Raw genomic sequence first — 57671 nt, forward strand, 5'->3', positions numbered from 1 at the left:
CACAAATACTACGTACATAACCCAGAACTATATAGAACTATAAGTCCTGTGAGTGTGTTCGTCTATTGCCATGACTACCCCAAATAATCCATTTCCTGGGCTACAGCTATTTTTATCGAAATTTGGCACCAATATTGCGATGTCTAGTGGCATCGCCGCAGCACTGATCTGGAGTAAGAAAGTATCCAATTTAGACATCAGCGAGGTTTTCTTTTTTTCCTTCACATCAGCAGTTTTTCTAGAAATTCTCAAAAATCTCTTTCAACGTTTCACAAAAAGACTAGAAACAAAGCTAGGAGAAAAAGTAGACTCTCTGGCAGATTACCTTTTTGACGGAGTCAGCTTATTGATTCAACTGTTACGCTATCAGGCTCCGCTAAGGTTTATAGATCGCTATCAAAAGTTTGTACAAACCCTTTATGGTGATTTTGAGCTCCCCGGATCTAAGGCCAATCTTGCCTTTAACTGTGAGCTAGAAGAAGTCTATATCTCTTTTAACTTCTCCTATGACGATTACCACAAAACCCCCATACGCCCAACCGATGAACATGGTCTATCTGCCATTTGGCAATCGTTGACTAGCAGAGGGCACGGTACTCGAAAATATCAACCCATTATGATTACGGGTAATCCTGGTGCTGGTAAAACCACCCTGCTTAAGTACCTGCTATTGGCCAGTTCAGGCGCAAAACGCACTAAGGCCACCCGTAAGTTTAGGCGATTAATTCCCGTTTTTTTACCCCTTAGAGAAATCACTTCAACTATTTTGAGTGATCCATCTCAAAATTTGGCAACATTGGTCGAAACCCAGGAATCCATTCAAACATTGAACCCTGCGTTGGGATGGTTTCATCGCCAGTTAAAGCGAGGGCGTTGCCTGGTAATGCTCGATGGCATGGATGAAATTGGTAATGAACAAGACCAAGCAAAAATAGGACACTGGATTTCTCAACAGATTCGATTATATCCAGATTCGGCGTTTATCGTAACATCTCGTCCTTTTACAGATCGCAAAGAGATCATCAAAGGAATTACAACATTTCTCGAAATTCGCTCGATCAACTTCAAACAGGCAGAGAGGTTTATTCTTTCATGGTATGAGCATCACGAAGAGATGAAAAGCCAGGGTGCTAAAAACAAAAGAGATAGAGCAGCCACTGTCGTCAAAGCTCATCGTAAAGCCAATGAGTTGATTGTTAGGATCAAGCGAAATCCCTACCTTTTTCAGCTGACGAGTACGCCATTATTACTCATTATGATCATCACCATCTATGAGAATGGGTACGAACTGCCTAAATCACGAGGAGCACTGTATAAAGAGATTTGTAAAGTGATGATCGAGCGTCGCACTGTTTCTGAAGGACAGCAAAAGGCCATTCAACTAACGGCTGATCAAACGCTTTTAGTGCTTCAGGGTTTAGCCTTTGAACTAGTAATGAAAGAACGACTACTGTTCTCGCTTGAGGATCAGACTATTCAAAACCTTGTACGCAAAAGCTTAAATGAGTGTCCAGGGGGTGAAAAAATTAGTGTTGAAACCTTCATTTCCTACGTCGTCAACGATGTTGGTCTACTGACCTTAAGTGATAAAGTCGGCTTCTATGAATTTAATCATCGCTGTATTCAAGAATATTTAGCCGCTTCGATGATTAAAAATAAACGGTGTGAGCATCTTTTGATTGCGCGTATTTTACATGCATGGTGGTCAGAAACCATTCGTTTATATGCAGCCCAAAGCAACGCAACTCGCATTATTGAAGAGGCTCACAAATTAGCCACATCAGGCACCAAGAGTGTAGTGGCTTTCAAACTTGTCTATGATTGTTTAGCCGAAGCTATGCAGGTTGACTTGCCGTTGCGGACACGGTTAGAGAATGCCCTAGATACCCATTTAAATTCTGATGATCCAATATTGCGCACTAAAGCCGCAGAGGTAAAAATAGTTCAGCGGTTTGATCGGTTGGTGCCCGTTGCCCGTAACCTGGAGATTGATCAAACACATGTCATGGCTTGTGAATATCAATTGTTTATTGATGAACAGCGCAGATCAACAGGTGCTGCTCATCAACCAGACTATTGGTTAAAGCCTGTTTTTACGGCTGATATGGCATTGCAGCCAATTATGGGTATTCGGCCTCAGGATGCGACTACATTTTGCACCTGGCTGACGCAAAAATATGGCCACGGCAATTTTGCGTTTAGACTACCAAAAATCACTGAAGAAGTAAGTTTTTTTCAGGAGAGACTAATCCAGCAACAGTCATCTGGCGGCTGGTGTACTCAAGATGACATCTGTCAACTAGCAAATATTAATCTAAACCAAAGTAAAGCCTGGAGACATGCCATTAACCAACAGCTATCCCATCAGATTTACTGGGCACAACAACTTAAAACACAAGTCTCCAGAACCATAGATGTCTGTCTAAAATATCAGCAGATGGATGGCAAGGCTTTTTTCAATCTCACAGAGTTGCTGCCCCATAACAGGTTTAGCTCTCACCACACTACCAGACTCGGGCTTGATGTAACCACTGTTGATAACCTGATAATGGCCTTAAAGCTTGTCACCAGCATCTATCAGAAAATCCAAAGAGCACGCACCGAAGCCAAAGGTTATGGGATCTCTCAACAGAGGAAAGCTATTCTGGAGTTAGCCAGTTGGACCGATCAGAGTCCTATTTTGAGGCACTATCAATTAGGGAATACCTTTCGTCAGTTTGAGAAAAGACTTGGTTTGCACGATTATCCTATTCGGGACTTAGCATTTAAAGTTGTCAAAACTGTTTTAGCAATACTTATTGAGTTTTTGACGTTGACTGAGCATCATATAGTGGCACGTATCCGTGACCTAAAAACAGCTTGGACATTATGTGAGGAGGGCATATCTATAGAGCTACAGGACATGTCTAAATGCACAGCCATTGGTCAAATACTGCTTGCTGATCTCAAAAAAGGGTGTACGGGTACAAAGCAGATGCCTAAGCTACTGAAGCAATTAAGTGGCAATGAGATAGGACTTATACATCTCATGTATCCTAAGTGGATTACTCACGTTGAAAACGACTTTGAACAAAGCTTTTCACGACAGTTTGCCTCCCAACGAAATGTCATGAATACGTGTGCCCATTTGCTGATGGCATCATCTATGTGGTATTCCTTGGCAAAAGCTCATCCCCTGGGTAAAAACACTCAAATTATTAAACAACTAACCCAGAACAAAAAACTATCCGACATGAGCTACCTAAATAAACGTAACCAGGCACTTAAAGCATATGTGTTAGCCATGCTTTTGGAACAACAAATTCAGGGAAGACTATCTCCTTGGGGCAGCATTCGCATCGTAAGAGAGCGAATTTTAGACTAAAAGGTTATCACTGGGAGAGCTCTAAAATTTTTACTAGACACCCCACTGTCTTACTCAGGGCGTACATTCGTGCGCCCTTTAAGCTCTGGATTCGTCATCACTATCCTACATAAATGCATGACGATAACGCCAGAATTAGCGATGCCGTACCATCCACTAAACCTTAATCTATAATGACACTTAGTCTCTATGTGTGTTAGACCTGGAAAATTGCACAGCTTATCTATGTTTAAACTTCAAATACAGAAGCCATGAACATTAAAAGTCCTTTCTCTAGAACTTGCCTGACAGCAATGCTGCCATTGGCTGCTTTTTTCAGCTTAGTACAACCAAGCCAGGCTGAAGATAAGACCTTCCTATGGGAAATTGAATCCCCTAACAACACGGTGTATCTGCTTGGTGCCATCCATCTTTTAAGAGAGACGGATTATCCCTTGGCTCAGCCTATTGAAGCTGCATTTGAAGATGCCGAAACCGTTGTTTTTGAAGTTAACATTGGTGCATCCGAAAGCCCAGAAACTCTACAAACCTTTTTGGCAGCAGCAGCACCCGATAGCCCAGATGAAGTCATCTATAACGCCCTCGATGACGAGACCTATCGACTAGCACAAGAAACAGCTACCGCCATAGGCCTGCCCTTCGCTGGATTTAACAACTTTGAACCTTGGGCTTTCTTCATCAACCTATCGGTTTTCAAACTCTTACAGCTAGGCTTTGAGCCAGCCTATGGCGTAGATACCTATTTCTTCAATGAAGCGAGCCTAGCCAATAAAAATGTCTTAGCCTTGGAAACCATTGAAGAACAATTTGGGTTCTTAGACGATATGCCTCCGTCTATCCAGGCAGACCTCGTTAAGCAAACCATTTTAGAATTAGATGCCTTAGAAACCGTAATGGGTTCAATGATTTCAGCCTGGAAATCAGGTGATGCCCCTACATTTGAAAGTTTGATACTAGAGGGCTTTGCCGGTTTTCCTGAGGCCTATGATGCTCTGCTGGTACAGCGTAATCAGAACTGGATGCCGGACATTGAATCTTATATTAATCAACCCGAAGACTACTTGGTGGTGGTTGGTGCTGCCCATTTAGTCGGTGACGATAGTGTAGTTCAACTGCTACAAGATAAGAGGTACACCGTCCAACAAACTGGCAACAACTAATAAATATGCCTTAAGTCTGCTGCCAAATCTTAACCGTTGTATCAGCACTGCTGCTTACAATCACTTTGCCATCTAAGCTACAGGCAACGGAGCAGACAGCGGCTTGATGCCCTGTTAGAGTATCAATATTTTGTCCAGTGCTTGCATTCCAAAGCTTAATTGTTTGATCGTAGCTACCACTTACAACAATCTGATTACCTGTACTAAAGACTAAGGAACTTACAGCAGCAGTATGACCTTTGAGTTCAAACAGTTTTTTCTGGCACTGACGATTCCACATCACAATTTTGTCGCCGCTACCGACTGCCAAAAGAGAACTCTGGCGGCTTAAAGCTACAGCTCGATTAGGTTGGCTATCAATGGAGAAAGAACGAATTAATTTGCCAGTTTTAGTGTGTCGTATATGCAGCTGATTACTGTTTCCTCCATAAACCATGGCTTTGCCATCCCACCCCATGGCTAAAGCTAAGATTTCTTCTGGATAGTCCTTAAGGGCATAAATTTCTTTGCCAGACTTTAAGGACCACAGACGCACCGTTGCATCTTGACTCGTACTGACTAAAAACTGGTTATTGGGGCTAAATGCTAGGGCCGTAACCGTAGCTGAATGTCCCGAGATTAAATTACCAAACGAGCGCAGTAATTCCCCTGTGCGCATATCCCAAAGTTTGATGGTGGTATCGGCACTACCACTAGCGATCAATTTACCATCCCAACTAACCGCAACACAGTGAACTGCTTGACTATGGCCACTGAGGGTTCTCAGTAAACTGCCGGTCTTGACGCTCCACAACCGTAGGGTTTTATCGTGGCTGCCCGTGACTAGTTTTTTTCCGTCTCTTGCGATCTCAACAGCAGAAACATCCCCCGTATGGCGCGACAACGTATGAATACACTGCCATCTAGACAAAGATCTAGACGTTGAATGAGAGGACTTTCTCGGTGAGGACTTTCTCGGTGAGGACTTTCTCGGTGAGGACGATGGCCTCGATGAGGACGATGGCCTTGATGCTGGTTCCTTAGCTTGTTGCTCCAAGTCGCGCAGGCGTCTAAAATCTGCATTAGCCTTATCGTCATAGCCTCGACGAAAGTAGGCCTGGCTGCGATACCGATAGGCTTCTATATGGTTAGGATTAAGATGAATGACCGTAGTGAAATGTTCAATCGCAGCTCCATATCTTCGCGATTTGAACTGAAGCACCCCCCGTTGAAATGTACGTTCAACATCAGGTCGGCCATTCACATCAGGGTTTGAGGATGGGGCTGACGACATTTGCTGTTTGAGCGTAGCCACCTTTTCAAAATCGGCTTTAGCTTGCAGGCCTAAACCGAGCTGTTCTAAGGTAAACGCCCGAGCCTGATACGCTTGTAAATAGTTTGGCCTTTTGCGAATAGCTTGGTTAAAACTCTCAACCGCTTGTTTACGTTTACCCGCTCGAAGCAACCCAATCCCCTCTTGATAATGCTCCTCAGCGCTGGGAGGACGTACTGAGATTTTAGTACTTACATTTTTTAATGTATCCCCATAGGGAGCATGAATAAGCTTGTGGTAGGCTTCTTTGATTAACTCAAATTTCTCCCGTGCCTCTGGCAGTTGATCTGGCTTTTTAGAAAATTTATCTGGATGCCACTGCTGGGCTAAACGGCGATAAGCTCGTTTAATATCTTCTTTTGTGCTGCCTGGCTCTAAATTGAGCACGTCATAATAATAATTAAAGCTTGTCATGAGCTTAAAAGTGCCTAATTATTTTATTCGCTAGATGATTCCGCTCAATAATAGAGAGAAGACTAGGTCATTTAACAACAGTTATTCCCGAGATGATCATTCGGGCATTGCTGATCTTCAGCATGAATCTACCTAGTAACTGTAGGCTATCAACCCGTTTAACAGATAGATTTATTCTCTAAATCAACAACGACTTAATCCGAGCTACCCAGGGACATGGAATCTAAAGACAACGATAATATAGTAAGTTTGGAGTCATGCTAGCAAATCTTAGACTTATCTGGGACAACCATCACCTAATTTTGGCAAGCCTCACACCCTTTTGACAGAGCTTTATAGGATATCCTCACATGAAAAAAGCCCTGACGGTTGCCAGGGCAAATGCTCAATGCACATCTGCTGAGTACTTACCAGGCTTTGTAGCGAGCGCCGCGATAAGTCAAATAACCATAATGACAGCCTCTAATCATTAACAATAACTGAACCAGCAATCTCTTCTACCGCAGGTAGTCCATTGCTAAACGCATCGCCCCTGTTGCCAGCGATCGAATATATTGACCATCAGCTGGTACATAGACACACTGCATCACAGTCATCCCGTCCATCTCAGCCTCCAGCAAGTAACCATAACCACCTGCAAAATCCACAGACTCTTGCTTGACAATATTGACTAATGAGAAGCCTCTAGTACCGCGTAAGAGATGCTCCGATATATCTGTGGTATTTTGCCCATACAGAACATTTTGACCTCTTTCAATCATTACTAGTGGCCTCATCCCAGATGGGCCAGTGGCCTCAAACTATGGTGACGATGCACCAGCCAAATAGCTGCATTTAAGTCTCCTCGTAACTGTGCCACATCCTGACGGTTCTCTTACATTTCCTCTAGGCCCCTTTTATACAGAAAGTTTTGCCTAAAGTCTAGCGCTTAAAAACGGTATTTGATGAAGAGAGACTACTCAGGGGCACCATGTTATCAGCCAGTGTCTGATTGGGTTTACAGCCATATTTCTTTAACATAGCCAGAACACGTTTCTCTCTGATGGGTTTATGCAAAAATCCATACGCACCAACAAATTTGGAGCGCAACCGATCAATAATGCCATTATTATTGGTTACGATGACAATTGGCGTCTTCTTGAAACCCGTAATACGCCGAATCTGAGAACATAGCTCATAGCCATTGGCCATGGGCATAACTAAGTCCAGAAAAATAATCTGGGGCTTTAACTCCAATAATTGCGGCAAAGCTTGTAGAGGATCAGAAATATTAACGTAGCTGTAGCCCGCATTCTGTAGAATCTCAGACATCACCTGACTATCAGTCGGATTGTCATCCACATAAACAACTGGTGTAGAAGATAAGGATTTCTCCAGACTCATCTTCTTTTGTACAGAATCAACTGTTTGAGGTTGCAACGGAATAGGCTGCACCGTACTTGCCTTTCCCTGAGGAGAATCTGAAGAAGATAACAGAATTTCAATTCTTTGTAAAAGGTGCTTGAGGGAAAGAGGCTTCCGATCATAGGCATCAAAGCCGGCTTGAATGAGCAGTTGCCCATCTACTGATCGCTCTGCTATGACAATAACCGGAATCAGCCACGTAGCTCTAGATTGCTTCAGATTTTTAATTAACTGCCACCCATCTACCACGGGTGCATCTAGGTCTACCATCACCAAATCTGGAGCTTCGGTCAGCGCCAACAGGAGACCGTCATCGCCTCGATTGGTTGAAACTACGTCATATCCGTATATATTAAGCCCTTGTTCAAGTGTCTGATAGTCTGACTCACCATCACTTATAAGTATTATTTTGACCATGAAAACAAATTATTTTTTTTCAGGTAAAAGCCCAACGAAAGGCTTTACATTCTATATAAAGATGGCAATAACTCTATTTGCTCTCAACAAGACATATTTTTGATCTATCAAAAGAATGATCAACCAAATAGAGTCAGGGTCTGCCTTACGAGAATCAGCCTAGCAACATCTCCAAGCAGTGTAAATCAATTTACAACAGACCGTTTAGCTGAAGAAATATATCCCAAATACTCTTGCGGTAGAGCCCAGATGAGTACTGCCAATGTCCCCAAGGGGACCACAACTATCAATTAACTCATAAGAACAATCAAATTTAAACCATATGATCAAAATATTAATAATAGGAGAATAGGAGACTTTTATTCAGTAGATGAACCTTAGCTAAGGGTTCAAGTTTGACTAAGTCCTTTCCGGAAAAATTGGCTTAAGTCTATCTTTTCTATAAGCATAAGAATATAAGTTTTGAAAATAACATTACGGCCATTGATACTAAAGATTCATGTTGTACACGTTTGAACTCGCATAAAAACTTTGATAAGCTCTGGTTTAGCCAAATAAAACCCACAAATCGAGCCAAACACTTATTCTATGCATAGATAAAAAATATAGTTTTTTAGAGTGAAAATAGTCGTCATTGAAGACTAAATAACCTATGGTTTGGCTAGTTATTAGCAACTATGTGACACTAACCAATCCACAATGCAAACTGTAAAAAGAACCAAAATAAGGAAATCAGGTATAGACGAGTTTATGGACAAGCCTTTGAGCCCTGCCGAGTACTGCGCTAAGTGGGTTCCTGAGATGCATAATATTAAGCCCACTGAATATGGATACAAGGGACTTTGTATTAAAGAGCTGCATCGCATTACTGGCTATTCTGAAAAGACGATCAAGAATTGGGGTTCTAACTTTGAACGAGCACCTCAAGTTGCGAGCCGGCTTTGCACAATGGCAAATATTTTGAATCAAACATGCTTAGATTGGTCATACTTTGCAGATAATTAATATTTTATTTAAATGCCATTTAAATAAAATATCTGGTCACCAGTAGCGACCAGATTCTTTGTATTTCTCATGAGAAATCAGTTGATTGTTTGATGTTTTTCATGAGAATTTTCTCACAAAGAATAAGGCATAGGAAATTATTTTAATACATAAGAAACGTTGGTAACTTTTGATTTTCTATTAGAATAAATTATTATAACTTTTCAGGCTATACAACTAAGGTATAGTCTGAAGATCAGCTAGCATCCTTGAGCAACTTAGCCACGGTCAGACATGATGGGCACATCTATCGTGATTTATGATGTCTAGCATTGTTGCTCCTCAAAAGACTGAAATCTGAACCATCATAATTTAGGGGATCCTATAGTTCGATTTGTCTCCTTAACCAGCACTGGCGGATACCTTAATCTCAATCCAGCAAATCAGCTCGCTCCATATTGCAAGACAATAGATAGCACGTCTTGAATTTATAAAGGCTGATCTGAGTCTCCTAATAAATAAACAAATATGGAGAAATACTGCAAAATATGGAGCAAAGCTTAAGCAGATATGAAGCAACGAATAATTTTTGATTTTTGCTCGTTATCTTTGAGCGTATCAGGTTATACAGCCTGAAACTGTGTTGGCTGGGTGTTGTACCGCTATGTCCCATTATCAGACCTTGAAGGAGAGCGACGTCAAAGGTTTGAGCAACACGCAACCTATAGACTAGGGCGGTGGTGAGTTTTTGTCGCTTCCTCACCTTTATTGTTTCCGAAGAGGGCTTCAACTCCCTAACAGAGCGGTCGTAGGAAACAAACGTTCTAAGTCACTCCTCTCCACTTTGATAGGAGTGACTCGTCTTTGCATTGAAAATCATCGGGCATTGTGGTGCCTTGGCTGGCTGCCTCACCGGGACTTCCACTTTGCTTTGCGTGTGGACCAATAAAGTTCACTACAGACGCCACGGGGTTCCAAACGTTGACGTTCAAAGTGACCGCCCAGATGGTTAGCTAGCTTAGTTGCTTGCTGAGTGCCTCGACCAATCCGTCGATAATTTTGATTAGGATCTTGACTCACCCCGTTATCTACAACGCGAATTATATTTTTAGAGTCTTCTTGACGACAAATTACCACTAAGCGAGAACAACTTCTGGCATATTTACCCACGTTGCAGAGGGCTTCTTCTAAAAAGCGGCCAATCTCTCGCTTGCGATCATCACTTAAGCCTTGTTCTAACATCGGCTCGAAAGTTCTAATGTGGACTTTAATGCCTTCAAAGTGAGGGAATTCATTGCGCTGTAACGTATGTTCATAGACCTCATAGAGCATTTCATGCAGCGGCTGATTTAATCGAATAATGCGGTTACCATCTAGCTGTAAACAACAGCTCTCCTCAACCAGAAACTCTTGCTGCATGGCTTCATAGATACCCCGCAATTCTTGATTGAGGGATCGTAAGTCACGATGTAGGTCAGAAGAGAAATTTGGGTCTTCGGATACACGCGACAAGATAGTCGACAATTTTTGCAGTGGCCCGTTGTGAATTTGGTCAAATGTGCGCTCTATAAGCTGCTGACGATCTTCTAGACGTAGCGTCAGCTCATATTGTCTTCTATAGGAGGGATATAGGGCGACACCATTTAAGAAGAAGGCAACGGCAGCGGGAATGAGCGGAATCCACCAGCCGATGTATAACAATCCATAGCTGATAAATGTTAGGCCTAAGACCAGGATGACAAGGCTGACAAAGTAATAGGTGGCTTTAATTTTGAAACGGGCTAAGACAATGCCCAACATACCCCAGCCGACAATCCAAGTATATTCGACCCAGTCGGGCCACCCCCTTAATAAAGGGCGATCATCTAAAACAGCATTGATAATTTGACTAATGGCATGGGCCTGTAATTCTACACCGGTTACCAAACCAGGGTTAAAGCCATCAATAGCAGCGGTATTGACGATATCTTTGACACTTTGGGCGGTGACTCCAATTAAAACAAGGCGATCTTTAAGCAGGGTTGGAGAGAACTCCCCAGTTTGAATATCTTGATAGGTAATGATGTCAAATGGGGTGGAGCCGCTGCGAAAATTGATGAGTATCTGCTCACCCCCTGCATCTGTTTGAACATATCCTCCTGTGTTGGGTTCAAAGGGTACTAGCTCCACAGACCCAAACCGCATAGCGCTAGGGTTACGAAGGCCATTTTCGAGCATTAGCCCTGCTTGAACCAGGTAAGCTTCAGCCAGGCGGATGGTGAAGGAAAAACGATAGTTATTGTGCTCATCTGTTGCCCCTAAGAGACTACGACGAACAAAACCATCATCGTCTAACAGAGTGTCAACAAAACCGATGCGAGATTCTGGAGCATCGGTAGGGGGAGGAATACTGGGCGGTAAAATTTTGTTGATAACAACTAAGTTGTCCAGGTCTTGGATCGTTTTAATAAAATCCTTGTGACCGGGTTCTATGGGGATGTCGCGCAATATGTCCAAACCCATGACGGTGGGTTGATACTGATTCACGTCTGTTAGTAAATCGGACAATACTCCACTGGGCAGTGGGTATTCGCCAATGGCTTGAATATCTTCTTCAGTGATGGCAACTACTGTAATGCGCTGATCGGTGATTTCTGCGGGTCGCGATCGCAACCCAGCATCCAACGCCTGCCACTCAAAGGGTTGAAAAATACCCAGGAGTCGAGCCGCCACCACAGCACCAACAATGGGAATCCCAGGTAAAATGCCCCGGACACCATCAAGCAGCCACCGTTTGAAGACGCGTGTGCCCATTTAATCCAACAGACCCTCCTGACGCGCCCGAATTTCTGTTTGAATGCGCATATTTTTTCCCTCATCTGGATATACCCCCAGGGCATCCTGCACTCTGGTCCAATAGTGTCGTACGGTGCGCTCAGATATGCACATCTTTTCTGCAATTGTTTTATCTTGCAACCCCTCTTGAAACGCCAACCGTAATACCTCTAACCATTCCGGTTTCACTTCTAGTTTGACCCGCATCTCGCGCGGCGTGTAGACCAAACCTTGCAGCGACCAGTCCACCTTGGTCAACATCTCTCGCATGGGGGCACTTTTATCAGAAATGGTGAACCCACCCTGGTGCATTTCAATGGCAGGCTTGAGTCTTACTAAAGAACGTACATGAGCACTTTGCACAACAAAATTAAGCTGTGGGTAGTCCGTCATCAGATCGCGCAGCAGCTGAATGCCAACCTCTGTTTGAGCAGGCGCATTTGCCTGGGGAGGAATAGAAAGATCCATAATCGCCAGATCAGGCTGATCTTGGGCAATGATATCCTTTGCAAATTGAGCATCTTGGCCAGTTAGAAATTTGGTGTCTGGATATTGCGTTTGCAACAGATTGAGGGTGCCTGCCAGGACAGCCTCATGATCATCCACAATCACAATTAACTTAGGGTGCAGCTCTGATGTATTTGGCATAGTCTAGTAATGGCTCCGATCAAGGTTGATTAGGGACTGGGATAAAGACCCGCAAAACTCACAACTCACCTCGACATCACTCCATATCATCCGACAACGCCCCGGCATAAAGAGTTGAAATATTTGTTGATTTTTATTCAATTCCCATTGAAGCGATGTGGAGTTCATAGTGTCTGGAGTCAGGTTATCTAAACTGAGCTGCAACTTTTCCCTATCCTTTATTTCTAGCAGGCCTAGGGGTATACGCGCTGGTTGTTCAGCGGACTGAAACACTAGTAAACATGTTGCGCCCATACCCCAGCACCCTACGCTGTTGCTCGGCCTGTTGCTGAGGCCATGGCAAAGGTTGCTCCAAACCCAGTTGAACCACCCTATGGTGACTTATCCACCGTTGCATTAAATTAAGACAATCAGTGACGGCTGGTCAATGCTCAGGAGTTGCGATCGCATCTTCTAGAATGGCCAAATCATTCAGCAACGCTCTGCGCATGGCAACCACATCGGGCTGTTCACCCTGGCCCAAAATTGAGATGGCATCATACCAATAACCAGCCATAGCATAGGTTTCAGCTTTTTCCGAGGCGTTGGCCGTCGTAGAAATAGTGCTGACTGACATGGGAACAAACTCAATTTCAGCTTCGTAAACCAGCGCCGAAGACGGGCGATTGGGGTTACACTGCAATACCAACTGCCATAGATACCGTGTTCCAGATTGCAGTTCCACTGGCGGCTGGTACTGGTTGATGCCCGGTTCATAGGACAGCATTTGTAAATGCTCTAGTTCATAGGAGCCCGATGCATCGATCGTGTAGAAGCTAAACTCCACGGGAACAGGCTCATCGTCTGGTAAAAACCAAGTCAGTTGGGGTTGAGTGTTAGCTGTAATCCCAACAAAGCCCTTAGGGGCAAAAATACTCGGCGCAGATTCGCCGCTAAAGCAACCGCCACGTCGGGTGCCGGTGGGTGTGCTGGGGGACTGCGGCGCAGAGGGGTTAACCGGCTGAAAATAACGAGGGGCGGTTGATATGGTGACACCCTCAGGCGCTGAGCCGTCTGATCTGGTGGGCTGATAATCAGCATATGCGATCGCACTCAGGTTGCTAGCCACCCAGACAATGCCTAAAACTTTTATCAAGGAATGATTTTTCATTTTGATTCCACGATAGACACCACCATTCACAACTCTCGAACTCTGCCCCAGTTTTCTTAAATATATAGGACGTTTTCCAGCAGCAGCTAGTTTTCCTTTCACGGATATCTTTTATCCAACGACCCTACGCCATATAAACAGTCATCGTTACCAGTTTGAAGTATGCTTTTGTCGAAAATTTGCCAATGCAATTGCTGATTCAGAGGATTCACCGGTCTAGAGCGATTGCTATTGAACGGTGTCTTACAACTAAAGCTATCCCAAGGATCAGCAATGCCCTGTCAATTCTCAGCATCTCGCAGCTTAATTCAGACCGCTGCCTAGCAACGCCGTCGTCTTCCGCTTACCTTAGTCAACATTCAGTAGTCAGTATTTTCCGCAATGCTCAGCCAGATTCAAGCCATTACCCAAAAAATCACCCCCCGCCTGATCGAAATTCGTCGTCACATCCACGCCCATCCAGAACTGAGTGGTCAAGAATACCAAACGGCTGCCTATGTGGCGGGGGTGATGTCATCCTACGGATTTCATGTGCAAGAAATGATTGGCAAAACCGGTGTTGTTGCCAATCTAGAAGGCACTGGACAAATTTCTGACATCCTGGCCATACGTACGGACATGGATGCTTTGCCCATTCCCGAGCAGGTGGATTTGCCCTTTGTTTCTAAAAATCGGGGCATTATGCACGCCTGTGGCCATGATGTGCACACCACCGTAGGATTAGGTACCGCCATGGTGCTGGCAGAACTGACTGAACAGCAGCCCTTTGCTGGGACCACGCGATTTTTATTTCAGCCCGCTGAGGAGACGGTGCAGGGGGCGAAGTGGATGATTGCCGATGATGTCCTAGCAGATGTGGCGGCGATCTTTGGGGTACATGTGTTTCCCAGTATCAAGGCCGGTAAAGTTGGACTGCGACGCGGCGTCTTAACAGCAGCAGCGGATGATCTAGAGATTGTCATCATTGGCGAGTCGGGCCATGGCGCTCGCCCCCATGAGGCCATTGATGCCATTTGGGTGGCCTCCCAGGTGATGACCACCCTACAGCAGTCCATCAGCCGGCGACTAAACCCGCTACATCCTGCTGTCATTACCATTGGCAAAATTTCTGGGGGCAAAGCGGCCAACGTCATCGCTGACCGCGTCGTCATGCAGGGAACGGTGCGATCGCTTCAGCCTGACATCTATGCCAAACTCCCCATCTGGATCGAAGAAATTGTCGCGGGTGTCTGTGCCATGCATGGTGCTAAGTACGAACTTAACTATCAGCGGCGAGTGGCCTCGGTGATCAACACCGACCACTTAGTGGCCATCGTTGCCAATGCCGCCCAAACTGCCCTGGGCGATAGTCACATCGAATGGCTAGCTGAACCCTCCATGGGCTCTGAAGATTTTGCCCTCTACACCGAACGGGTACCTGGCACCATGTTCCGCTTAGGCGTCGGATTTGAGGGACGACACAATCATCCGCTGCATCACCCTAAGTTTGAAGTGAATGAGGAGGCGATCGCAACTGGTGTGCTGACGATGGCAACCAGCGTTTATGAGTATTGGCAACAGGTTGAGAGGAAGGGGGGGTAGGTATTGGTTATTGGTTACGGGCTCTTAGTTCAAGGCCTTTAATGGGGAGCACCCATTTAACAACAATCAACCAATACCTAAGAACCAATACCTAAGAACCAATACCCCCTATTGCCCCAATATTGCCTGTACCTGCTGTAGCGATCGCAATGCACCTTGCACCAAACCCTGTTGCTGATCTGACCTCACATTAGCGTCATCTGATAAGCCCAGTAGCTTAGTTTCAATATCAAATAGTAGGTTGGTGATCTGGTCTGCGTTTTTCGCAGGCTGGGGTGTTGTCCTCAGATTCTGGGCTGAGGGGGAGCCCTCCCCAATTTGGTGCAAGGTACGCTGAAGGCTCTCGATGATACCGTACATCTCAATGGGATCAAATACTCTCAGCAGACTGGTTTGGGTGACAATGCCCAAACCGCTGCCCCAATTCCAGGACACCACCAGACGGCGCACATGGCGTGTTTGCATTGCTTGATGAGCTGTCCACAAAGAATCCGTAGGCTCTAACAAAAATAGCGGTGTGCTCATCACATCCTGAGCCGTTAATCGCTGTAGATTTAGCTCCAGGGCCTGAAATTGCACAATATCGCGCTCTGTGACAATGCCCATGGGCGTAAAGGCCTGGAGCTCACGGCGGTCGGTATCATGACTATCCACTTCGACAATCACAATGCAGCTGACTCGGTGTTCTGCCATCTGCTGAGCCAGCTGCATCACCGGCGTATTGGGCGACGCATGGATCACATTGGTGGACATCACATCCGCAACCCGCCGCATCCTGAGCAAATTTGCCGGACGCAGTACCCGCCGAATACTATCGGGGGTGACAATACCCACGGGTTTATTGTGCTCATCAACGATGGGCAAATGCCGAATCCGATAGCGACGGAATAAAAATAGGACCGCAAAAATATCTTGAAACGCCGACTGTTGTAGGGTCTTGACCGGCGATGTCATGACATCAGCAACGGTGAGCGCACTTAAATCCACACCATCGGCAGTCAGTCTGACAATATCGCGCTCGGTAAAAATACCAATGGTCTGATCATTATCTACGATCAAAACACAACTAGAATGGCGGTGATTAGAGCTGCCCGTCGTCAACCCACAGTTACTCCGTATAGCACCCATAGTTGCGATCGCCTCACCCAAAGGCCAATCAGGAGATACCTTTAATACCTGGCGATCAATGGCGTCTGTCATCATCGGAGTGACCGTTTGCCATGGATCAAACGGCGTGGCGCTCCCATCAGGAATCTGATAGTCACCCAGCTCAGCACAATTGATGTCGGGCATAGGCATTGAATTCAAGGCCTTATCAAGGGTCATTAGGGATGTAACACATAAACAAGATTAAAACTTTACCAAGCATGGACTTTAGCTACCCTGAGGTATATAGTTAAGGATGTAACATTACATCAACCCAAAAGCCCATATGAATAGCGTTTGGAGGGGTTTAGGTTATGCCTCAGCCTCATTATCAGATGCATTGGCAGGCTTGCCAGGCTCACCCGTTACTCTGGGCGTTTTTCCGTAGAGCCTGTCTAGGACACGCTTAACCGATATGCGCTGCCATTCTTTACCCCGCTTAGTCTTATAGCCCTGGGTATTCATCCAGTTAGCAATTTGCTGTAGCGATTTTCCAGACTTATGGTGACGACGTATCAGCTCAATGATTTGCTGTTCTTTTTCATCGGCCACTAAATTGCCATCGACCGTTTTTTCTCCAAATGGAGGCGAACCGTAGCCAGCATATCCTCCCTGGGCTGCTTTACTACGTCTTCCTAATTCTAGTCTTTCCCAAATGGGGTTCTTTTGAGCGTCGGTAGACATAGGAACTATGAACGGATGGTAATAAGTATGGAACCCAAATGGCACCCAGTACTCCTAGCATATCGGTGTTTGGGATGCGGTTCTGCTAGTAGCCTAACAAACTTAATCGTGGCTAGGCCTACTTCCGCAGGGGAAAAGCAGCTGTATTTTTTGTAGAGAGGAGAATAATTGATGGCGACGTATAAGGTGACACTAATTGGCGAAGATGGTGCACAGCAAGTTATTGACGTGCCTGACGATCAATACATTGTTGATGCAGCTGAAGAGCAAGGCATTGATTTACCGGTTTCTTGCCGTTCTGGTGCTTGTTCTACCTGCGCTGGCAAACTAGTTGCTGGCAGCATAGATCAATCAGATCAGTCATTTCTGGAAGATGAACAAATTGAAGCCGGATTTGTTCTAACTTGCGTAGCCTATCCCCAGTCTGATTGCACCATTCAAACCCACCAAGAAGACAACCTTGAATAAAACTGTTGATGATTCATATAAGAACTAGCAACGCCTAATTTATATGATGGGCCAATCGCCATGCCGGAATTTACACCCTTTTCCTCTCAACAAGTTCATTGTCCATATTGCGGAGCCATTGCTGATCGCTACTTTTTAGACCTTAGTCAGTTATCTGAACAGGTAGCACAGCGATGTGCAGCTGATGACTTTGTGACGCGAACTGTTTGTGACCATTGCGATTATTTAATGGTGCTCTGCACCAAGAGTGATGCAGTCCTCGAGGCCTACATAGCAGGCTTTTAAAACATCAGACGTTTTGCCCAACGCCTATCCATAGAAGCTTTTTAAGCTTTTTATTTGTAGATCAGGAGATTTGCGACAATGATGGCAGCAAGAGAAATCATGACCCAGGATGTGGTCTCCATTAGCGGCTCAGCGACAGTGGCTGAAGCTGTTGCCTTGATGAAAGAAAAGGGACTACGAGCACTGATTGTAGATCGTCGCAACGAAGACGATCCTTATGGCATGGTGACAGAAACTGACATCGTGTACAAAGTAGCCGCCCATGGCCATGACCCTAAAGAAATGCGGGTTTATCAGATTATGACCAAGCCCTGCATTGTAGTGACACCAGAGCTGGGGGTAGAATATGTAGCGCGTTTGTTTGCCAATACTAAAATTCGTCGTGCTCCCGTAGTTCAGGGCCGTCTACTCGGCGTCATTTCAATTTCAGACATTTTACGCAAGAGCGACTTTGTCGAAAAACCAAAGAAGGATTTCTATGGGAATGATGCCTACATGGATAATCCAGAAGTTCTGCAACAGCGGGAATATGATGTTTAGGCATCAGGCTAAAGATATCAGGTACGGAATAAACGTTAGGGCCTGCCCCTAAAATTCAGCCTATGCTTATAAACTTGAAGCTAGGGCCTAGGGCTTGAATTACCAATTAATTAAAGTCAGACGCAAGAGATTCTCCCAAACTGAGAATCTCTTTTACTTATCTTCTTTTTGACGAGGAACAGAGCAATCATGATGCAGGCAAAAGATATTATGACCGCTGATGTAATTACCATTAGTGGTTCGGCCACCGTTGCTGAAGCAGTTGAACTGATGAAAAACAAAGGATTGCGCGCATTGATCGTAGACCGGAGAAATGAAGACGATCCCTACGGCATGGTGACGGAAACCGATATCGTCTATAAGGTAGCGGCCTACGGTCACAATCCTAAAGAAATGAGGGTGTTTGAGATTATGACTAAGCCTTGCATTGTCGTACCACCAGATCTGGGTGTGGAGTACGTAGCCCGCTTGTTTACCAATACTAAGATCCGTCGGGCTCCAGTTGTTCAGGGACGTCTGATGGGCATTATCTCAGTGTCAGACATCCTCTGTAAAAGTGACTTTGTAGAGAAACCTAAGCGACTATTCATTGAAGATGAAATTGATGTCGCCCGTCAAGAAGCGCGCAAAGTGTGTGAGGACCAGGGTGCCACATCCCCTGCCTGTGCTGCTGCTTGGGATATAGTCGAAGAACTACAGGCAACGGCAGCCCATCAAAGAGCGACTAAAAAAAGCTAACGTTCGTTCGGACTAATCGATAGCAACCGTAAAGATTAAAACCCTCTGTTCTTGACCAAGACAGAACAGAGGGTAACTCCCTGCACTTTAAAGTTCAGGAACGTGTCAGCTAATAAAGTGACGGATTTGACCCAACTTAAAGCGAATCGTCCAAGGGTGATAGTTCTGGACTGAAGGAACCTCAGTTTTTAAATGGCTAAATGTAGGCTAATGGGACGCTTTAGACGGACTCCAGACACAGATGATTGGGATGCGATCGCGCATTACATCAATTCATTAAGCCACTCAGATCAGCTCCCTATCATACTTTAGTCTAGGGCTCTACACAGGTCACTAGCCACACCATGACCAAAGACTTCATTTATTAATTCATCACCCACACAATAGATACCCTATGGATAATGTCCACGTTTCCTAACTATATAATGTCTACGTTTCCTAACGATGTAGATATTCCAGATTAAGATATTGTCAGAGCTGTAGGGTCTCTCAAGCAGCTTAAGCTCTTCAAATGCCTGAATTTAGATCAGGACATTTTTTTCATACCCAGAAGATAACCCTGCAATACAAAAAGTATTGATAAATCTACTTTGGTCTACATGAAAACATCGAGTCTGGTAGAATATTGTATTAAGAACGGAACATCTACATCGTCTAGAAGTGCACATCGGCTAATCTGTTAGCATCTGCCAACTAGCAAAGCAGGTTTATCTACCACATCAAACACTTCTAGAGAAAACTAGCTACAACATCAGGCCATCTAGGCATGGGATCATAAAACCAGTGTCTTTTGATACCCAAACATACTCGGCATCTGAACAAGTAATGATACGTCTCAAGGCATGAAAGATCTCTTATATTTCTCATATAAAAATATAACCGAGATTTCCCTAAAACAACAACCTTTGAATAAGCTTTGGCTGAGACAGCCTAAATGTGCAATACATTGCTAGATTGTTATTGGTCAAATTTTAAGGTATGGGACCTTAGCAGGTACATGAATGGGACAGTTCTTGCCTGAAGCACAATGTATATGGTTTTCACGACAATACATTGCTATGGTTAATACCTGATCTTGGCCATTAATACAAAGCAATCGCACTTTATAACATCACTAGAAGTCCATTCAAAACCAGTACTAAAGTTTCGAATTAGATTACCGGAGAAACGACTTCAAACAGTGAATAATTCTTTGTATCGATTGTGTTTCCCTTTGCTTCAAGTCAAAAAATCACATAGAAGTAGATGTATAAAATCTATTTCTAGACTAAATATTAACCTCAAAAAGAATGGGTTTCAAGGTATGTCTTAAGATTTCAGCAAAATCAATGATTTTTGGGATTCTTAGGAACTTTTTAAACCTATTTTCAATCGATAATCGATTTACCAATAGATTCTTCGAACTTTATTCGAATGCTTAAAAATCCTCTGACGTTTGAGAGTTTTTAGCTTTAACGAATTCACATTGTCTCGATTTTTTGATTTGACATTAGGTAATAGCTAATGAATTGAGGCCTACGGGAATTGTAAGGACATGAACTTTATGAAAAGCTTGCAAAAGTCAAGACTCACAAATACCACCAAAACCATCCGTAGCTTTCAACCTCTGGTTTTGCTAGCAAGCTTCGTTCATACCTATGGAAGCGGATGCTTAGAAGTTGATGCAAAATCAATGTCGTGGTGGATTTATTTCAAAGACGGCAAACTTAACTATGCATCCTATGCATCAGATAAAAGCCTCGCATATACCTTAAAGTGGCTCAAGCTTAAATTAGCTGCTATGAGTCAAAAAGCATTTGCCTGGCTTGAGGAAAATTCTGAAGAGTTACTAAATATAGAACCTGAGAATACTCAATCAATCCAATATTTTGACTATCAAATCATTTGCTATCTAATCGACCAAAAATATCTCGAATTATGGCAGGCCCAAGAGCTGATAGAACAGCTGACAAGAGAAGCCATTGAGTCGTTCCTATCTCTGTCAGGGGGAGCCGTCAGAATTGAAAGAGAACTTTTTGAAATCCCAATATTTACCAGGCTTGATCCTAAGGCAACCATTGAAGATTGCCAGGCACGTATCAAAACTTGGAAACTACTACGCCCCTTAATTACATCTCCACATCAGAGACCTTATATTGTCAGTCAGGATACTTTCTTTAACACTAACAATTCGGATTCTATTTCCCCCAGATTAAAAAGTAAGTTAGGCAACATTTTACGGGGATATAGCATTCGTCATATCGCAGCTATTTTGCAGCAAGATGAACTGGATGTTGCTAAGTTTTTGCATCCCTACATTGAGAATCAATCAATCCTACTACGGGCACCGGAATCTCCATTTGATCGACTAACAGGGCTAGAAAAACCACTAGCAAAAAAGGCCCAAGGCATAGATCCAATCAAAGGGATAAATTCAAATAGAAGCCCTTATTTGTCATCAAACTCCCATAAAAAACAAAAATCTCGACCTGTAATTGCCTGTGTTGATGACAGCCCAAATACATTAGATCAGATCGAACGTTTTTTAGGTGAAGAAAACTTCTCTGTCTTTAAATTTATTGAGCCCATTAAAGCTACATTTCAACTAAAACGGCTGAAGCCAGATATTATTTTGTTAGACCTAACAATGCCAACAATTAGTGGATATGAATTATGTAGAATGCTGAGACGTCTTCCCGGATTTGAAGATATACCTGTTGTAATGGTAACAGGCAAGAAAGGGATTATCAATAAGACAAGAGCTAAATTAGTAGGTGCTACCGATTATTTGGAGAAACCTTTTAATAGAGCTAGTTTGCTAGATGTGATATCTAGAAACCTGTCTTAAAAGATATCTAAAATAGTCAGTTTTATTTACATATAATTTCTGACTATTTGAATATGTCTTTGATGGATTGATTTTCCCAAACAACATTCAAACAACAGCTTTTGAGGTGAACTAACGTGACTAAGATCTTAGTTGTCGATGACTCTATCAACGAATTGGAACTTATCAGCAATTATCTGAGGAAAGGTGGATACACAGTCATCGTAGCCACTGATGCAAAAGAAGCGTTGAGTAAGGCCATTGAGCATCAGCCAAATGTGATCGTGACTGACTTGGTGATGCCAGGTATGAACGGCCTAGAAATGTGTCGTAATCTCAAGAAAAATCCGGTAACTCAGAAGGTGCCAATCGTAGCGTGCACCTCAAAATCAGGTGAGATTGATCGTCTCTGGGCCATGAAACAGGGAGTCAATGTCTATGTGACAAAACCCTTTACTGAAGATCAGCTTGTTAACGCCGTTCGATACAGTCTAAGTCAATGAAGTCATCTGTTCTTGCCCATCGACAAATTCAATCTGAGGCAACGTCTGGTGCGGCCTGCTTGAGTTTTCAGCTGAATGAACAAACTCCTGCTCTGTTCTCAATGAAGCAGGTGCAGGAGGTGATTGTTCTTCCAGCAAAGCAGATTACGCCTATGCCAAATATGCCCCCCTGTGTGCTGGGGTTATCCACTAGGCGGAGTCGAGTGATGTGGCTAGTGGATTTGGCCCATATGCTGCTATCTACTCCACTACCGTCCAATACTCGTAGTTATAACGTTGTGATTATCCGGGTAGCTCAGAGAGCACAGCAACAAAATATGCTTGTCTCGACAGCTCATAACCAGGCGCTCTTGGGTTTGATTGTCCCTACTATGAAGGGAGTTATCCGCTTTTCACTAGATTTAATTCAAACACCCAAAGGGCATTTTGCGCCAAGCATCGCCCCTTGTCTGCGTGGTTGTTTATTACAGCAAGATGAGATGTTACTGGTTCTGGATGCTGAAGCCATTGCCCGTTCTCCCATCTTGCAAAGTGCTTGGGGTTAATTCTTTAGCGCTTAATTTTCACTGTACCTTCTATCCACTTTACATCTAAGCAATTACCACAATGGCCCCTAACACCGAATTTCCGTCCCAATTGGACAACCTCACCGCCGGCAACGGTACTCTGCCTGAAAGCATGGACTCCACTGGCTATTCTCCCGCCGTGACCGCCAATCGTCAGAACGATGAACAGTCTAGGGCTCAGACATCCTCCGCAGGCTTTTGGCAAAAACTGACGCTTAAAACAAAGGTGCTGGGCCTGGCCCTCTCACTGGGAGTGGCTCCGGTACTGGGGGTAGGTGGCCTGGGATATTTGCTAGTGGAGCAACGGGTAACAACTCAGGTAAATGATACTCGACAAGCAGCAACAGATGACATTGCTAAGTTTACGACAGAGTTTATGGATGGTCGTTTCCAGGACTTGAGAACGTTTTCACAGCTGAGCACATTTGCTGATCCTAAAGTGCGTGGGGCCATGACTACGGCTGAGAGAAATGCGTATCTCAGACGGATGGTTGAGTCGTCACCGATTTATGACGATATTGCTGTTGTGGACCTCAACGGCAGTCCGATTGCAGTCAGAGATCCCTCAGTAATTCAAGGCAATGTAAGTCAACTTGACTGGTTCCAGAATGTGATTAGTACCCAGGACATTACCTGGGTACAACCAAGAGCGCCTTTGGCGGGTGATCTGGCATTCGTACTGGTGGGGGCTGCGCCAATTTTTGACACCCAAACAGGGGAAATGATCTCTATTGTTCGTGTGCGTCTTGACCTCGAGGAACTAAAGCAACGTATCAGTGATTTTACGGCTCAACAGGCTGAGGTGGGGCTAATCGACGCTAATGAAGAGATCTTTCTGACCAACACGGAAGGCACAGAACTCAACCCAATTCTGGCTAACCTCTCTGATCGGGTGTCCTGGTTGCAGGATAGAGAACCTCAGATTTCGGTTCTAAACGCAGGGAACAATCCTCAGCTAACAGCCTACGCTCCTATTCTTAACGGTGACGAAGATCCACAGCTGAACTGGAGTGTCGTTAGTTTGGTGGACACGTCCACGGCCTATGTGGCATCACGGCAGCTGTTGAACACGGTGCTTGTGGGTACGGGAATTACGGTGTTGCTGGTGGCTGCGATCGCAACCCTGGTGGCCACCCGAGCTACCCTACCGATTTTGCAAATTACCGATTCGGTAAAACGCTTGGGTCAAGGTGACTTTGGCACCCGAATCAACACCCAGGGCGCAGACGAAATCGCCCAGTTGGGAAGCAATATCAACCTGATGGCATCACAAATTCAAACCCTGCTGGTGAAGCAAGAAGAATCGGTGCAGCAACAAATTTCTGCCCAAGCCCAGGTAGAACGCGCTGAAGAAGAACGTAAACGTAACGAGGTTCTACAGCGCGAACTGGTGCAGCTTTTGAACGAGATGGAAGAAGCGTCTAACGGTAACCTCACGGTACGTACAGAGCTAACGGCGGGTGAAATTGGTATTATCGGTGACGTTTTCAACGCCATTATTGAGAACCTACGTTCAATCGTTGTCCAGGTGAAACAGGCAACTGGACAGGTAAATTCGTCTATTGACCAGAGTGAAGGTGCGATTCGCGAACTGGCCGATGAAGCCCTGGCTCAGATGGACGAAATTACCAACACTCTGAATTCAGTTGAGCAGATGTCTAACTCAATTCAAGAGGTGGCCGACAACGCCCGGCAGGCGGCACAGGTAGCACAGGTGGCATCCAATGCAGCCCAAGACAGTGGAACTGCCATGGACCGTACGGTAGAAAGTATTCTAGACCTGCGGTCTACGGTGGCAGAAACCGGTAAGAAGGTAAAACAGCTGGGTGAATCGTCGCAGCAGATTTCTCAGGTGGTTTCGCTGATTAACGAAATTGCCATGAAGACTAACCTGCTAGCCGTAAACGCCAGTATTGAGGCGGCCCACGCAGGGGAAGAAGGTCAAGGTTTCGCAGTGGTTGCAAGTGAGGTTGGCCAGCTGGCGGAACAGTCGGCAGCAGCCACCAAAGAGATTGAGCAGATTGTGAAAAACATTCAGATGGGTACCCGAGACGTGGTAGAAGCCATGGAACGGGGTACAACCCAGGTGGTAGAAGGTACTCAGCTAGTACAAGAAACTAAAGAAGGCCTGGGACAGATTGTGGAAGTATCACAGAAAATTGACGAGCTACTACAGTCTATTTCTAAAGCAACCGTTTCACAGGCTGAAACATCCCAGACGGTTACTCAGCTTATGCAACAGATTACGCAAGCTTCTAAACGCACATCAGATTCTTCCCGCGCCGTAGCCGGAAGACTACAAAATACGGTAGAAGTTGCCCGCGAACTGGAATCCGCTGTGGACCAGTTCAAAGTCAAGACAGATATGTAATCAACCATCGCTGGTTTCAGAGTATGGCTTAGGCTGCTTTCCTTCCTCTCTGAGACCAGCAACACGACAGTAGACATCTCTTCTATATCAAAAATTATTCTGCTCTATTAAATTAAAGCCATGTCACATGAAGCAGATCGTGAGGTCTGGCTCAACTTCTTAGATGAAGTTGATGAATATCTCAACACCATTGAATCAGGATTAATCGGGCTTGCAGAAACCGGGGTGGATCCACAGCAAATGGACGCAGCGCTACGGGCAGCCCACACCATTAAAGGCATCGGCTCGATGATCGAATGCCCAGCAATGACCCATTTGGCCCATCGATTCGAAGATTCTTTGAAGATTATCAAAGTTCGTCGAAGTGCCATCCAAGTTGATGCTGCCTTGGAGATGCTGCTATTAAGGGGTCTGGACGGTATGCGCCAGATCAGTTCCCTGCATCGACAGGCCCTGCCCATTACCGATTCATGGCTCAAGGAGAATGTCTATCCCAGCTTTGAGAAGCTACACGATCGCTTAGGCGAAGTACAACCTAGTGATGAGCTGGCATTGCTCGCTGATGAGTCCGACGACAATACAGCCGTTGTCATGTTCGGAACTGAAGTAGAGGAGCTGTTGGAACGGCTAACATCGGTCTTGGACACACCAGGTTCTCCCTGTCTGCGGGAAGAACTAGAAATGATGGTGGAGGAATTGCACGACCTAGGAAAAATGCTAGAGCTAGATAGGTTTTGTCAGCTCTGTGAGTCGATCCATCAACACCTAGTGACGGCTGTTCCAGAACAAATAGAGCCCATTGCCCATAAATCTCTAGAACTTTGGCAGCGTTCTCAGGCACTGATCATGGTTGGCCAATTTGCGAAGCTACCCACTCAGTTAGAGATGCCTTCGGTCACCACAACTAATGAGTTTGACAACATTATCTTTGAGGCAGCTGATGCCATCCCAGATTGGGTAACAGACGTCCCTGAGATAGAAATTTCTGACCTTAAAACATTGGACACAAGCGCGGCAGCTGTTAGCTCTCCCGATATCGTGAGTGATGCTGAAGTCTTTGAGGAGAACCTCAATCAAATTGAGGTCACTATCCCAGAGGAGATCATCGTCGAGCCGGTATCGTCCGTAGACTACTCCATAACATCTTTAGAGAATGCAGAGTCTTTAGAGAATGCAACCCAGGTTTTTCCTGATAGTCCTAACCAGGACTTAGATGAGATTCAGGAAACGCAGCACGCAGCAGTAGAGGCTAATCCGGACGTTGCCCCCAGCACCATTGATAGTGTCGATGGTACTCCCGATGACGCTGTAAATTCTGACAGTGCCATTGATTGGGCCAGCATTGAGGCAGCCATCGAGAATTTTGACCCAGCCGAGTTTCAATTTGATGATCCCTTAACTACCAACGAACCCACGGCAGCCCCTGAGAATCTAAAGACAGTTTTAGAACCCGAGGTTGAGTTTTCGTCCTTCTCTGCACCTGTTCAACCAGAGCCTGCTACTACCGCTGAAAAGGAAGTTTTTGAACCTCAAGTTGAGTTTTCGTCCTTCTTCCAACCTGCAGCACAAGCAGAGGAGCACGAAGAATTTGTAGAGATTTTTGTTGAGCCAGTAGAGTCTCCTGCTAAAAACACGCCAGAGGTTCAAGAAAATACCGTTCGAGTCCCGATTAAGCTGCTCACACAGCTAAACGACTTGTTTGGAGAATTGATCATCCAGCGTAACACCATGAACTCGCGCCTGGATCAAATGGAAGACTTAATGAATTTGTTCTCCCAACGAATGGTCAATTTAGAGGGAACAAATACAGAACTGCAGATGTTTTGTAATCAGCTCTCAGTGGATACATCTGTACCCCATATGAAGGCCAACAAGAATGAGGGTAAAGCTCAAGGGACAAAGCAGGGTAAACCCCAAATAGAAATTACAGGTGCGATCGCAACCACTGAACAAGCCTTTGACAGTCTAGAGCTTGATCGATACAGCGATCTACACCTTTTATCTCAGGATCAGCGCGAGACCCTGGTCCAATTACGGGAGGTGACCAGCGATGTCAAGCTTAACATGCGGGAAATCAAGCAGGCATCCAGCAACTTGAACCGCACCGCTAAATCATTACAAATCAACGTTACACGGGCCAGGATGCGCCCTCTCTCCGACATCGTTGAGCGCTTCCCCAGAACTGTACGAGAGCTATCTCTACAGTATGGAAAAGCAGTCGAGCTGAAGATCACCGGCGGAGCCACCCTGATTGATCGCTTTGTCGCAGTACACCTGCGCGATCCCCTCATGCACTTGCTACGCAATGCATTTGACCATGGCATCGAAGACGCCGAGACCCGGCAAATGCAAGGAAAACCACCCCAAGGAACCATTGAAATTCGAGCCGCTCACCGAGGTAACCAAACACTGATCTCCATCAGTGATGATGGTGCAGGCATTAACCTCACTAAAATTCGCAGTCGTGCCTATCAAATGGGCCTCACGGATGAAATACTTGATAGCATGAGCCAAGGCGACCTGCTGGGTATGATTTTTGAGCCTGGATTTAGTACAGCGGCCCAGGTCACCAACCTCTCAGGCCGAGGCATTGGCATGGATGTGGTACGCACTAACCTCGAAGAGATTCGAAGTGAGGTCAAAGTTGATACTCAACCTGGTCTTGGCACCACATTTACCATTAGCGTCCCCTTCACCCTATCAATCCTAAGGGTTCTACTGGTGGAAAGTGGCGGCATGCGACTGGCATTTCCCACCGACGGTATTGAGGAAATGATTCGCCTCAATACCGTGCAGGTCTTCGATTCTCCAGAGCAAAAGGTGATTAACTGGGAAGGGTTGACTGTGCCTCTAATTCAGCTAGACCAATGGTTAGATTTTCGCTGCCCATTACGGCCCACAACAACTGAAAGCACACCCATTATTAATGAGCCATCCATCCTAATCATTAATCGAGGAGAACGCCTCAGCGGTATTTATATTGACCGTTTCTGGGGAGAGCGAGAAGTCGTTATTCGCCAGGTTGAAAACGTTATTAGCTTGCCACCAGGCTTTAATGGTTGCACCATTTTGGAAGACGGTAATGTGGTGCCCTTGGCGGATGCAGCCAAGCTGCTGGAATGGATTGATAATGATAATGATGATACCATCTCCCCAAGAGGCTCCCAACCCTGGCAACAACTTTTACAATCCAGCGAAGAACCTGAGCCACCACGTCCCTTGGCCTTGCCCCAAGCGCAACAAACCAGCGTTCTGGTTGTTGATGACTCCATCAATATGCGTCAACTATTGAGAACAACTTTAGAGCAAGCGGGCTATAGCGTAGAGCAAGGCAAAGATGGTCAAGATGCCGTAGACCAATTGCTTGGCGGACTTGCTGTGGATGCCATTGTCTGTGACATTGAAATGCCACGACTAGATGGATATGGTGTATTGGCAGAGATTAAATCCGATTCTAAGCTGAAGGACCTACCCATCATCATGCTCACTTCGCGTGGCAGTGAAAAACACCGTCAACTAGCCATGCGTCTGGGCGCAACCGCCTATATCACCAAGCCCTATCAGGATCATGAGCTTCTGCAAATGATTGAGCAGGTACTTGAACAACAACCCCTTAGCGCAGTGTAATCAATCCCATGCCGATTCCCTCTCCCCTCAAATCTCGACGTCTGAGATCCCATAAAGGCGAAACAACTCAACAGGTCATTGTTTTCCAAATTCAATGCGAATGGTTTGCCCTACCCATTTTCACCGTCAAGAAAGTTATACCCAAAAGCGATACCCAAGGGAATTACCCTAATTCAGGCGCAGGGTTAACTGTCTACGAAGGCAAAGAACTACTCATTCTAGACATTGCTCAGCAGATTTTTGGCCATCGACCAAACTCAACCAGTTTTCCAGCAGCAGATTCAGCCACAGAACCACCAGAAGCCACAGAACCATCACAACGAAAACCTGAAGATGGTTATCTGCTGATTATCCGTAACCGCCATGGAGACATTATCGGATTACCCGTCACATCTTCTCCGACCGTACGTCGGTTTGCTGAGTCAGAAATTGTCCCCCTACCTGCCAACTACGCAGTTAAAGTCAATATGCAGTGCATTAGTGGGCTGATTATCCAAGCCGACAACCAGCCAATTCTGTTTCTTTTAAATCCAGATCAGCTGCTACATACTCAACCTTTGCTGCCACCAACCACTTAAATGGTGACCCCAAACGTCTGTACATCCAATAGTGGAACCTAATTAATTTTGGTTCTTAAGTAGCGCGGGAAATTTCGGTGACAAAAAAAGCCAGCATCCAGGAGGCAGGAAAGCGCTGGATGCTGGCTCCTAACTCCCTACCTATCCAGGGTGTCCCAGATTAAACGGATACCCCTAGAAAGTTCCAATTATAGTCAAAATCCATAGCTCTCAATCAGCAGAGCCCAAATTCTTGAGTTTTTAATTAAATCAAGTGCTTTAATGGGCCTGTGTGACCCATAGCACGAGATACTTAAGAAGTCAGATACTGATGAAAATATGTATCATAGACTACAAGTAATACTCTGGCCTGGAAAACTCTTAATCAATCATTACAATACGAGCTTTTTAACATGCAAATTGAGGCTGACTAAGTCATAAAGATGCAAATATTTTTGTGTCTTTATATCTCAAATTTCCGAATACAAGTTAAGTCTAGATGTTTTTACTGTTTCAGAAGACATCTACTTCAATCTACTCTAATTACCCTACTATCAAGGTGATTTATGATTTCCTCAACACCAAAAGCATTATTAAAGCTCGGTTCTAGTCACCAAAAAGTAATCAAATTACAACAGCTTCTCAGTCAAAAAGTAGGACCAATTTCTATCACAGGCATTTTTGACTATGAAACCGAGATTGCTGTCAAAACCTTTCAATCTCGCATGTTTCTAAAACCGGATGGAATTGTTGGATTTCTCACCTGGCAAGCTCTCTACACAAATGCCCCAGTCAATATGCCAACGTTGCGACAGGGGTGCCATGGCAGTGCAGTTGAATCGGTGCAAGAATTGCTCTCAATTGATTTATACTACACTGGCGTTATTCATGGTCAATTTGACCATGAAATGCATCAAGCGGTCAAGCGCTTTCAAGCGGATCAAGGTTTACCCACCACTGGAGTTGTTGATGCCCTAACCTGGCGGTTGCTCAGCGAGATTTAGACTCTCGCTGAGCAACAAACTACGGATAAAGCAGTATGCCGATGGCACCTGCAATGGGAATGATCAGGGCTACCTCAATTTTCCACTTGAGTAGCGCAGCCATGGATCCCCCAAAGATAACGGCTGTAACCAAGTAAGCGACCATGGGTTGACCAAGCTCTAACATAGGCTGGGCAAATGATATACCAGCTACAAAAATCAGTCCAACTACCGCAGGGCGAATTCCTTTGAGGGCTGCCTGGATAGCCAATGACTGTTTAATACGCTGAAGTAAGTGCGAGCAGGTTAACATCAACATCGCTGGTGGGAAAAAGATACCCACTGTTGCCACCAGGGAACCCAAAATACCTTTGACTGAATAGCCAATGGCAGCGGCACTAATCAAAATCGGTCCCGGTGTCAGCTGACCCAGTGCGATCGCATTTGTAAATTCTGGTTGAGTAATCCAGCCATAGGTGTTGACCACCAACTCCTGGATCATAGGAATAAACACATAGCCACTGCCAAACAACAGCAGACTCATGCCAGAAAAGGTGATAAATAAGCGAGCCAGACTATCATCACTGATAAATGGCAACGGCACGATATATAGCACCAAAAAGAAGCTCAGAAATACAAATGAGGCAATAATATCGCCTTTCGAAACCTTGGACTCAGCCACTGGTGCTGGGTTTTCATCCAGGGCTGCCTGTCGCTTCACCTCATTGAAATACCAGAAGTAACCGACAATACCAGAGATGGCCACAATCAATAATGTTGTATAGAAGCCACCCACAAACTTCAAAAACAGGGCAGATATAACCGCAATTAAAATCGCTCGCCAGTTGCGAATCGACTTTATTGTTTTCTTACCCATACGCCAGGCCGCAGCCAAGATAATGGCCACCATAGCTGGGATAAAAGCCATAAAAGCCTTCTCTACCGCTGGGATAGACTCGAATCGCTTAGCGTAGATAGAAAAGATAACCAGTATCAGGTAGGAGGGCAACAGCGAACTAACGCTGGTAACCAGGGCACCTAAATTCCCACGAATTCGATAGCCCACATAGGCAATCACATTGGCGGCCATTGGCCCAGGTAAAACGGCTGCAAGGGAAATACCATCCAGCATATCTTCATGGGTCATCAGCTTACGTCGCTGTACCACAAAGCTTTCTACCACAGAGATCAAAGACATAAATCCGCCAAAGGCGGTGCTGCCGATCTTGAGAAATGTCCAAAACAGGTAGCTAAAGCTAACAGCTTCCCGTTCATTTGCAGATGCACTCGGCCCCTCGGGCTGAGTGGCCATAGTGTTCTTAGTCATGGGTAGTGCAGATAAGATGTGCTATTTACTAACTCAACATGATGGATCGGGATGCTCCCAACCCACCATTGTTGTTACACTCGGAAAATCATTACGAGACAGTGGTCAGCGGACGACGATCCTTAATTGCTTGAAGCAATGCCGCCTGACGCTCACGGCGACCCAGATCTTCTGCATCCATAGTCTCTTTTCTCTCAGCCTTCAGACGCTGATTCTCAGCATCAAACTGAGCAATCTCCTCAGCACTGAAGGTAGCCACATCGTTTGGGGATGTTTGAGTACGCTCATAGCCCAGGGCATCTAGAACATCACCAGCCACCAATTCAAAGATTTTCACATCCTCTTCAGATGCCTGCGTTAAGAACTTTTTGGTATTCTGATTCATGATGGGCTTGGTCACATTGTTCCAGAGAGAGCTGGATGAAGCCGTATTTTTAGCTTCACTGGACTCATGAAAACTCATCATTGAAGGGCTATATTCCACCTCTAGAAACTTACACAGGGCCTTGAGACTTTCCTCAGGAGACCCGGTTAGAGACTCATAGCTGATGCTAAAGAACTGATTTTCATCAAACTTCTCACGCATCTTTAGGGCTGCACGCTGAGCTTTTGCCCAATCCTGTGCAATATGATAGAAGTGCTTTTGCCCAATAACAGCCTTCTTAAAGGAGACCGCTACATCTCTACCATCCCTATATAGGTAAAGATACTTTGCCTTAGGAAGATACTCATTAATCTCGGGCACATAGTGAACATTAGCCAAACTCTTGCAACACCAGGTTTCTGCCCCCCGGGTTTCTGCTAGAACATCGTAAACAGCAGAAAATACAGCAACTAGAGTATTTTGAGTGCAACGGTTGGTGATGTCTTGCCGATCTAAAACAACACCTTCCCAAGGGACCGGATTAAGTTCAATCAGCCGACAAACATCATCAACTAGCTGAGCAAATGTAGATGCATCCGAGAGATCCTCATAAGCAGACATTAGAGGCATTAATCTCTGCAAAATATGTGGTGGATGAGGTGCCTCAATCATAGGTATCTGGTTCAACATTAATCGCATTAAGTTTGAACCAGAACGCTGAGTACCAATCATTAATATAGACATAGCCCTGTTTTACTCCGCAAAAAACTGACTTAAAAAACTGACTTAAGAGAATATAGATCTTTGCAACAATCCAGCAGCTTAGCAGGCTGTACGCCATAGCGTACTACAGCTGAAGCCGGTTAGCAACCCATCAATGCGCTCATTAAGTGTCAACAACTGTTCGTTGTTAAAATAGCGTATGCACAACAACTTAATCGGCATGCAGAGACTCACTCTGCATGCAAAAACCATCTTGAAGAGCAGTCGATCAAAACACCAAGACACCCTTGAGAACCTTACTTATAGCAAGGTGACGCATTTATAAATGCAGCAAAATTGACAAAAACAACCTGCCATCCCAGAAAAACCGTGATAATCGTGATAATCGTGGGAGTATTGCCAGCACAGACAACAACTACTTAAGAAACTTGCTAAAAACAACTAGTCAACAGCAAAAGCAGCTTGTTCATACTCGAAACAGAACACCAGCCGCCTTTGCAACACAAACGCTAACAAATCGAAATAGCCTACAAGCATAGGCTAATTGTCAAAATTAAAACCACTTTCTAGACGGCTATCAGATAGTATAGAAACCCTTAGCCAAGCACTAGAAAAAGGTGTGAAAAGGTCAACAATCTCTCAAAAACACCTAAGTAAGATTTCAATGAGAAAGATTAACAACCATATGGTTTTTCAATATGCTCAACACATTTTTGTATATTTACACTCCCAACGTTTCACACCACAAAAAGCAGCATACTCCTCCAGAAGGAAGAACCTGTACTTAAGCCCATAATAGTCTCAAAACTTATTCCATCAGCCATTTGGCCTAAAGAACATGAAGCTTTTATAGGACTTTAGACTATCTTAAAAATAAACGTTGTCAGTAATAATACCAGCTTTATTTGATTTTTGTTAACTTTGATTTTTTTTCGAAGTTGGTTGCCCTATTCATCTGGGTAGAAAGAACATAGTCCAGGAATACCAAGGATTTCTCCCTGCTGACAATCTGCTCTTATCAGAGTTGCCCCATGACTCGACATTTCTAGAAAACATTGTTTGTTTATCAAGCTCCTGTAGCATCAATACGTTCAGGATTCATGTTGTATTCGATACAAACTATCAAAGCATTTTTACTGATGAGTCAACGCTACTTTTTATACTCTGGAAGAAATACAGAAAACGACATCAACAATTAATTCTGATCGAATAAAAACATTCATTCCATGGAACTGTTGGCAGTTTTTTAATGATTGAGTTAAACAAGTATTATTGTTTAGGCTACGTTAGAGTTTGTGCAGGGACCATAGTTAGAAAATATGGAAAGGGCTTTGACAGCCATGATGCTTGGCAACGATAGCACCCACATAGGAGTGAAGTGGTCACTAAATGCCGCATAGAGCTATTAAAAATTGCGCTGTATAGACTGTAGTGAATGATGTTCTAGTTGCGATCGCTTACCCAAAAAGTAAGTAGCTGCCAGGCATCTACTGTTTGATAAAAGGGCATCTCACTTGAGCTTTTTTTAAGCTCTAAAGGCCGATACTGGCTTCAAGCGAGTAAAGGTCAATGACATCTATGATTAAACGATGTGTATAACTAAAGACAGCAATTTATATGGCTAGAAGATAATCTACAGCCAGAAGGAAATAATTATGTTGAATATATAGATCTAGACAAAAGGAAGTATGAAAAGGCATAGACAAAGGCATAAAGTATTTGTAAATGTAGGCTTGTTTACTATCATTTCATGACGTTTAAAGCTAACCATTCTCAGGGGTTGGTGTCGTAGGGGTGTGCTTCTATTCAGATAATTTTGGCTAACTGATGTGAGGGTTGTCTCTTGCACATGTAGTTTGCTGAGAATGTTTTTAGCTAGTTGTTTTGTTTTGCTCAAACAAAGACTAGCCAATGTTCACAGTATGCTTTGTGGCCATCCCCCATCGATTTCTCACTGGAATAAACTGCAAAAAACTGCTTAATTGGAGAAGAGAAGAACAATCACAGGCGTATGTCCGAGGCTTGTTTTTTCGATTTTTATTGTTGAATGTATTCTGGGTTAAGAATAAAGACGCAAAGGAGATGAACTATGTCTGCAGGTTTAATTGAGCCCCATGGTAAACAGCTAATCAATCGCTCTTTGGAAGGCCATGAGCGTCAGGATACTTTTGAACAGGCGCATGCGCTACCACGTATTACGCTTTCTAAGCGCAACATTGCTGATTTGCAGTGTATTGCAACCGGTATCTACAGTCCCCTAGAAGGATTTGTAAATGAAGCTGACTATAATTCAATTGTTAAAGATATGCGTCTCAGCAATGGACTAGCATGGTCCATTCCTGTAACGCTACAAATTCCTGAATCAGACGCTGAAAAGTGCCGCCTAGATAGCCAGATAGCCCTAGCTCATCCCAATGGCGAGATTCTGGCAGTCATGACAGTTAAGAGTAAGTTCACCCCTGACCAAGACCACGAAGCCCAGAATGTTTATCTTACCACTGAGGATGCTCACCCCGGTGTGAAGGCCATGAAGGCTGAGGGGCCTGTGTATTTAGGGGGTCCCATCTCACTGGTTAATGATATTCCTTACGACAACTTCTTGGAGTATCGTCTTAGCCCTGTGCAGACTCGCCTGGAATTTGCTAACCGCGAGTGGAATACTGTTGTGGCCTTCCAAACCCGTAATCCTATCCACCGGGCCCATGAGTACATCACTAAAACAGCCCTTGAGACTGTTGATGGCCTCTTTATTAACCCACTGGTGGGTATGACTAAGTCTGACGATATCCCAGCAGATGTTCGAGTGAAGTGCTATGAGACTATCATGAGCCTTTACTATCCTAAGGATCGCACCTTGTTGGGTGTTTTCCCCGCAGCCATGCGCTATGCCGGTCCTCGTGAGGCAATTATGCATGCGATCGCACGTCAGAACTATGGTTGCACTCACTTCATTGTTGGTCGTGATCACGCTGGTGTCGGTGACTATTATGGGACCTACGACGCGCAGACGTTGTTCCGCGAGTTCAATGCAGATGAATTGAAAATTCAGCCCGTTAAGTTTGAGCATGCCTTCTACTGCAAACTGACTGGCGGTATGGCGACGGCTAAGACCAGCCCCAGCGCTAAGGAAGATCGCATTCACCTATCTGGCACCAAGGTTCGCGCCATGCTAAGAGACGGAAAGAAGCCACCTGCTGAGTTCACTCGTCCTGAGATTGCGCAGATTTTGATCGATTCTATGCAAGCTCCCGCGTTGAGTGCCGTTTAGATGCGATTTAGAAAATACGCGATCTAACCAAGATCATGATTCAAACAAGTTTGCCTGATATGGGTAAGCTTTAATCTGAGGCAGCCCCCCGTCCATGCGCAAGCTGACGGGGGGCTGCTAATAGTATGTCTGCCCATCACTCCTACGACTGCAAGTGCTTGTGCTCTTAATTGTACTCCTACTTGTTCTATCTAGATTTTCTACGCCAATGCTGGTCGTGGTTAGACTCTTGTTGGCAATGATGTCAGCCTAGATGTCAGCCTATTTCTGGCAAGCACAACAACTTTTAGCTGAGCCTTCGGTAACAAGTTAGTTGGCAGCCAAGAGCAACCCATTAGATCGATCGTTTAGGAAAGCTTTGCAAAAACCATGGCCATTTTAAAGCTTGTTGCAAGTATTAGACCGTCTGTACTGAGCAAAGCATAAAGTTCTGTGGAAGTTAGCAAGCTTATGGACCAATTGTTCTGGCAAGTCCGTAAGAATACAGATAAATACTAAGCTTAAAAATCTAACTATGTAATGCTCAAATCAAGGAAGTGGTTGTCCTGGATTTTACCTGGACTCATATTGATATTAGGAATAGGGTTAAGTCTAGGCCTGCAGGTACACAACCGCGATGGAGTATTTTTCAGCAGCGATGCGGGTTTAAAAGCCCTCCTGGCCCAACAGTTTAGCACTGGCACATGGCAGGCCTCCTTAGAGATTCCCCAACCAACCTGGGTGTTAACCCTCTGGCGACAGGGATTGTATCCCTTTGCACCGCCCTATGCCTATGAACAACAGGGCAATTACTTTATTACCTTTCCGTTTGCCTTTCCAGCGATTACCGCTCCATTTTATGCGCTGATGGGCTACTACGGTTTTTATGTGGTGCCACTGGTTTCCCTGTGGATCATTTGGCTCCGGTTCTGGCAGCTGTGTCGGGTATGGCAAATCCGCTCACGATTCATCGCCCTCAGCTTGGGGCTAATGATTTTGGCATCGCCTCTGACCCTGTATGGAGCCATGTACTGGGAGCATACCCTGGCAGTAGCACTGGCCTTTTGGGGGCTGTCCGGGCTTTTGTTACATGCTTTACCCCAGGGGGCAAACGATCGCATCAGCATCAATGAGGCCCTAGTGAATGGTGCCTGTATCGGACTGTCGGTATGGTTACGACCAGAGTTTTTGTGTATGGTCATCATCTTGGCAGCCATGACAGTGGCCAGCCATGCATCTCGACTACCCAAACGATTATGGGTGATTGTGCCCCAGGGATTAACCCTGGGCTTAGTGATTGCCTTTACCGGGGCGATGGCGCTAACAGTATTGGGCCTACTTGGCGTTAACAGCGTTATTTATGGCCATCCCTTGGGCATCTATGTTTGGCACGCCCCCTTATCCCTTGGGCAAAGGTTCGCTCAGATTGGGCGTAATTATGGGTTCATGGTAGTTTCCCTGGTGCGTTATTTCCCGGCGGTGCTCCTGGCGTTGGGACTGCCCTGGATCATGCAGGGACGAACACGTGCTGCCAGCATGGTGCTGCTAGTGATAGGGGTGACGTTTGCGATCGCAGTTCCCCTGATTGCCCCATCTGGAGTCGACGATCCACAGTGGGGGCCTAGACTGTATCTAATCTTGGTACCGCTCACCGGTTTGATAGTGGCCGCTGGGCTCGATCAACTGTGGCCAGATAGCCCGAAACGCTGGGGTGCTATGGCCGCTGTAGCATTGATGCTAACGGTGGGAACCCATGCCAATCTGGTGAATGGCGGTCTGAATACCTACGTCGATCCTCAAACAAACTCTATTTCTCTGCCCAGTAACCATGGGCCTGTGGCCCCTGCCATTGCCGCCTTAGCCACCTATAACGAACCCTGGGTTGCCATGGCACAGCAGCAGATTGCCCAACAACTCTGGCCCAGTGCGCGATTGAAGACTTTTTTTCGCACCGAAACCGATGAGGCCATTGAGCAGTTAGCGTCAGAACTCGTCAACCAGGGCGAGTCGTCATTTCTATATATTTGCTATGCTGACGTCCCCTGTGCTGCCACTGGCAAAGGGACCCTAACCTCCGTATTATTCAGAGGGGATAATGATCATGACACCGCAATGAGTATATCCTTTAAGTCATTGGGTACCTTTGGTAAATATCCGTTCTATCGCGGACTTATACAGACTAAGCAGTAACCTAAATATTAACGAAACCGTAGTCTAAAACAATAGTTAAAGTACTATCAACTAACCCATACAGGTGAGTTGCATGCAATGGACCTGAACGGTAATTTATATCCCGGTGCTGCTGATCCGAACGATGATTCCATCTGTCAAATTTAGGCTTTTAGCAAGTTTTACGGAGCAATTCATCCTCTAAATCAGCAACAGCTATATCTCCTGTAGATATTTATCGATGACTTATATCTCTGAGCTGGTTAAGCCTCCCCAAGGGCCGCTAAGGATCGCATCTACCCCTGCGAATCTACCCTTTTCTCTGGTTATTCCCACCTATAACGAAAGCAAGAATGTCGGCAAGCTGGTGGCGCACCTGGTGGCGCTACTGGACAATCTGTTGCCAGACCAGTACGAGCTGATTGTAGTGGACGATGACAGCCCCGATAAAACTTGGGAAGTGGCCCAAAAGCTCACATCTCACTATCCCCAGCTACGGGTGATGCGGCGGCAGGAAGAACGAGGGTTATCGTCAGCGGTAATCCGAGGCTGGCAGGTGGCGCAGGGAGAAATTTTAGGCGTCATCGATGCGGATCTACAGCACCCGCCTGAGACCCTGAAGCACATGGTGAACCATGTGCAAGATGGGGCTGATCTATCCGTGGCCAGCCGTCATATTGAAGGGGGTGGCGTCAGTGACTGGAGCCCGTTGCGGCGTTTTTTGTCGCGCGGGGCGCAGATGTTGGGGCTGTTGATTTTACCCAGGGTTGTCGGTCGGGTGAGCGACCCCATGAGCGGTTATTTTATGGTGCGTCGCAGCGCCATTGCTGGCCATACCCTCAACCCCCTGGGCTACAAAATCCTGCTGGAGGTGATTGGTCGCGGCCATGTGGGCGACATTGCCGAGGTGGGCTATGTTTTCCAAGAGCGTAAGGCAGGAGAAAGCAAAGTCACCTGGAAACAGTATGTGGAGTATTTGGGCCATTTGGTACGGTTGCGATCTCAGGGTCGCATTGCCCGCATCCGTCAGAAATTTCCCATCGGTCGATTTTTGCGGTTTGGCCTGGTGGGGCTGAGCGGCGTGTTTGTGGATATGGCGGTGCTCTATTTGCTGAGTGACCCAAGCACCCTGGCCTGGGGGTTAACCCGCAGCAAAATTGTGGCGGGAGAAGTGGCGATTTTAAATAACTTTTTGTGGAATGATGCCTGGACCTTTGCAGACATTTCGCGATCGCAACAGGGTTGGGGAGCCCGGCTCAAACGATTCCTTAAATTTAATGTGGTCTGCCTGTCGGGGTTGGTGCTAAACGTGCTGCTGCTGAACCTGATCTTTAACGTCATCTTTGGGCAGCAATATCGATATTTAGCAAACTTGATTGCGATCGCAGTCGTTACCGCCTGGAATTTCTGGATGAACCTAAAGCTGAGCTGGCGTGTGACCCAAGTGAAGAAAACAAATTCTCAAGAGAAAAGTTAACCACTGCTGGCTTAGTAGAACTACCCTAGCCAGTAATTTTTAGCTTAAATTCTCTCAAGGCTTGATAATGAGCAAATGTCTTGCCACATCACCCCTGAAATTTTCAAGCACCTTTACAAGAAAAACAACAAGGGCTCTTATTAGTCATAGTTTTGTTTTGATTAGTAACAGCTACGGCCATGGGTTCGGAATATTAAACCAGTCTCATGTAATTACTAGACAGTCCTTTTTGAGACTTACCCATGGGTTTACCTATCCTCAAAACTATCTCCGCAACGGTACTGCCAGCCATTGCATTTGATACCTTAGCCCAGGCAACCCAGGATGGGAAAGCAAAGAAAACAGTCAACTACCGTGCTGCTGTTCGGCTAAAAGTAGACGAGCTAATGCAGCAAGGCCTTGAACAGTATCAGGCAAGTCTATTGGGGACGGCCCTTAAAACCTGGCAGTTGGCACTCAATATTTCCAGCGAACTTGGAGATCGACCCGGTGAAGGTAGAGTGCTGGGAAATCTGGGTCTGGTGTATAACAGTTTGGGGCAGTATGAGCGGGCGATTGATTGCTACGAAAAGAGTTTAGCCATTGTGCGTGACATTGGCGATCAAAAGCGAGCAGGAAGAGTCCTCGGCAATTTGGGCAGTGTTTACTTTGGCTTGGGGCAGCAGCAGCGGGCGATTCAACTGTATAGGCAGCGGCTGGCCATTGTTTGTGAACTTGGGGACCAGGTGGAGCATGGTAAAGCACTGGGAAATTTGGGCAATGCTTATTTTGCCCTCGGACACTATGAACGGGCCATTGAAGTTTATTATAAACGACTTGCGATCGCCCGTGAAATTACCGATCGCCATGGAGAAAGCGATACCCTCGGAAATCTGGGCAATGCCTATCTAAAACTGGGGGATTATGGGCAGGCCATCGACCTCTATGGACAACAGCTGGTAATTACGGTTGAGCTGGGTGACCGACAGGGGGAAGGCAATGCTCTGGGGAACTTGGGCGTAGGGTATCGCAACCTGGGACACTATGAAGAGGCCGTAGAATGTTATCAGCAACGACTTGCGATCGCTCGCGAGATTGGCGACCGGCGAGGGGAAGAAAACACATTGAGAAATTTAGGATTCTTGTTTAAGTCTCAAGAACAACCGGAACTGACCATTCTCTTCTATGGGCAAGCAGTGAAGGTACAAGAAGAGATCCGTCAAGATTTCACGGACAGAACCTTGCTCCGGGCCTATACAGAGAAGGTTGCCGATACATACCATGCCCTGGCTGACGCCCTGTTTGAGCAGGGACATATTTGCAAAGCACAACAGATTCTCAACCTTCTCGCAGTTTAAGTCTCCTCAACTTAAGTCTCTTTAATCTGTTTAAGACCAGGGACTAACCATCGACCAAACTGGGCATAGAGGGCGGGAAGCACCAGTAGTGTAAGGGCCGTAGATGTAAACAAACCACCCAACACAACAATGGCTAGCGGCTGTAGAATTTCGTTCCCGGCTCCGCTTGCCAGGGCCAGGGGCAGCATTCCCAGGGCAGAGGTGAGGGCCGTCATCAAAATGGCATTGACTCGCTCTAAAGCCCCCTGGGCAATCACATCTTTGGAATGCATTCCCTGGGCAAATTTTCTGTTGTAGTTATCCACCAGCAACAATCCGTTGCGTACGGCCACACCAAACAGGGTAATAAAACCGATCAGTGAGGCAACGGACATAACACCCCCCGTCAACAGAATGGAAACAATGCCACCCACCAGCGCTAAGGGCAGATTGACCATAATAGCCACAGTGGCCGGTAGAGATTTGACTGAGAAAAACATCAGTACGGCAATGGCAATGGCCGCCAGGAGGCTATACACCAGCAAACTGTTGGTAGCCCGCTGCTCAGATTCAAACTGACCGCCATACTGGATAAAGTAGCCATTGGGCAGAGTCACATTTTGGCGAATCTGGGTCTGAATATCGCCGACAACGCTACCTAAATCTCGCTCGGCTACATTGGCTGATACCACAATCAGTCGAGATACATCTTCTCGATTCACCACATTCGCCCCCATACCGTAGTCTACGGTGGCTACGGTCTCCAGCGGAATGCTCTCTCCAGTGGGTGTGGAGAGGGGGATTGCTCGAATCGCGTCCAGGCTATTGCGAGCAGAGTCTTGAAGACCGACGATAATGTCAATCAGTTGTTGGTTTTCAGGTATTTGGGAGACTATACGCCCGTTTAGGGCTGTTTCCACCAGCTCTGAGATGGCGGCCATATTGAGGCCGTAGGTGGCGGCGGCTTCGCGGTTGTACTGAATGTGTACCTGGCGAATGGGGAGCTGAGGTTCTAGCTGCAAGTCGACTACACCTGCAATAGGTTCGATTACATCGCGCACCTGTTCACCGATACTGCGTAATTCTGCCAGGTCAGAGCCAAAGATTTTGATTGCGATCGCACTCCTCACCCCAGACAGCACCTCATCCATCCGGTGGGAGATAAACCCGCCAATATTCGGTGCCACACCAGGCAGCTTAAGAAACGTCTCCCGTAGTTCTTGCACGCTGGCGTCTCGATCGCTCAGGGCCAGATCACTCAGTTCAATATCCACATGGGCCATGTTCACCCCGGCACCATCTGCATCCCCCGGTGCCCGTCCCGCCCGTACCTGCACCCATTCATATAAAGGGTTGTCCTGGAGAGACGTCGCTAAGGCATTGCCTGCACCATGGGTAATATCCAGTGAGATACCGGGAAACAACACCATGGAGTTCACAAGAGATTTCTCTTGAAACTCGGGTAAGAACACTCTCCCCAGGGAGGGCACCACAGTCACCGTTGCCACCAGTGCCGCCAATGCCCCTGCCAAAATCAGCTGGGGTGCTCTGATGGAGAGATTTAACAACGGGCGGTACAGCCGCTCCACCCAGCGCGATACCCAAGTCCCCTCCTGGGGCAGGGGCTGATTTGCCAGGAGAATCGCACAGAGTGCTGGAGAAAGGGTCATGGCCACCAGTGTGGAGGCCGCAATGGAGAACAGATAGGCCAAGCCCATGGGAGCAAAGATACGCCCTTCCACACCCGTCAGGCTAAAAATGGGAGCAAACACCACCACAATGATCACCGTGGAGAAAATCACCGCCAGCCGCACCTGTACCGAGGTTTCGTAAACCACCTGAAAAGGAGATTTAGGACCGCCCTCGGCCTGGTTGCGCCGTAGACCGCGATAGCAGTTCTCCATATCCACAATGGCGTCATCCACCACGGAACCAATGGCTACCACCAGTCCCCCCAGGGTCATGGTGTTGATGCCCAGGCCAAAGGTCTTCATAAACAACAAACCAATGAGCAAGGATAGGGGAATAGCACTCAGGGTGATAATCGCCGTACGCCAGTTCATTAAAAACAGCAGCATAATCACCGAGACAATGATGATGCCCTGCACCAGGGAGCCGCTGACATTGCGAATGGCAGAGTCAATAAAGTTGGACTGACGGAAGGTACGCACCACCTGCACATCCGTGGGAAAAGTGGGCTGCAAAGACGCCATGACAGCTTCCACAGCCTTAGTGACTGTGGGTGTGTCCACATCCGGCTGTTTGTTGATCATCAACACCACTGCGGGCTGGCCGTTAAAGCTAGCATCGCCGCGCTTGAGGGCTGCCCCGGTTTGCACCTGGGCCACATCCCGCAACAGAATTGGTTCACCGTCCTGAACCTTCACCACAGACTGTTGCAAATCGGCAATGGACTGCACCTGACCGATACCGCGCACCAGCAGTTCCTGGCCACCGCCAATCAGAAAACCGCCCGGCGCATTGGCATTGGCAGCCTGGGCCGCCTTGGTCACATCGTTGAGGGAGAGATTGAGCGCCCGCAGCTGTTCTGGGTCAACTAAGACCTGCTGCTGACGCTCTTCACCGCCGTAAACGGTTACCTGAGAAACACCGGGTACTGAGAGAATCTGGTTGCTGAGGGTGACCTCTACCAAACGGCGTAGCTCCATCAGTGAGGTTTGCCCGGTGTCTTCTACGGTAAAGGCATACTGCAGAATAGTGCCCAAGGGAGAAACGAGGGGAGAAATCTCAGGGGGATGGGTTCCCTCGGGGAGCTGGTTGGCCACCTGTTGCAGGCGTTCTGTAACGGCCTGACGGGCTCTGTAGATGTCAGCGTTTTGCTCAAATATCACCTGCACCATAGACAGACCTACCTTGGAAGACGATCTCACGGTGGTCACCCCTGGCAGACCATTTACGGCACTTTCCATAGGCACCGTAATCTGGGTTTCTACTTCCTCGGGGGCTAACCCAATGGCTTCCGTTTGAATATCCACCTGCGGTGGGGCAAAGGGGGGAAAGACATCCAGCGGCATCTGGGTGATGCTAAACGCTCCCCAAAGGGTGACGATAATGGCCAACATTACGATGAGCCATCGTTGGGCAATGGAGTTTTTTAGGATTCGATCCAGAATCGAGTTCAACATAGTGATCTGAGGGCGTCTGCCTGATTAGAGGAGTTCTTTTTTCTTGTTGCGACTGCTGACTAGCAGTGCGATCGCACTTCCCACAAAAATGACTCCGCCTGTGGCCAACGCTTTTAGCGGCAGACCACCGGACTGGTCGGCACTAACCTGAGCAACAGGTGGCTCTGAAGTTTCAAGAGTTTCAATGGTTTGGGCGACGGCGGTTGGAGAAGCCCCATCGGTTTCTAAGCCAGTGGCGGCCTGGGTTTTGCGTGATTCGGCATAGAGCGACAGACTGCCCTGGATGACCAGTTGCTCACCCACTGATAGACCTGCGGTGATTTCAATCAGTTCGCCCTGGGTAGGGCCAGTGACCACATCCACCGGTTCGTAGAAACTTTCATACTGCACAAACACCAATTGCCGACCGTTATCGTCCACAAGGGCCGTTACCGGAATTAGGACAGCGGCGCTGCCATCGGTGGCAGGTTCAATTGGGGCTACCTGAATCCCGAGCAGCGGGTCGGTTTCAGCATTGATCTCCACACGGTTCACGCCGCCCGTTGCCTGGAATTCATCCCCATGACCCACATGGGCAAGTGCCCCAGGAGGAGCGATAGAGAAGCTCAAGGCCAGTAGTGAACTAAACAACAAAACGAATTTCATATAACCTCCCAACGGTATCTGATAAAAGCTTCCACAGAGTGCCATAGGGCAGATGAAATCGAGGTGAAATGGACACAACTTCGGTAGTATTGGCTCGTAGTTGATTGCCGTCGTGTTATGCGGGTGCTGCTGGTAGAAGACGAAGAAGATCTGGGTCAGGCGATTAAGCAAGTGCTGATGGACGAAAAGTACGTCGTGGATTGGGTCACGGACGGTGGGCAGGCCTGGAACTTTCTAGAAAGCCAGTGGACCGATTACACGGTGGCAATTTTCGATTGGCTACTGCCGAAACTCTCAGGCTTAGAGCTATGCCAACGTGTCAGAGCACAGCAAAATCCGTTGCCCATCCTGATGTTGACAGCCCTGGGACAAGCAGAAAATCGGATTGCTGGCTTGGACGCTGGAGCCGATGATTATTTAGTGAAACCCTTTGTCATGGCGGAGTTGCTGGCAAGGTTGCGGGCGTTGCAACGACGTTCACCCCAGTGGCGACCCCAACAGCTGACGGTAGGGCCATTTACCCTGAATGATGCCAATACCACCCTGCAAGTTGACCTGGAGGATCAGCCCCAACAGGCAATTCCGTTAACGACAAAAGAATTCCAGGTGCTGGCCTATCTGATGCAAAACCCAAATCGCATTCTCTCCGGCAGTAAGATTCGCCAACAGCTGTGGGATTTGGACGAGGAACCCGTGAGCAATGTTGTTGCCGCCCAAATGCGCTTGCTGCGCCGCAAGTTAGCCCGCCACCATTGTGACTGTCCCATTGAAACAGTGCCAGGCCAGGGTTATCGGTTCGTTCCATGAAGACTAGCCAACAGTTATTTCGCCGCAGTCGTCTGCGGTTAGCTTTATGAAAACCAGCATAAGCCAACAGTTATTTCGCCGCAGTCGTCTGCGGTTAGCCCTGTGGTATGCCCTGGTGATGGGTGGCATTTTAAGTCTGTCGGGGTTGGTGATGTATCGTGCCCTCTTTCAAGCGCGCTGGGGAGCACTGGAGCGAGAAATTGAATCCATTGCGGGGACATTACACGACAGTTTGGAACCCATGCTGCCTGCATCGGCAACACCGGCCACCGTGCTACAACAGATTTTTCCAGATCTGTGCCTGGCTAATCAACCTTGCGATGATCGTCCCACTCTGATCGAGCGCCATACGATGGGGGTGAGCGATCGCACCACATATTACGTACGCCTGTTCGACCGCCGGGGCCAGCTGTTGGCCTTTTCCCCCAACCAACCCCAGCAACCTCAGGATCTGAATCCTGCCCCATGGCAAACGCTCCAGGTAGAGAATGGACCTCGCTACCATCAGTTCACGACGGTTTTGCATGGCGCTGCCCATGGCCATTCCGGTTCAAATGAGGTTCATACCCATGCCTCCTGGGGCTATTTGCAAATTGGCCGCACCCTGGCGGATTTTGATGCAGAAACTCAACGGATTCGCTGGACCCTAGCGTTAGGGTTACCCCTCACCCTGGGGCTGGTGGTGGTCTCTAGTTGGGGACTGTCAGGGGTAGCTATGCAGCCCATTTATCGGTCTTACCAGCAGCAGCAACAGTTCACGGCCAATGCAGCCCACGAACTGAGATCGCCCCTAGCTAGCCTATTAGCCACAGTGGAGGCCACCCTACGCCTATCCCCAGCTCAGCTTCAGGAGATTCCCCCCAGATTACAAACCATCGAACGGCAGGGACGGCGTCTGAGTCAGCTGATTGCAGATCTACTGCTGCTGACTAGCCTGGAACAAGCGGCTTCGGCCTCCTCCTTTAAACCTTGTTGTCTCAATGATCTGATCACCGATCTGACGGAGGAATACCAGGAACTGGCAATGACTGCCAATGTGGATCTAACTTGTCAGCTGCCCAGTGATGAGCTGTATGTATCGGGTCAGGAATCTCAACTTTACCGATTGGTGGCGAATTTAATTGACAATGCGATTCGCCACACACCTGCCTATGGGGTTGTTGCTGTTGATTTAACAGCTAGCGATCGCACCGCTATTATCACAGTTAAAGATACGGGTACGGGCATTCCAAAAACGGAACAGCCCCGAATTTTTGAGCGTTTTTATCGAGTGGATGGGGGACGCGATCGCAAAACAGGAGGAACCGGCTTAGGGTTAGCCATCGCCCAGGCCATTGTCTCGCGCCACCGAGGAACCCTCACCGTTGAAAGTGTTATGGGCCAGGGTAGCCTGTTCACCATCCATTTTTCTTGCCTTGCTGCCCATGGGGCGCACTAGAAAATTGTTGCCTGATGAGTTGAGGCCGCCCATAAGGTGCACCGTTAGAAAGTCAGTTAAAAAATCGCCACAAGTTGGGATTGACAAGATTTCGATACACTCACAATGAAGTAACCGATATCATTGTCAATTTGGATCGCATCATGAAACGATTTTTAGTCTGGAGTATGGTAGTACTGCCACCAACCCTTCTTATTCTCCTATCCCTAAAACCGCTAGAAATTCATTCGATCCGTTTTCTTGGCTTTTTTGCTGCTGCGTTCGTAGCAATCCTGATCATGGCACTGAGGATAATTCCTGATCTTCAGTCTCAAAAGCGCTTTCGACAACAGGCGGCGGTATCACTCATCATGGTGGTTTCTATCATTGTATTTAACTGGCCGCTGAGGATAGCTTACGGGTTTTCCCGTCCTGCCTTTGAGCAAGTGGCAGGGCAGGTGATGACAGGAGAAACATTAGAAACTCCCCGACGCATTGGCTGGTTTCGTATTGAACGCATTGAGGCACCTGGCTTTGCCGCCAATGGCATTGATGACCAGGGTCTGCGTCTGTGGACTGGCGTTCACCCCAACGGAAATACTGGCTTTGTACAAGCGAGTCCCGATAATCTGCGGTTTAATCTGTGGAGTCATTTCAAATTAGATGAGACCTGGCAGTTTATTGCTGAAGACTAACTCAATGATGGGGAGACTGAATTACGGCGTTTCCCCAGAGCGAATGCTTTAGGCAACTAGGCTTGCAAGTCGGTGGATATGATTACAAAGAGCCCATTCTGTAGGGGACAATCCCTCGTTGTCATTGCTACGATGCGTCGCTAAAACGGCAGATTAACCATAAAGTATTGGGGATATATATCCAATACCTTCATCAGGCCAAAGCTCAGGAGCCCAGTACCCAGGAGGGCTGCGCCGAAGCCGATGGTGTTCTTCACCCACAGGGTGCAAAATTCCACGTATTTATCCATAAGGAAAATGACGAAAAAGGTGCCTGCGATCGCATTGACTACACCTAAGTCCAGAGATGTGGCCACTGCGATCAATAGGGGACCACTGAGACAGGTAACAACGTTTCGTAGCCAATACTTTTCCTTCGCCACCCACTTAGACGACAGAATTAGCATCCCCACAAAATAGACAAATGTGCCAGTGAACAAAGCACCGGTTTGAAACACATCCAGCGATCTGGGTAAATAGTGCTGGGTGAGACCCAGGCCAAACAGGATTAAACAGGCAGCGGCAAAGGTGCCCTGACCAGCTTTATCAGTGCTGTCAAACCCGATGATGATGGTCAATGGCCCCGCTAACAAAATAAACCCAAAGTAGGCCACAAATGCTAGGGATGCCAGCACCCCCAGGGTAATACTCTGGTTCCACCAGGCTGCCCCGGCATAGACCGCGCAGCAGGTACCGGACACAAATTTGATATCTTTTCCAACCCCTTGAAAGAACGTTTTCCAGTTCTCCTGGCTATGGAGTAAGAGCAGGCTTAAAAAGAAGATGACCGCGCCGAAAAAATTTAGGGTGAGTCCCTTTTGCAAAAACATTAAACCGGCCCCCACTCCACAGAAGAGAACTTTATATGCGGTAATGGGTATCTTTTTCAGGAATTCTATAATTGACAGGGCAACGGTCAAGACAAGGCCCGACAGAATTTGGAAAAGCTCTTTAATCACCCCAAAGCAGAGTAACCCCGTGCCTAATACGCTCACCATAACGGCCAGCACCCTGACGATTACTTGAATACGGAAAATTGCTTTAAACTGATTCCAGTGGCGTAGATCATTGACGGCAATGGTTTCACCCCGAATGTTTGATGCCTGGTCTGCATAGAACTGTCGCTGCGCGTTGCCCACCTCAGGAGATAACACATCCCTTGATTCCAGGTCATCTATCGTAAGAACATGGGTTCTTAATAGGGAGATGTCGTTATAGTCAGGGGCTGTATTTGCTGCGGATGCTGGTTGTACAAAACCAGTCAACAGAATGAACAGCAACAGCAGCGCACAGAAAATTCTTTTCATACCAAATCCAATTCGGTAAACCCGATTAACAATGGATAATTCTGTAGGGGCAATCTCTTGTAGTTCCCCTCTATCCACCCATTGATAATTATGATATGCAGGCTAACAGAGTAATGAGTTAACAGACATACGCCTATCTAATTGGCACACTTGAATAAGGAGGAAAGCTCTGAGTTTATCGCTTACTCTCCAGAGTCTCTTCTAAGCATAAAAAAGAACGGCTGAGGCGACTCTTTAAAGTCCATCAGCCCCAACACAGTACTATCATTTAACTTCCTAAAGGTGTCATTAATAGGCAGATAGTCATAAATCATCGTGGCGCTGACTTTGCCACGGTATTCCATCATGCGCAGTCTAGCCTGACTTTGTTCTGTTTTCAGCAACGAGGTGGATAGACCCAGAAGTGGTTTCATAAAATCACTCTTGATGCCTGGCATGTTCAAAGCCCATTTCATCGCCATGGGCTGGGGGGCAACTTTAATAATCTCTCCCTGGCCATCTAAAAACAACAAGGGATGTACGGTCTCAGGGTCGATAAATTCTTTTCCGTACCAGTTGGATGCTTCTAGCATGCCATCCATAGGGTGGGAGGTGTGCAGTCCAGAGCCTTGCCAGCGACCAATCATAAACTCCAGATTGATGGGGTCTAGAGAATCGAATAGCTGCAAGGCTTTTTCGGTGGTGGTTTTGCCCGTTTGAAGAAGTGCCTGACGGTTTTCTGGGGTTTCCATTATTTTTGTTGGGTCGGGTTAACCGAGATAGCCAACAGGATTGGTTTAGGATATCCCATGCTAAATTCAAATTCAGTAGCCCTGATCGAAAATAGCCAATTCTGTAGGGGCAATCCTTTGTGGTTGCCCTGCGACATTTACAGGCACCTGTCCAGAATCCTATTACCCATATTTCATCTTGGAAGATTTTGGCTAATGGCAATGATTACGTCTACTCAACGCCCCAGGCATTTAGCAAAGATGTTGCGCGCTCAACTTCAGCTTCATTCTCCTGTTGCTCATACAGTCGGCGAGCTTTTTGCAAAGAATCAACAGCGGCTTCTCGTCGGCCCTGTCCCCATAATGCCAAACCTAGGTTATACCGAGCACCCGCATCCTCAGGAAACTGACGAACAATTTGTCGATATGAAATGACTGCTCGAATATACTGCTCTCGCTCTAGCAGCATCGACCCAAACTCTGCCTGAGCTGGCACAAAACTAGGGTTCGCCTCAATCGTTTCCTCAAAATGAATAAATGCTGCAGCATTATCACCTCGCTCCTGCATGATCAGCGCTAGCTGATAATGACTTTCCCAATCCCGAGGGTTCGCTGAAATCGCACGTCGCAAAGATTCCTCCGCTTGACGTTCCCGACCCTGGTAAATCCAAATTTTAGCCAGGTTGCCATGGATACTACCCCGGTTACTATCAATCCGTAACGCCCGTTGCAACGGCTCTAATGCATCCTCAAAACGTTCTTGCTGCAAGTAAAGGAGACCAATTGCCTCATACACCTGGGCATTATTAGGTGCCAGGCGAGCAGCTTCTTCCAATGCATTGAGTGCCAGATCATACTCATTCTGCCTCAGCAACATATTGCCCAGCCCCAAATAAGCATTGGCCTCACTGGGAGCCATGCGCGTAATCGTACGGTAGGCATCTGCTGCCTCGGCATAGCGCTCTGCCTGATAAAGACCGTGGGCCAACCCATACCGGAATGACACATTGCGACTATCGCGATCAATGGCCTGGCGATAGCTCTCTACCGCTAGCTGATAGTCCCCCTTCAGAATCTGGAGATAGCCAATACCTGAATAAAGCCGCGCATTATTACGATCAATGGCCAGGGCCTCTTGGTAGGCTGCGATCGCAGCTGAATAGTTTTCGTTATCCACATTTTGCTGGGCCACCCGCAGCAGTTCCCCCAGCCGTTCCTCGTCCGCATCCGACAGCTCCGTCAGCTGAGTTTCCTCAAGCGCTTCACTTTGAGCCAGCAAAACATCAGGGGGCTCAACCGCATTCGCCGCCACCGGCAAAAGCCAAAGCATCCCAGCAAGGGTGGCCACTAGCCTTAATTTTGGTGCGGGCGATAGTCCCATGGGTGTAGTAACCATTGACATTGATGTAGACTCCTCACTGACTCAAATAATTCTGCATTCAGCTGGCAGAACGCTACCCAGAGTTTGTGTCTTAATATGACGGTGCTGCTAATGGGATAGTCAATGATTTTAGCAACTACCGATACACTTCAAGGGAAAAATATTAAACAGTATTTGGGAATCGTCACCGCTGAGGTGATTTATGGTAGTAATATGCTCTGTGTCTAAGAAGCCTGATTTGCATAACTTTCAGGGCTTGGGGTCCAGGATTGAACTAAATTTGACTTAATTGTCACAGCCCCACAAGCGCTAAAACTAAAAACTGTCACTTCAGTCGCTATCCGCAGGGGTTTCATTGGCCTCGCTATCAAGCCAGCCTAAGTCCTCAGCAATTGCTTGCCTTGCTATTTCTTGCCAGTTCTTTATTCTACCGTCTTTGATTGCCTGTTTCATGCTGGGCGGCATTCGAATCGTCATCTTTTCTGTGCATGGCTCTGACCACTCATATTTTTGCTTAAACCCATATTCTGTAATGTTGGGGTTGCCTCCGGGTCTGCCTTTTGCCATTGGTCCTTATGAATGAACAATGCCCAGATCTACGCCGCCCCCAACGCATTATCCGGGGCGAGGGTTAGGGCAGATCTGCAACGCTCGGCATGGGTGGCATCGGAAATAGTCCCGCCAATCTTATTTAAAGATTGAAGGTTCTCAGCTTTCCTTATAAAGAGTCGAATGTTTTGTTCTGAAACACGGGCATAGTACAAGCACAGTAATGCAGACTGTAATACAGTTCCGCATTAATGCCATGCTTAAGATCATCATCCCCCTATCAATTGCCCTTGCTTCTTCGGTCACAATCTCAGGGCAGGCACTTTCCTGCTACATGGAGACTGCGGAAGGACGGATCGATCTGAGTCATATGTGTGGGGATGGAAGTACTACAAATGCACCTGCAACGCCAACAGCTCCCCCACCTCAACGAGGGGAACGGGTGATTGTAGCACCGGTTCCCACTGAGCCAATAGCTACCTTTCAGGTGCAACGGATTAATCGGGAAACCGGCGAAGCTTATGGCATTGTCCGGTTTAGCAATGAGGCTCCTATGGGCACTGTTGTACGTTACTGGGCTGATGTTGATGGCGTAACTCGCTCATTTGGCTCAGTCGTGAGAGAGCGAGGACATCGCAACATAGGCGTGGAATTTTGGCTCCCTGCGGGGACTAGCCTTAATGACATTGAAAATGAAGGGGCGGGGTAGATTCACCCACCCCCAGGTAGTATTTCATCTGCGATGAGTTTCATGGAGGACGTCTGTCCCTGTGACTGCATCGTTACGGGTGCGTGACAATGCCGATATTACACTGATGTCACACGCAACCGTAACATTACTGATGCGTTACCATGGCTATGCACCAGGGGTTACCTCTACAATGGGTTCGCTTCCCTAACTGTCAAGGGCGTCTTGAGTGTAGTTTTCTCTAGGCAATCCTTTTGTACGTGAAGGATTGCCTAGAGAGTCAGGACAGGGGCAACTGTCCTGCTCTCATCTTCATTTCCTACATCTTTCAACTTTCTCCGCACTCTAGTCCCTCGTCAACTCATTAGCTCGTAGCCCTGGGCATAGATATTGCAGCCAAGCACAACCACCTTAGAGTGGCCTGAATCGTTCAACACTTTGAGCGCACGAGCATGACCTAAGGTATTCTCCTGAACCAAGAAGCTAGTGATCGGGCAGTTAATGCTGCTCTGATCAGGCTGGGTTTACAAGTTCAGGCAAGACCGTAAAAAGCCAAGCAACTATTAGAACGCACCAAGACACAATAAAAATAAGGCTCAATATGGAATTCAGGGAGGTCTGTGGCCTGAAGGGATAGACTAAATGGCGAAATAGCTCTGTACCTGGGTTAAGAAATATCCTGAGCGTCATCGTTATCATTGTCATGACTGTGAGAGAGATTTTGATGACCTGACGAAAAGCATCTTTTCAGGGCGTCATCAGCCGCTTCGAGTCTGGGTTGTCTGCTTATATCTAATGGGGCTTAACCTCTCCAATCAACAGATTGCTAAAGAGCTAAATTTGAACAAAATGATGTGCAAAAAATGACGCATAAACTCCGTCAAGCGGTTGTTGATAAGGCCCCTGTAGTCACTCTTTCGGGAGACATCGAGTTTGATGAGGTCCATGTCAATACCATTGAGGGCGTCTGGTCACTGCTACGCTCCTGGTTACGGCCTCACCGAGGGATTTCACAAGGACATCTTCCCGTGTATCTGGGTTTCTTTGAGTTTATGCATAATGCCCGACGATGAGGAAAAGCATTATTAGCCAGTCTATTATGTAGCTACCGTACTCAGCTCACTCCTTAAAACGCATATTGAGCCTACATTTCTTCTTCACCTAGCGTCCTCGGATAGGGCAACTGATGCCGGGCGCAGGCTTTTTTGATGCGCAAAATCAGATCGGTCTTATAGACATATTCATCCCGTGCATCCATGGGATAGGATCTCAGCTTGAGGTGGGTTGCCCAGGTTTCTTCTGACACCACCACCATGACCGGCAGCTTAAGCTGGGTATAGCGACTGCTATAGGCGGCCTGGTACAAAATTTCGACGGCCAGTTCCGTATTGGCTTCGTGGGCAAAGTAAAACTCAGTCATCACCTGGGCTTCGAGTTGACCGCTGTTGGCATTGGAAATGGGATTGGTCCAGGTAACATTGTGGGGAATGGTAACGGCGTTGTCGTCAGGGGTTTGTAGCCGCACACCCCGCAGGCCATAGTCAATCACTTCGCCATAATGGTCGCCAATTTGGATGCGATCGCCCATACGAAAGGGGCCTTCAAACAGGTTGACTACACCAGCAATGATGGAACTGGCATAGTCTTTAAAGGCAAAGCCTAGGGCAACGGCAATGGTGCCTGTCAAGGCAAGCAGATTCGAGCCGGTTAGATTTAGGAATAGGGGCAACAAATAGGCAATGGTAACAATCAAGACGATACCCTTCAGAAAAGGGACTGACTGCTTGATAATTAGCCTGAAGCGACGCGGTACTTGCTCTGAAAGGATGTCAGTGCCAACCCGAATCAGGAATAGCAAACCATAGGCCGCTAACACGGCAAAACTGCCCTGCAGAATCTCTGATGTGTTGGGTCGCTTAAAGATATCGAGGACATCTGCCGATGTAGTGAGGTCCTGAGCTGTGGCAAGACTTGTCAGAGCCAGCAACGCTATGGTGGTCGCGATCGCAATCTTCACTCCCTTAACCATGGCTCCCCCTAAGCTTTTCCAATTAAAAAGTTGTTATTGCCAAGTTCTTTGTAGAGCTTGGGATAATGGGCCGGATGGACAATCAACCGACGACCGCGCTGACGGATAATGCCTTCGCGCCGTAGCACCTGCAATCGGGAGCGGATATTGCGTTCGGCTTCGCCCAGGCTAATGGCTAGGTGAGATCGCGTCATTTCTCGATGAATCAATAATGAATGCAGCAAATAGCGATCCATTGCTTCCAGGGTCATCAGCCCCGGTAGCGTTGGTTTAGTGGGCAACAGTTCAATTAAGGCGGTTTCATTTGCGATCGCGCCTTCATCTGTTAACACATCAGCCTTAATTTGCAACGACTTGAGCCACAGCTGAGCCGCTGTACTAGCGATACCGTCTGCCGTGCTGGCCAGGCTATCCCAATAGCTATCATTTGCTTCCGAAAACTGCACCATGGGACCCGTTGCTTGGGTCTCTAAGTTGGTTTCAAGTAACGGAGCCAGCCAGGTTTTTAGCTCTGCCCCAGACAGTTTTGGCAATGAAATCGTCTGTTCAAAATAGGCACTGATCTGACAAACCCGTTCTAAAAAGCTCCAAGACCAGTGATTACAGCCAAATACCCAAAAGCGAGAAGTGTCCTGGGCACTCAGGGTTTGCAAATATTCAATGCCCTCCCACCCTTCAATGCAGCGCAGAAAACAGGGCTCTAAACTAGACACCACCATGATGTTGGGCACATGGCGATCGAGATCTGTCTGGGTAACCGGCGTGGCAATTTCACTGGGCACCTCATCATCAGGCTCTAACTCCCGCTTAAGGTGTTGAGGCACCGTCAGCGGATCGGGTGGCCGATGATATCCCCCTAAGAAAAAACGCACTTCACAGTCAGGTAAATCCTGATGGACACTGGCTTTAAGGATCGGTCCAATCTCTTCCACCGGACGACCTAGCACCACCAGCGTATTATTCTCAACCTCAGGATTTGCCTGCCAGTCCTGCAATGCTTTAGTTAAGGATGCCTGAATAGCGGCTTGGTAGGGTTGAGGTGTCGGTAGCTGAGCCACCTGTTCGTTCACACTGTTGAGCACCCCCGGCGGCGCATTCACCAGTTCTTCGGTCGGCTCAGAGCTGGCAGAATGAGAAAACCGAGCTGGAATCGTTTTTAGTAAAGAGGAAAATTGTTTCCTCACCACGGTTACCTTATAAGAACTGGTACCAATAGTACCGTTCTTTGATCCCTCTCGAATACTGGTTCTTCGTTTTTCGTTCTCCGTTTTTCGTTTTGGAAGCCTGTTGTGGCAAAACCACTTTAATTTGAGAGATGTAGTTGAAGTTTCAAAAGAGGGCTAATTGGATCAAAATTGCTAAAGGGGTTAAGAGATTGGTGAAAGCCCTATTTCTAGAGCTTCACAACCAAGTTTTCGCTACGCTTTGAGAAGTCTTACACCTATAGCAAACGGCCCTCAATTAGCGGTGGGTGCGGTGGGTTTTGCACCCACTGTGGGCTTCAGCTGAGAGTCATCGATCGCCAGCCTGGGCTGAATCATATCTGACAAAGACGGATTTAACAAAACAGTTCGAGGCAGCTCTTGTGTTGTGGACAGAATATTTACAACACGTCGCTTTTGATAGTGTTGAACAATATTACAGATAGTGCACATCTCCAGTTCACTCCTTAATTACAACTGCTTAATCTTTCTGAACGATGTAATAGTTATTTTGAAAATCATGGTCTAGCTGCTTAATCGTGACTTGGGTAAAGCCAGCATCTTTTAGCATAGACAGCGCTTTTTCTTCTCCCCACATCGCACCTAAGCCCATGCCGCCCTGGGCCAGAGATACCGTCATACAGTGCATACAAGAAACGGTATAAAGAAAGGGCGCTGCTGGGTGATCCATATTGCCTGCTACGTTGGTGGTAGCTCGAATATCTTGCATCAGATAAATACCGTCGGGTCGCAATGCACGATAAATATTCTTGAGAACAATATCGGGATGGGCCTGATCGTGAATCGCATCAAACGTAGTAATCAAGTCATACTGCTCAGGTGCATCAAAGAACGTGGCATCTTGTACTTCAAACTGAATATTAGATAAAGGGCGATACTGGCTCTCTTCACGGGCTGTGGTAATGGCCGATTCAGATAAATCAATGCCCCGAAATCGGCTATTCGGAAATAGTTTTGCCATTGTGTTGAGGGCACGACCGCTACCACAGCCCAAATCCAATACTTGTATGCCTTGTTTTAGGTCATCCATCAGCCCTGGTACTAAAGGCAACACATATTCTGTTAAAGCTGACACCGTTGTTTGACCGCTATCTTCCGCCATCACCGGATGGAATCGCTTAAATTGAGCGTAGGGCACACCCCCCCCGTCATAAAAACAGTCAATAATCGGATCCTCCACAGTCCCTAACAGAGGGATATATTGAGCAAAGGCGGCAATGTTGTCAGGGCTAGCCGCACGGGTGAGCACAGCCGCATACTCACGGGGTAGGAAATAGGTATCCTGTTCCGTGTCATAGGTGATGAATCGGCCCGTCACCATTGCCCCCAGCCATTCACGCACATAGCGCTCATTAAGTCCGGCAGCATCAGCAATCTGCTGGCTGGTGGCAGGCGGCAGTTCAGCTAGCGTGTCAAATAGCCCAGTACGGTGGCCAATGGAGGTCATCAGTGCCAACGCGCCATTGTTTAGGATATCTAGCAAGCGCTCAGCAAACACTTCAGTCAAGTCAGCGGATGTCGTCATGGTCAGTTCTCCACATTGCAGGTGATGGTCTAACCCTAATCAACCCAACGTTCTACCTCCGTTCCCACACCGTTCCCACCCAAATGTAGAATCCTCAACTGAGGTTATATGAGGTTCACTCAAACAAATTACAATGGACTGCAAGGACGATTGCAGCTGTTATAAGGTGCGGGTGTTGACTGTGGGCAAGCAGTTCCTAAAGGTGTCTTTGCTGGGCAGCTTTCACATTGTCCAAGCAGGAGCAGGCAGTGTAGAGTTGCGATCGCGATCACAACACCTGCTCGCCTATCTAATTTTGCATCGCCATGCCCCCCAGTCTCGCCAACGTATTGCCGGGCAGCTATGGCCAGATTCCGCCGACACTC

The 57671-nt window shown here is 46.8% G+C and carries 45 protein-coding genes and 2 pseudogenes (1 of these 47 only partly in view); 26 read left to right on the forward strand and 21 right to left on the reverse strand.

The window, feature by feature from the left end:
- Window positions 1-70: 70 nt before the first annotated feature.
- Together QGP82_RS14955 and QGP82_RS14960 are read left to right on the forward strand one after the other, a co-directional pair.
- The gene (locus QGP82_RS14955; RefSeq protein WP_499059991.1) at window positions 71-3364 is read left to right on the forward strand and encodes an NACHT domain-containing protein; all 3294 of its coding nucleotides are present in this window, start codon (window positions 71-73) and stop codon (window positions 3362-3364) included.
- A 251-nt stretch (window positions 3365-3615) separates the two neighbouring features.
- The gene (locus tag QGP82_RS14960; RefSeq protein ID WP_499059992.1) at window positions 3616-4524 is read left to right on the forward strand and encodes a TraB/GumN family protein; all 909 of its coding nucleotides are present in this window, start codon (window positions 3616-3618) and stop codon (window positions 4522-4524) included.
- A 10-nt stretch (window positions 4525-4534) separates the two neighbouring features.
- On the opposite strand, the gene QGP82_RS14965 is transcribed toward QGP82_RS14960, so the two are convergent.
- The 3 genes from QGP82_RS14965 to QGP82_RS14975 form a co-directional block, all read right to left on the reverse strand.
- Window positions 4535-6250 carry a WD40 domain-containing protein gene (locus QGP82_RS14965; protein ID WP_499059995.1) on the reverse strand — a complete coding sequence of 572 codons (1716 nt, stop codon included), beginning with the start codon at window positions 6248-6250 and terminating at the stop codon, window positions 4535-4537.
- 497 nt (window positions 6251-6747) lie between these two features.
- Complete coding sequence (locus QGP82_RS14970) at window positions 6748-7011, reverse strand: hypothetical protein (protein ID WP_499059997.1); 264 nt, start codon at window positions 7009-7011, stop codon at window positions 6748-6750.
- Window positions 7012-7171: 160 nt separating this feature from the next.
- Entirely contained in the window at window positions 7172-8071 is a 900-nt protein-coding gene (locus QGP82_RS14975; protein ID WP_163670788.1) for a response regulator transcription factor, read from the reverse strand.
- A gap of 699 nt (window positions 8072-8770) precedes the next feature.
- On the opposite strand from QGP82_RS14975, the gene QGP82_RS14980 reads away from it, so the two are divergent.
- Entirely contained in the window at window positions 8771-9076 is a 306-nt protein-coding gene (locus QGP82_RS14980; RefSeq protein ID WP_163670791.1) for a hypothetical protein, read from the forward strand.
- 888 nt (window positions 9077-9964) lie between these two features.
- On the opposite strand, the gene QGP82_RS14985 is transcribed toward QGP82_RS14980, so the two are convergent.
- The 4 genes from QGP82_RS14985 to QGP82_RS15000 all read right to left on the reverse strand — a co-directional run bounded on the left by QGP82_RS14985 (window position 9965) and on the right by QGP82_RS15000 (window position 13667).
- Window positions 9965-11848, reverse strand: coding sequence for a sensor histidine kinase (locus tag QGP82_RS14985; RefSeq protein WP_163670793.1), 1884 nt, complete (start codon window positions 11846-11848; stop codon window positions 9965-9967).
- Window positions 11849-12517 (reverse strand): response regulator, encoded by a 669-nt coding sequence (locus QGP82_RS14990; RefSeq protein ID WP_499060000.1) that lies wholly within the window; start codon window positions 12515-12517, stop codon window positions 11849-11851.
- A 256-nt stretch (window positions 12518-12773) separates the two neighbouring features.
- Window positions 12774-12914 carry a hypothetical protein gene (locus QGP82_RS14995; protein ID WP_499060002.1) on the reverse strand — a complete coding sequence of 47 codons (141 nt, stop codon included), beginning with the start codon at window positions 12912-12914 and terminating at the stop codon, window positions 12774-12776.
- Between the two features lie 27 nt (window positions 12915-12941).
- A complete protein-coding gene (locus tag QGP82_RS15000; RefSeq protein ID WP_163670797.1) occupies window positions 12942-13667 on the reverse strand; it encodes a DUF928 domain-containing protein in 726 nt (241 codons plus the stop codon).
- Window positions 13668-14048: 381 nt separating this feature from the next.
- Here QGP82_RS15000 and QGP82_RS15005 point away from each other — a divergent pair, with 381 nt between their 5' ends.
- Complete coding sequence (locus QGP82_RS15005) at window positions 14049-15248, forward strand: M20 family metallopeptidase (protein WP_499060004.1); 1200 nt, start codon at window positions 14049-14051, stop codon at window positions 15246-15248.
- Window positions 15249-15356: 108 nt separating this feature from the next.
- Here the strand turns inward: QGP82_RS15005 and QGP82_RS15010 are convergent, their stop codons facing one another.
- Complete coding sequence (locus QGP82_RS15010; protein ID WP_499060063.1) at window positions 15357-16451, reverse strand: CBS domain-containing protein; 1095 nt, start codon at window positions 16449-16451, stop codon at window positions 15357-15359.
- A 255-nt stretch (window positions 16452-16706) separates the two neighbouring features.
- Entirely contained in the window at window positions 16707-17078 is a 372-nt protein-coding gene (locus tag QGP82_RS15015; protein WP_163670818.1) for a recombinase family protein, read from the reverse strand.
- Window positions 17079-17249: 171 nt separating this feature from the next.
- Here QGP82_RS15015 and QGP82_RS15020 point away from each other — a divergent pair, with 171 nt between their 5' ends.
- From QGP82_RS15020 to QGP82_RS15070, 11 genes are all read left to right on the forward strand, one after another.
- Complete coding sequence (locus tag QGP82_RS15020) at window positions 17250-17546, forward strand: 2Fe-2S iron-sulfur cluster-binding protein (RefSeq protein ID WP_006519722.1); 297 nt, start codon at window positions 17250-17252, stop codon at window positions 17544-17546.
- Window positions 17547-17606: 60 nt separating this feature from the next.
- Complete coding sequence (locus QGP82_RS15025) at window positions 17607-17831, forward strand: pyruvate formate lyase-activating protein (protein WP_163700366.1); 225 nt, start codon at window positions 17607-17609, stop codon at window positions 17829-17831.
- 78 nt (window positions 17832-17909) lie between these two features.
- Complete coding sequence (locus QGP82_RS15030) at window positions 17910-18371, forward strand: CBS domain-containing protein (protein ID WP_163670822.1); 462 nt, start codon at window positions 17910-17912, stop codon at window positions 18369-18371.
- A 189-nt stretch (window positions 18372-18560) separates the two neighbouring features.
- The gene (locus tag QGP82_RS15035; protein ID WP_499060006.1) at window positions 18561-19109 is read left to right on the forward strand and encodes a CBS domain-containing protein; all 549 of its coding nucleotides are present in this window, start codon (window positions 18561-18563) and stop codon (window positions 19107-19109) included.
- 1543 nt (window positions 19110-20652) lie between these two features.
- On the forward strand, window positions 20653-21936 hold the full coding sequence (locus QGP82_RS15040) for a response regulator (protein ID WP_163670827.1): 1284 nt from the start codon (window positions 20653-20655) through the stop codon (window positions 21934-21936).
- Between the two features lie 116 nt (window positions 21937-22052).
- Window positions 22053-22418, forward strand: coding sequence for a response regulator (locus QGP82_RS15045; RefSeq protein WP_006519718.1), 366 nt, complete (start codon window positions 22053-22055; stop codon window positions 22416-22418).
- Window positions 22415-22963 carry a chemotaxis protein CheW gene (locus tag QGP82_RS15050; protein ID WP_163670829.1) on the forward strand — a complete coding sequence of 183 codons (549 nt, stop codon included), beginning with the start codon at window positions 22415-22417 and terminating at the stop codon, window positions 22961-22963. Before QGP82_RS15045 ends, QGP82_RS15050 begins: the two co-directional genes overlap by 4 nt.
- A 61-nt stretch (window positions 22964-23024) precedes the next feature.
- Entirely contained in the window at window positions 23025-25355 is a 2331-nt protein-coding gene (locus QGP82_RS15055; protein WP_499060008.1) for a methyl-accepting chemotaxis protein, read from the forward strand.
- 120 nt (window positions 25356-25475) lie between these two features.
- The gene (locus tag QGP82_RS15060; protein ID WP_499060010.1) at window positions 25476-28982 is read left to right on the forward strand and encodes a hybrid sensor histidine kinase/response regulator; all 3507 of its coding nucleotides are present in this window, start codon (window positions 25476-25478) and stop codon (window positions 28980-28982) included.
- Between the two features lie 8 nt (window positions 28983-28990).
- Window positions 28991-29560 carry a chemotaxis protein CheW gene (locus QGP82_RS15065; RefSeq protein WP_499060012.1) on the forward strand — a complete coding sequence of 190 codons (570 nt, stop codon included), beginning with the start codon at window positions 28991-28993 and terminating at the stop codon, window positions 29558-29560.
- Window positions 29561-30105: 545 nt separating this feature from the next.
- Window positions 30106-30543, forward strand: a complete 438-nt coding sequence (locus QGP82_RS15070) for a peptidoglycan-binding domain-containing protein (RefSeq protein WP_163670837.1) — start codon at window positions 30106-30108, stop codon at window positions 30541-30543.
- A gap of 19 nt (window positions 30544-30562) precedes the next feature.
- On the opposite strand, the gene chrA is transcribed toward QGP82_RS15070, so the two are convergent.
- Window positions 30563-31849 carry a chromate efflux transporter gene (gene chrA / locus QGP82_RS15075; protein ID WP_163670839.1) on the reverse strand — a complete coding sequence of 429 codons (1287 nt, stop codon included), beginning with the start codon at window positions 31847-31849 and terminating at the stop codon, window positions 30563-30565.
- 91 nt (window positions 31850-31940) lie between these two features.
- Window positions 31941-32957: a sulfotransferase family protein gene (locus QGP82_RS15080; RefSeq protein WP_163670841.1), complete on the reverse strand. Its 1017-nt coding sequence runs from the start codon at window positions 32955-32957 to the stop codon at window positions 31941-31943.
- A gap of 2068 nt (window positions 32958-35025) precedes the next feature.
- On the opposite strand from QGP82_RS15080, the gene sat reads away from it, so the two are divergent.
- The 4 genes from sat to QGP82_RS15100 all read left to right on the forward strand — a co-directional run bounded on the left by sat (window position 35026) and on the right by QGP82_RS15100 (window position 41166).
- Window positions 35026-36204, forward strand: coding sequence for a sulfate adenylyltransferase (gene sat / locus QGP82_RS15085; RefSeq protein WP_163670843.1), 1179 nt, complete (start codon window positions 35026-35028; stop codon window positions 36202-36204).
- A gap of 567 nt (window positions 36205-36771) precedes the next feature.
- Window positions 36772-38373, forward strand: a complete 1602-nt coding sequence (locus QGP82_RS15090) for an LA_3751/LA_3752 family putative glycosyltransferase (protein WP_499060016.1) — start codon at window positions 36772-36774, stop codon at window positions 38371-38373.
- Between the two features lie 220 nt (window positions 38374-38593).
- Window positions 38594-39829, forward strand: coding sequence for a glycosyltransferase (locus QGP82_RS15095; protein ID WP_499060018.1), 1236 nt, complete (start codon window positions 38594-38596; stop codon window positions 39827-39829).
- A gap of 242 nt (window positions 39830-40071) precedes the next feature.
- Entirely contained in the window at window positions 40072-41166 is a 1095-nt protein-coding gene (locus QGP82_RS15100; RefSeq protein ID WP_499060020.1) for a tetratricopeptide repeat protein, read from the forward strand.
- A gap of 11 nt (window positions 41167-41177) precedes the next feature.
- Here the strand turns inward: QGP82_RS15100 and QGP82_RS15105 are convergent, their stop codons facing one another.
- The gene (locus QGP82_RS15105) at window positions 41178-44291 is read right to left on the reverse strand and encodes an efflux RND transporter permease subunit (RefSeq protein WP_499060022.1); all 3114 of its coding nucleotides are present in this window, start codon (window positions 44289-44291) and stop codon (window positions 41178-41180) included.
- Between the two features lie 24 nt (window positions 44292-44315).
- Window positions 44316-44936, reverse strand: a complete 621-nt coding sequence (locus QGP82_RS15110) for a permuted SH3 domain-containing protein (protein WP_499060023.1) — start codon at window positions 44934-44936, stop codon at window positions 44316-44318.
- Window positions 44937-45053: 117 nt separating this feature from the next.
- On the opposite strand from QGP82_RS15110, the gene rppA reads away from it, so the two are divergent.
- The 3 genes from rppA to QGP82_RS15125 all read left to right on the forward strand — a co-directional run bounded on the left by rppA (window position 45054) and on the right by QGP82_RS15125 (window position 47855).
- Window positions 45054-45743, forward strand: coding sequence for a two-component system response regulator RppA (gene rppA, locus QGP82_RS15115; RefSeq protein WP_163670855.1), 690 nt, complete (start codon window positions 45054-45056; stop codon window positions 45741-45743).
- A 46-nt stretch (window positions 45744-45789) separates the two neighbouring features.
- Window positions 45790-47181: a two-component system sensor histidine kinase RppB gene (gene rppB / locus QGP82_RS15120; RefSeq protein WP_499060024.1), complete on the forward strand. Its 1392-nt coding sequence runs from the start codon at window positions 45790-45792 to the stop codon at window positions 47179-47181.
- A gap of 278 nt (window positions 47182-47459) precedes the next feature.
- Window positions 47460-47855, forward strand: a complete 396-nt coding sequence (locus tag QGP82_RS15125; protein WP_499060025.1) for a hypothetical protein — start codon at window positions 47460-47462, stop codon at window positions 47853-47855.
- A gap of 140 nt (window positions 47856-47995) precedes the next feature.
- Here the strand turns inward: QGP82_RS15125 and QGP82_RS15130 are convergent, their stop codons facing one another.
- The 3 genes from QGP82_RS15130 to QGP82_RS15140 form a co-directional block, all read right to left on the reverse strand.
- Window positions 47996-49201 (reverse strand): hypothetical protein, encoded by a 1206-nt coding sequence (locus tag QGP82_RS15130; protein ID WP_499060026.1) that lies wholly within the window; start codon window positions 49199-49201, stop codon window positions 47996-47998.
- Between the two features lie 182 nt (window positions 49202-49383).
- Complete coding sequence (locus QGP82_RS15135) at window positions 49384-49932, reverse strand: DUF4334 domain-containing protein (RefSeq protein ID WP_499060027.1); 549 nt, start codon at window positions 49930-49932, stop codon at window positions 49384-49386.
- A gap of 211 nt (window positions 49933-50143) precedes the next feature.
- Window positions 50144-51313: a tetratricopeptide repeat protein gene (locus QGP82_RS15140; RefSeq protein WP_499060029.1), complete on the reverse strand. Its 1170-nt coding sequence runs from the start codon at window positions 51311-51313 to the stop codon at window positions 50144-50146.
- Between the two features lie 102 nt (window positions 51314-51415).
- On the opposite strand from QGP82_RS15140, the pseudogene QGP82_RS15145 reads away from it, so the two are divergent.
- Window positions 51416-51511, forward strand: a pseudogene (locus tag QGP82_RS15145) (heavy metal-binding domain-containing protein); the annotation flags it as partial.
- Between the two features lie 111 nt (window positions 51512-51622).
- Here the strand turns inward: QGP82_RS15145 and QGP82_RS15150 are convergent.
- Window positions 51623-51859 carry a hypothetical protein gene (locus QGP82_RS15150; RefSeq protein WP_006519698.1) on the reverse strand — a complete coding sequence of 79 codons (237 nt, stop codon included), beginning with the start codon at window positions 51857-51859 and terminating at the stop codon, window positions 51623-51625.
- Window positions 51860-52064: 205 nt separating this feature from the next.
- On the opposite strand from QGP82_RS15150, the gene QGP82_RS15155 reads away from it, so the two are divergent.
- Both QGP82_RS15155 and QGP82_RS15160 read left to right on the forward strand, forming a co-directional pair.
- Window positions 52065-52550, forward strand: coding sequence for a hypothetical protein (locus QGP82_RS15155; RefSeq protein ID WP_163670866.1), 486 nt, complete (start codon window positions 52065-52067; stop codon window positions 52548-52550).
- A gap of 660 nt (window positions 52551-53210) precedes the next feature.
- Window positions 53211-53602, forward strand: a pseudogene (locus tag QGP82_RS15160) (transposase); the annotation flags it as partial.
- Between the two features lie 71 nt (window positions 53603-53673).
- On the opposite strand, the gene QGP82_RS15165 reads toward QGP82_RS15160, so the two are convergent.
- The 4 genes from QGP82_RS15165 to QGP82_RS15180 all read right to left on the reverse strand — a co-directional run bounded on the left by QGP82_RS15165 (window position 53674) and on the right by QGP82_RS15180 (window position 57306).
- Window positions 53674-54558, reverse strand: coding sequence for a mechanosensitive ion channel family protein (locus tag QGP82_RS15165; protein ID WP_163700403.1), 885 nt, complete (start codon window positions 54556-54558; stop codon window positions 53674-53676).
- Window positions 54559-54566: 8 nt separating this feature from the next.
- Window positions 54567-55745, reverse strand: a complete 1179-nt coding sequence (locus QGP82_RS15170; protein WP_163671499.1) for a MarR family transcriptional regulator — start codon at window positions 55743-55745, stop codon at window positions 54567-54569.
- Window positions 55746-56015: 270 nt separating this feature from the next.
- Complete coding sequence (locus tag QGP82_RS15175) at window positions 56016-56213, reverse strand: hypothetical protein (protein WP_163671498.1); 198 nt, start codon at window positions 56211-56213, stop codon at window positions 56016-56018.
- Between the two features lie 28 nt (window positions 56214-56241).
- Window positions 56242-57306, reverse strand: coding sequence for a class I SAM-dependent methyltransferase (locus QGP82_RS15180; protein ID WP_499060032.1), 1065 nt, complete (start codon window positions 57304-57306; stop codon window positions 56242-56244).
- A gap of 181 nt (window positions 57307-57487) precedes the next feature.
- On the opposite strand from QGP82_RS15180, the gene QGP82_RS15185 reads away from it, so the two are divergent.
- Window positions 57488-57671, forward strand: partial view of an ATP-binding protein gene (locus QGP82_RS15185; RefSeq protein WP_499060034.1) — the start only. It continues 2915 nt past the right edge of the window; 184 of the gene's 3099 nt are visible here — the first part of the coding sequence; its start codon is at window positions 57488-57490; the stop codon falls past the right edge of the window.

This window comes from Leptothoe sp. LEGE 181152 (assembly GCF_032906605.1).
Lineage (GTDB): Bacteria > Cyanobacteriota > Cyanobacteriia > Phormidesmidales > Phormidesmidaceae > Leptothoe > Leptothoe turfae.

What these genes read in the sequence shown, in the direction of transcription:
- QGP82_RS14955 (WP_499059991.1), top strand. Translation starts at nt 71, where the DNA reads ATGACTACCCCAAATAATCCATTTCCTGGGCTACAGCTATTTTTATCG.
- QGP82_RS14960 (WP_499059992.1), top strand. Translation starts at nt 3,616, where the DNA reads ATGAACATTAAAAGTCCTTTCTCTAGAACTTGCCTGACAGCAATGCTG.
- QGP82_RS14965 (WP_499059995.1), bottom strand. Translation starts at nt 6,250, where the DNA reads ATGACAAGCTTTAATTATTATTATGACGTGCTCAATTTAGAGCCAGGC.
- QGP82_RS14970 (WP_499059997.1), bottom strand. Translation starts at nt 7,011, where the DNA reads ATGATTGAAAGAGGTCAAAATGTTCTGTATGGGCAAAATACCACAGAT.
- QGP82_RS14975 (WP_163670788.1), bottom strand. Translation starts at nt 8,071, where the DNA reads ATGGTCAAAATAATACTTATAAGTGATGGTGAGTCAGACTATCAGACA.
- QGP82_RS14980 (WP_163670791.1), top strand. Translation starts at nt 8,771, where the DNA reads ATGCAAACTGTAAAAAGAACCAAAATAAGGAAATCAGGTATAGACGAG.
- QGP82_RS14985 (WP_163670793.1), bottom strand. Translation starts at nt 11,848, where the DNA reads ATGGGCACACGCGTCTTCAAACGGTGGCTGCTTGATGGTGTCCGGGGC.
- QGP82_RS14990 (WP_499060000.1), bottom strand. Translation starts at nt 12,517, where the DNA reads ATGCCAAATACATCAGAGCTGCACCCTAAGTTAATTGTGATTGTGGAT.
- QGP82_RS14995 (WP_499060002.1), bottom strand. Translation starts at nt 12,914, where the DNA reads ATGCAACGGTGGATAAGTCACCATAGGGTGGTTCAACTGGGTTTGGAG.
- QGP82_RS15000 (WP_163670797.1), bottom strand. Translation starts at nt 13,667, where the DNA reads ATGAAAAATCATTCCTTGATAAAAGTTTTAGGCATTGTCTGGGTGGCT.
- QGP82_RS15005 (WP_499060004.1), top strand. Translation starts at nt 14,049, where the DNA reads ATGCTCAGCCAGATTCAAGCCATTACCCAAAAAATCACCCCCCGCCTG.
- QGP82_RS15010 (WP_499060063.1), bottom strand. Translation starts at nt 16,451, where the DNA reads ATGATGACAGACGCCATTGATCGCCAGGTATTAAAGGTATCTCCTGAT.
- QGP82_RS15015 (WP_163670818.1), bottom strand. Translation starts at nt 17,078, where the DNA reads ATGTCTACCGACGCTCAAAAGAACCCCATTTGGGAAAGACTAGAATTA.
- QGP82_RS15020 (WP_006519722.1), top strand. Translation starts at nt 17,250, where the DNA reads ATGGCGACGTATAAGGTGACACTAATTGGCGAAGATGGTGCACAGCAA.
- QGP82_RS15025 (WP_163700366.1), top strand. Translation starts at nt 17,607, where the DNA reads ATGCCGGAATTTACACCCTTTTCCTCTCAACAAGTTCATTGTCCATAT.
- QGP82_RS15030 (WP_163670822.1), top strand. Translation starts at nt 17,910, where the DNA reads ATGATGGCAGCAAGAGAAATCATGACCCAGGATGTGGTCTCCATTAGC.
- QGP82_RS15035 (WP_499060006.1), top strand. Translation starts at nt 18,561, where the DNA reads ATGATGCAGGCAAAAGATATTATGACCGCTGATGTAATTACCATTAGT.
- QGP82_RS15040 (WP_163670827.1), top strand. Translation starts at nt 20,653, where the DNA reads ATGAAAAGCTTGCAAAAGTCAAGACTCACAAATACCACCAAAACCATC.
- QGP82_RS15050 (WP_163670829.1), top strand. Translation starts at nt 22,415, where the DNA reads ATGAAGTCATCTGTTCTTGCCCATCGACAAATTCAATCTGAGGCAACG.
- QGP82_RS15055 (WP_499060008.1), top strand. Translation starts at nt 23,025, where the DNA reads ATGGCCCCTAACACCGAATTTCCGTCCCAATTGGACAACCTCACCGCC.
- QGP82_RS15060 (WP_499060010.1), top strand. Translation starts at nt 25,476, where the DNA reads ATGTCACATGAAGCAGATCGTGAGGTCTGGCTCAACTTCTTAGATGAA.
- QGP82_RS15065 (WP_499060012.1), top strand. Translation starts at nt 28,991, where the DNA reads ATGCCGATTCCCTCTCCCCTCAAATCTCGACGTCTGAGATCCCATAAA.
- QGP82_RS15070 (WP_163670837.1), top strand. Translation starts at nt 30,106, where the DNA reads ATGATTTCCTCAACACCAAAAGCATTATTAAAGCTCGGTTCTAGTCAC.
- chrA (WP_163670839.1), bottom strand. Translation starts at nt 31,849, where the DNA reads ATGACTAAGAACACTATGGCCACTCAGCCCGAGGGGCCGAGTGCATCT.
- QGP82_RS15080 (WP_163670841.1), bottom strand. Translation starts at nt 32,957, where the DNA reads ATGTCTATATTAATGATTGGTACTCAGCGTTCTGGTTCAAACTTAATG.
- sat (WP_163670843.1), top strand. Translation starts at nt 35,026, where the DNA reads ATGTCTGCAGGTTTAATTGAGCCCCATGGTAAACAGCTAATCAATCGC.
- QGP82_RS15095 (WP_499060018.1), top strand. Translation starts at nt 38,594, where the DNA reads ATGACTTATATCTCTGAGCTGGTTAAGCCTCCCCAAGGGCCGCTAAGG.
- QGP82_RS15100 (WP_499060020.1), top strand. Translation starts at nt 40,072, where the DNA reads ATGGGTTTACCTATCCTCAAAACTATCTCCGCAACGGTACTGCCAGCC.
- QGP82_RS15105 (WP_499060022.1), bottom strand. Translation starts at nt 44,291, where the DNA reads ATGTTGAACTCGATTCTGGATCGAATCCTAAAAAACTCCATTGCCCAA.
- QGP82_RS15110 (WP_499060023.1), bottom strand. Translation starts at nt 44,936, where the DNA reads ATGAAATTCGTTTTGTTGTTTAGTTCACTACTGGCCTTGAGCTTCTCT.
- rppA (WP_163670855.1), top strand. Translation starts at nt 45,054, where the DNA reads ATGCGGGTGCTGCTGGTAGAAGACGAAGAAGATCTGGGTCAGGCGATT.
- rppB (WP_499060024.1), top strand. Translation starts at nt 45,790, where the DNA reads ATGAAAACCAGCATAAGCCAACAGTTATTTCGCCGCAGTCGTCTGCGG.
- QGP82_RS15125 (WP_499060025.1), top strand. Translation starts at nt 47,460, where the DNA reads ATGGCACTGAGGATAATTCCTGATCTTCAGTCTCAAAAGCGCTTTCGA.
- QGP82_RS15130 (WP_499060026.1), bottom strand. Translation starts at nt 49,201, where the DNA reads ATGAAAAGAATTTTCTGTGCGCTGCTGTTGCTGTTCATTCTGTTGACT.
- QGP82_RS15135 (WP_499060027.1), bottom strand. Translation starts at nt 49,932, where the DNA reads ATGGAAACCCCAGAAAACCGTCAGGCACTTCTTCAAACGGGCAAAACC.
- QGP82_RS15140 (WP_499060029.1), bottom strand. Translation starts at nt 51,313, where the DNA reads ATGTCAATGGTTACTACACCCATGGGACTATCGCCCGCACCAAAATTA.
- QGP82_RS15150 (WP_006519698.1), bottom strand. Translation starts at nt 51,859, where the DNA reads ATGGCAAAAGGCAGACCCGGAGGCAACCCCAACATTACAGAATATGGG.
- QGP82_RS15155 (WP_163670866.1), top strand. Translation starts at nt 52,065, where the DNA reads ATGCAGACTGTAATACAGTTCCGCATTAATGCCATGCTTAAGATCATC.
- QGP82_RS15165 (WP_163700403.1), bottom strand. Translation starts at nt 54,558, where the DNA reads ATGGTTAAGGGAGTGAAGATTGCGATCGCGACCACCATAGCGTTGCTG.
- QGP82_RS15175 (WP_163671498.1), bottom strand. Translation starts at nt 56,213, where the DNA reads ATGTGCACTATCTGTAATATTGTTCAACACTATCAAAAGCGACGTGTT.
- QGP82_RS15180 (WP_499060032.1), bottom strand. Translation starts at nt 57,306, where the DNA reads ATGACGACATCCGCTGACTTGACTGAAGTGTTTGCTGAGCGCTTGCTA.